The sequence below is a fragment of the Lacrimispora indolis DSM 755 genome, from assembly GCF_000526995.1.
GTDB lineage: Bacteria > Bacillota > Clostridia > Lachnospirales > Lachnospiraceae > Lacrimispora > Lacrimispora indolis.
In genome coordinates this window covers 1-57,671 of sequence record NZ_AZUI01000001.1, presented here as the reverse complement: position 1 = coordinate 57,671, position 57,671 = coordinate 1, and the positions used below count along the sequence as shown (strand labels likewise).

Sequence of the window (57,671 nt, the reverse complement as noted above, 5' to 3'; positions counted from 1 at the left end):
TTCATATTACTGGTAACGATGGATGGGAATATGTAGATTTACCGTACAAAGGGAATGAACTTTTTGATACAAAAGATAAACTAATTGAATTTTTAAAATCTATAACGATAGATGAAAAGGAATATATGGAACGATTACCAGATCCGTTTATTGATTTTATGGACCGTTTTGAATTGTATAGCGATGTTTTTAAACAAATAGGAGCTGATGCAAAAATTGAAACAAACAGTTATGGTTATACACGTTTAAAACTGATACTTTCAACGGGAGAAATTGTATATTTTGATAGAAAGACCAATTATGAAAAGATATCGGAGCGTAGAATAGACAAAGAGAAACCATATACAGATTCAGATGGAACAGTATTGCGGGCAACTCTAAGAATTCAGGATAGCATTTATCAATCGGAAAGTACCAAAGAAAATCTCTGCTCGGTATATTTAGCTTTGTATGATGGTGAAAAGATTAAATACGGGCGTGGTACACCGTTTGAACTGCCATATTTTGATAAGTTTATGAGGGATACGGTAAATCATTATAGTGAAGAAGAGGTACGAGATTTTGATAGGTATATAAAAATATTCACTGCTGCAGAAATGGAAGAGACTTATAGACGAATGCAGATTTTAAAAGAGCAAATGCTTCAGGAATTTGATGGTCGCCTTCAACTTATTAAGTAGAGGGCAGGCAGAAGTAAAAAGTGAAAGATAATAAAAACGGAGAATTTATTTTAGAACAGTATTGGTATGGAACTGGTTCCGGATCACCATTTCCATGAGTAGGATGGGGAACAGAAAGTGATATGGATTTTAGTTTTCATGTATATGTTTATCCTGAATCATTGGAAAAAAGTCTGGATATTAACAATGTGAAAGAGATTCAGGATGGTTATTGTTGGAAGTATATAAAAGAAAAAATTAAAGAGGCAATGAAGGAAAAATCGGGAAAAATATTAGATAGAGAGTATAAATTATTTATCAGAACGAGCGGAGATGATTTTAATAGTCAACTAACAGCAAATTCAACTGTAAAAGATTATCTTAGACTTGCTAAATTTAGTCCCAATATTAAATGTTTATATTTGTAAAAGTCAGTAATGATGAATCAGAAAAAAAAACAAAAGTATTTTTTACAATTAATTGCTCATTTTAAAAAGATTGAAAATGAATTTGAAATAAGTTTTGACTATTATACTGTAAATAATAATGATGATTTTGATTCAATTAATGTAGTTAAAGAAGAAAATGGACATTTTGCCGGGCATGATAGAAAATGGGAAACTTGGCAAAATCCAATATGGGATTTAAAGATGAAAAAAATTTGGGATTGAGATTGATACTAGAACTGGTAAAGAAACAATATATAATTTTATCAATGATGATTTAGAAGATTATAATGATTTGGAGGAAGTTAATAATGAATACGATTGAAGATAAAGATGCTGCAAAACAAACGAGTTTGATTTATGGAACTGCTATGGGCGCAGATTGGTATAGTATGGAGGGTGAGAAAACTGTAGAAAATTTAGTTAATGTAATGGAAGAAAGTGTGAAGACCGATTCTAAATATTTCAAAAGAGATAAAGATGGAAATATAATATATGGCGGAGAAATGACCAAAGAGAAATTCTTAGATGTCATAGACCAGATCAAATCCTCTGAAACCTTAATGAGGATGGAAATCAAAGATATTACAGACAACAAAGATACGAATTTTCGAGTCATAACACTTGAAGATCCTGAAAAAGATCCTGAAAATAAAGTAAAACCAATCATTGTATTGTAGGGGAAGAAGATGTGGGATGGATAAGGATTCCATTAAAGGTAGAGTGAAACGTAAATACTGTAGCAGATTTAATAGATGAAATGGAAGAAAGTGTGAAAACCTATTCAAAAGATTTAACAAGAGATAAAGAAGGAAACATAATATACGGTGGAGAAATGACCAAAGAAGAATTCTTAGATGTCATAGAGCAGATAAGAGCTTCTGATACCTTAATGAGGATGGAAATCAAAGATATTACAGACAACGAAGATACGAATTTTCGAGCCATGACACTTGAAGATCCTGAAAAAGATCCTGAAAAAAAGTAAAATCAATCATTGAATTTCGTGATGCGGTCAGCCAGATTTTTATGAAAACCGGGAGTGATAAAAACACGGAGAACTTATTTTAGGGAAGATACCTAAAATTATAAGTTTATTACAACTGTGAAAGGTGAGAACTGATTTTTAAGAGAGGCTGGTAAGGGGTGAATAAAATGTTGAACAATGGAGTAAAGATTGCAATTATATGTGGATTGATAATCAGTGGTTTTATTCTTACATGTGCAATATTTTCCTTTGGTTCGGATAAAAAGCGGTTGAGCGACGACGAAAAGGACGAAATAAGGCAAGAGGAATTGAGGCAAATGGTAGAAAAGCATCTTGAGGATAAATATGGGGAGAGGTTTATTGTAGAGGAAGGGTGGCATGGGACAGCTGCAGGCGACCCGCTTCCATTCCCGAAGGATACAGGCGATCCATGGTATTGTATTGCTTATGCGGAAAGTGACCTAGGGTTTGGTTTTCGCGTGTATGTCTACCCGAAAGTAATTGGAAAGGAGCGTGAGGTGAATAATGTGGGGGAAATTAGGGATGGTTATTGCTGGAAGTTTCTCAGGGAACAGATAAGAAAAGATCTTGAAATAGGAGTAGACAAGGCGATCCCCCTGGAATATAAATTGGTTGTCAATGCAGATTTTGATACTGTTTTTGACGATGATATTCAACGAGATTCGTCAATAGAATCCTATATTAGAAACGCTGATGGAAATAAAATAGAGGTATATTTATACTTAATTATAGATAATGATATAGATTTATTAAAAGATAAATTATATAAAGTATTGAAAGAGAACTACGAAAAGTATAATGGAACAATAAAATTTTATTTGATTTGTTATAAAACAGAAGATGATTTAAGAATTTTTAATGAAAAAACAATGGACGATATAGGATTTACAAGAAAAGAAACAGTTTCTTCTTTTTGCAAAAGTAAATGGGGATTGGATTTAGAGATATTATTTAGAATAGAAGATTTTTCTTATTAAAAAGGGGGAAAGTAGCATGAGCAGTATTGATGAATATGATGGGGCCAATCTTGCTTCTTTTATATACGGGGGGGGGGAGATGGAGAACGTATATAAGACTAAAGAACCTGAAAATATGGCGGAATTCGTAAAAGCAATGGAAGACAAGATTCAAACATTACCATCATATAAAATAGGCGAACAAATGACCAGGGCAGAATATCAGAAAAAGCTCGACCAGATCAAATCTTCCGAAGTATTAATGCGGATGAAGATTGAAAACTTTGAAAATAATGAGGAAACAGATTTTCGTGCCATGACATTAGTTGATCCGGAAAACGAAGTAAAACCAACCATCGTATTTCGGGGAACCGCTGGAAATTATGGCTGGGGAGATAACTTTGCCGCCATGTTTTCCTCTATGACACCGTCCCAAAGAGAGGCGACCAAATATGTTGCCAATTCAGGACATGATCATGTAACGTTGGTTGGTCATTCCAAGGGAGGAAACCTGGCTGCCGCCTGTGCATATGCACTTCCGCCTGGAATGGTGGATAAGGTTAATTCCTGTGATGGTCAGGGTCTGTCTAAGACTTTTTTAAGTCAAATCAGTGGATGGAAACAGAACGTTGCCTTGAACCTTGTTCATAACATCAACGAATACCGGGATATGGTCAGCCAGATTTTTACGAAAACCAGGAGCGATAAAAATACGATTTACTTTGATTGGGGAGTGGAGTGTTATAATGCTGACCTTTTGGGAGATGGATTTAATTTAAAAATGTATTTCTTCCATGTACATAAACCGAATTATTTTATCAAACCGGGAGTAACACTGGCGGACCGTACTTTTGTTCCTTCAGGATTGCAAATCAGATATCCATTTGGAATGGGCTGGACGCATTATCGGAATCTTAGAAATGATGTGAGAATTGTTTTTTCAGAAAAGAATGGCTGGGGTAAATAGATGAGAAGTAATGGAATAAAAAGTGCAATCATTATTATTATGATTATTGGTGTATTTATTCTCGCAATAACAATATTTTTTTACAGTCCAGACAGGCATAAGGCAATACCTGAAAAAAGTGAAAGTGAAATAGAAGTAGAACTAAACCAGATGGTGGAAAGGCATTTGGAAAATAAGTATGGAGAGCGCTTTATAATAGTAAAGCCTCGTTATGGTTCTGCATGGCATACTACCACACAGGGTTCCCCTGTTCCCGGAGGCAGTGTTGGCGGAGAAAGTGGTTTTCCAAGATATTGTATCGCTTATGCAGAAAGTGATATGGATTTTAAATTTCGTGTATATGTTTATCGGGAATCATTGGAGAAACGTCTGGATATCAATAATGTGAAAGAGATTCAGGATAGCTATTCCTGGAAGTTTTTAAAAGAGAAAGTAAGAGAGTATTTTGATACGAGAATGGGGGAAATGATTCCAGATGAACGTAAATGGATAATTAGTACATTAGGAAGTATTAGATTTGGTGAATCTATAAACGAAGATTCTCCCATAGAAAAATATTTTTTGCAATATAACAAAGTTAATAAGGTAACTTTATGGATAACATTAATTGTAAATGGAGAAAGTGAAAGCGATATTTTACAAAATGCTCTGTATGCGGTGACAAAAGAATTTTATGAAGAATATGATGAGGAGGTAGCTATTAAAATTTCCTGTTTTAAGGTGAAAAAAGCAGAAGACTTTATAAATATGGACGGAACAGAAGAGGAAAATCTTAAATTTTCAGGAGAAGGAAAGTTTGATACTTGGCGGGAAAAATTAGAATATTTATTTAGTATAAAAGATTTTGATACTATGTATAGAGAAAATGGAGTATAAAAAATGAAGAATTTGGATGAAAAAGAGAGCGCAAAATTGGCTAGTTTAATTTATGGAACTTCAATGGATGTAAACTGGGAGTCGTTAAAAGCGGACGATGAGGTGGAAGATAAGACGATAGCAGATTTAATAGATAAAATAGAAGAAAGTATAAAAAATTATTCGCCTGATCTAACAAGAGATAAAGAAGGAAACATAAAATACGGCGGAGAAATGACCAGAGAAGAATTCTTAGATGTCATAGAGCAGATAAGAGCTTCTGATACCTTAATGAGGATGGAAATCAAAGATATTACAGACAACGAAGATACGAATTTTCGAGCCATGACACTTGAAGATCCTGAAAAAATTAAAACCAATCATTGTATTGTAGGGGAAGAAGGTGTGGGATGGATAAGGATTCCATGAAAAGTAGAGTGAAACGTGAAACAATAATGATGTTGATTTTTGGAATTAGTGGCTGGATTATTTTTATAATATTTTTTTACAGTCCAGACAGGCGTAAGGCAATACCTGAAAAAAGTGAAAGTGAAATAGAAGAAGAACTAAACCAGATGGTGGAAAGGCATTTGGAAAATAAGTATGGAGAGCGCTTTATAATAGTAGAGCCTCGTTATGGTTCTGCATGGCATACTACCACACAGGGTTCCCCTGTTCCCGGAGGCAGTGTTGGCGGAGAAAGTGGTTTTCCAAGATATTGTATCGCTTATGCAGAAAGTGATATGGATTTTAAATTTCGTGTATATGTTTATCGGGAATCATTGGAGAAACGTCTGGATATCAATAATGTGAAAGAGATTCAGGATAGCTATTCCTGGAAGTTTTTAAAAGAGAAAGTAAGAGAGTATTTTGATACGAGAATGGCGGAAAAGATTCCGGATGAACGTAAATGGATCATTAGTACAGTTGAAGATTTAAGGTTTGATGATGATATAAATAAAGATTCTTCATTGGAACAATATTTTTCAGAATATAATAGCGGTGAAAAGATAGATTTATGGGTTAATTTAATTGTAAATGGAGAAAGTGAAGATGCTGATTTACAAGAAGATTTATATTCTGTAACAAAAGCGTTTTGTGAGAAATATGATGGGAAAGTAAGTATTTATTTATTATGCTTTAAAGCTGAAGTAGCAGAAGATTTTATTAATTTATATGAAGAGAAAACGGAGAATCTCCACTTTTTAAAAGTTAAAGGATTTGATTCTTGGAGAGAAAAGTTCAAGCTTTTATTTCGTATAGAAGATTTTGATACTATGTCATAGAGGATACGGAGAATATAAATGAAAAATCTGGATGAAAAAGAGAGTGCAAGATTAGTAAGCTTAATTTATGGAACTTCTATGAATAAAAATTGGAACACAATACAAGATAAAAAGAACGTAAATACTGTAGCAGATTTAATAGATGAAATGGAAGAAAGTGTGAAAACCCATTCACCTGATCTAACAAGAGATAAAGAAGGAAACATAAAATACGGCGGAGAAATGACTAGAGAAGAATTCTTAGATGTCATAGAGCAGATAAGAGCTTCTGATACCTTAATGAGGATGGAAATCAAAGATATTACAGACAACGAAGATACTAATTTTCGAGCCATGACACTTGAAGATCCTGAAAAAGATCCTGAAAAAAAAGTAAAACCAATCATTGTATTTCGAGGAACAGCTGGAGATTACCAATGGGGAGACAACTCGGCCGCCATGTTTTCAACCCAAACGCCATCGCAAAGAGAAGCGGCAAAATATGTTGCAAACTCCGGTCTGGATCATGTGACACTGGCAGGACATTCAAAAGGAGGCAACATGGCGGCCTCCTGTGCCTACTTACTTCCGGAGGGAATGGTTGACAAGGTTTATTCTTATGATGGGCAGGGAGCTTCCAAAACATTCCTGAATCAGATTGGTGAAAGAAAACAGAAGTTTTGTAAAAGTATTATTTACAACATCAATGAATTTCGTGATGCGGTCAGCCAGATTTTTACGAAAACCGGGAGCGATAAAAACACGATTTACTTTGATTCGGGAGTGGATTATTATAATGCCGATCTTCCGGAAGCAGGATTTGATTTTAAGATGTATTTTTTTCATACTCATAAATCGAATTACTTTCTTAAAACGGGCCTGACATTGATGAACCGTACCTTTGTTCCTGCCAGGATAGCAAATCAAATATCCATGTGGAATGGGCTGGACGCATTGCCGGAATCCTTGAAATTAAAAATAGCAAAAAAAGTTGCTGGGCTGATGTATACGAATGAAAGCGATATAGGGCAGAAAGAAACAGAGTGGTCGAATGAGAGATGGGAAGCAGTTCTGAGAGCGGAGGAAGTTTATGCAAAAGTAAAAAAAAGCAGGGAAGATGAAATGTGTCAACGTTTGACCGAATTGTACCGTGTGGATTTCTCGAAATTCAAGTTGGATCAGGACCCCACCAGCTTTGTGGTAGAAGGAGCCATACTGACGTGTGACGGCTGTAACAATATAGGGGAATTAAAAAACATTGAGGATCATTCAAATATCATTCAGGGCAAAGCTGTCGCTTCGAAAAAAGACAATAAGGCAGGGACGAACATTCTCATAGAAAACGCAGAGTGTATGTTATGTGCAGTAGATGAGATTGAATCGGTATTGAAAAATCCGGAGACAGATAAAAAAACTCTGGAATCAGCTGGAACAGTAACATGCAAGCCGGAGATATGCCGGGAATGGGTGATTACTGATCCCAGTATCATAGTGGATGTGGAAGGGCAGGAGGTGCCTGCCGTACTAAAGAAGTCAATGTTACCATGTTTAAAAGGAGGAATTATCACAGTGGCCCACAATGGACAGATAATTATGAGTGATATAGAAAAAATGTCTCTGGAAGAAAGCATTTCAAAGAAATGGGAGCAGACTCCAAAGGCACTTCAAAAAGTGGCAGCCATTTATACCAGTGGGCTAAAAGGTGAAATAGACAGGATTATTCTGACACCGAAAAAAGTGAGAAATAATATAAAAAATCAGATTGATTTAGGCATTGATATGGGAGAAACTCTGATGAACGGCTGCATAGGCCTTAAAAATGGAATTGAAAGCGGCATCGTAAAGGTTGGTGAAGCCTTGGATGAGGCAATTCAGCAGTTGGAACAGGCAAAGGACAATTATATTCAAGACTATCTCTGGAAACAGGTACAGGGGAAGTAGAAAGGAGAAAACGTGGAAAAAATTGGATTGATCAGCAATGGCGAAATCAGGATAGAACCGGTTCATTTTATAGAAATAAACGAGTTGCAGATACATAGAAACATAAACGAACACATATTTTTTGAGGCAGTTGGAAGAATCAGTGAAGAAGAAAAGAAACAGTATGATCATGGTCTGGAGTTTGGAACCGAATTGATTGTAAAGCATGAAAAAGGACAAGTTCTTTTTCGGGGATTGCTTACACTGGCGGAAATAAATCATCAGGGAGAATGCTATAACCTTCGGGTACAGGCGTATTCCCATACAATCCTTCTGGACATGGCTCCTAAAACAAGACCGTTTCATAACGTGGAAGCCCCCTATGAGGGTATTTTCCGGACTATCACATCAGAATATAAAAATGCGGATACAATTATCCGTAAAGAATATCAGGCAAAGACCGGCCAGTTTTTTATGCAGTATCAGGAAACGGACTGGGAATTTTTAAAGCGTCTTGCTTCGCGCCAAAATCAGGGGATTCTGGCAGACTGCATTTCAGGGCACCCGGCTTATTACATAGGGATTCCTGAGCAATATGTGGCTGTGGAAAAGTATCTGGGAGAATATCAGATAACAAAGGACCTAAAAGCTTATAAAAAAGCGTTGGAAGTTTTAACACCCGCTGTTTCTGATACAAGCTATATTACCTATGCAATCCGGATGGATGAATGGGTAGAACTGGGAGAGGAAATAAACTGCCAGGGGCAGAGCCTGTATGTAAAATCAGTACATACCGTTCTGGAGCAGGCAGTTCTGGTTCATGATTGTGAACTATGCGTAAAAGAAGGATTGGCCCAGGAAAAAAAGTATAATGAAAAGTTATCGGGAAAAGCGGTAAAGGGGACAGTGGAAGAAGTAAAACGGGATCTGGTAAAAATTAATATTCAGGGAGAAGCTGGGGTACAGAATGCACAGGGAAGCTGCTGGTTTCCTTATTCTACAGTATATGCATCGAAAGATGGAAGCGGCTGGTACTGTATGCCGGAGAAAGGAGATAAGGTAAGGATAATATTCCCGGATTCTGATGAAAAGAATGCTTATGCTTCCAGTTCTGTAAGTGAATACCAGCCACAGCCCGGGGAAGCAGATCAGATGGAAGATTACCAAAGGCGGTATATCCGAAATCCGCAGGGGATGGAACTGTGCTGGACACCGGAACAGGTGAGTATTTCAGCAAATGGAGCCAGCATTGCGACATTGGACCGGGATGGGACATTAACTTTTTCTGCCAGTTCTAAAATCATTTTGCGTTCCGAAGGAGATATTGTTATGGAAGCAGGAAATCAGGTAAAGGTTCATGCATCAGACAGCATTCATATGATCTGCGGAGGAAAAGGGGAAATCAATATCAGTAAGAAGGGTGTCATAGAATTGAAAGGTAACAAGGTGTATACCAATTAAATACAGGGGATATGAATGGAACGGGAAAAATTATTAGAAACGTTTAAGTATGGTTATGTCCTTCCGGAAGGTACTGAAAGAATGATGGAGTTGGACACTTACTGTAATGAAAACCTGGAGCTATTGTGTGAAGGACTTCAGGCGGCATTCAGGCAGTTGTGGAAGCGTCTGGAAGAAAAAAAGCGTCTGGAACAGAATATATTCAGCATCAGCTTGTGTGTGTTAAGAAGCAGATTCCTTCAAAGGGATGGGCGAGTAAGAATTTATGCATTTAATGAATCATTTTATCTGGATTCCAATGCGTTATGGGTGGAATGGGATGCCAGCGTTCTTTTTGATTTTTTGTGGGAGATGGAAAAACATCTATGCTCCTCGTTAAAAGATTTTAAAAATATAATTAAAGAAGGCGATATACAGGAAATTCTTCAAACAGAATATATACCATGGATAACCCAATACATAACAGAACTTACCAGGTTCGCCATCAGAAAAAAGAAGATTGACCTTTCACCGGTATTATCCCAGGCAGGGCGGTTTTGTGTGACTGTTGGCGAATACAGGGGAATTTTTGACGAAGTATATTTAGAAGAGAATGGACTGGAGAATGACCTGGATTTGAGAAAACTCATGGAGACTGAGGAAATGACAGAGATAGGAATTTATGGCAGAAACTATAAAAATCTTCAATGGCAGGGCCTTAAACTAAAAGGAATGAACGGAACGAAAAGTAATTTTTATCATATGGATTTTTCCGGTTCTGATTTAAGTGAGTCTTATTTCATAAAAGCAGGATTTTACCACTGCAACTTAAAAAAAACGTTGTGGAAAGATGCACTGCTGTTTGAAGCAGATTTTTCAGACAGTGATTTGTCTGGAGCAAATTTCAGAAGAGCCATGGCGCCGGTCACGAAACCAGGTTTGTTTAACCGCAATTTGTTAAGCCTGGTGGGGGTGGATTTTACCAATGCAAATCTGGAATATGTAAATTTTTCGGAAGCAGATTTCAGTGGAGCAGATTTCAGGACATCAGTGCTTCAATCTACAGTATTTCAAAATACCAGATTAAACGGAGCAAAATTCAGAAGAAAATCATTGAATCAAATAGAACTTACAGAGGAACAAAGAAACAGTATTCAGATTTACGATTAGGAGTGATCCCATGGAATATTACATATTGTCACAGGAAGAGTCATATCACAATACAGTTTCTTTTGAGAAAGCCCACTTTCCTCCAGAACTACGGTCTATTTGCACGATAAACAGGAAGCTACGGCTGGATTTTCAGAACGTGCCTTTTCAGGAAAAAAGCTTTAATCTTAGGGTAAAAAGCGGGGAGGAAATCTATTATCCTGATTTGATAGAAACACCTCTGTTATTCATTTCAGACAGGCTGAAAACAGTATTTTTCAGTTATGAATCCAGAATACACTATAACTGCACAATATTGAGTGATCTGGTTCACAAGAGACAGGAGGTTTATTGGCTTTGTGCGTTGGAAGAAGCAGACTGCCTTGGTAAGTCAGCAAAATTCTATCCAGATCATTCTTTGAAAAAACTGGTTTTGGATAAAAAGAAAATTGGAAACAGAAAGATTTTTTATATATCAGGGATAAGAGAAAACCGGATTGTCGTTCATTTTGATGTGGTGGAGAGTATATTGCGCAGGCCGTTTACCGGGATATGCATGAAAAAAGTCTGTTTGGAGGGATAGGATGGATTATGAATATAAAGGATTGGAAGTAACGATAGAATTGGAATTGCTTCATATTTACGATTTATGTATTTTAAAAGAAATAAATCAACATGCCAGCTTGATTTTACGTGGGATATGTGAAGAAAATAATCATCAAAAAACAATTTTGCAGACAGATGAAAATAAAAAAATAGTAGTGAAAGATCAAGATAAATGCCTGATTTTTTGTGGACTTATAACCAAATTACATATGGAAGAAAAAGGAGAAGTCGGAATGTTTCTTTTGAATGCAGCCTCTTTTTCTTATCAGATGGATTTAACAAAGCGAAGAAGGATTTTTCAGAATTTAGAGATGACTTATCAAGAAGTTTTGGAAACGGTATTAAAAGCATATCCCAATGCTTCAGTCACTGACAGGTTGTCAGGTAATCGGAAAATTCCTCATTTTCTCATACAGTATGAAGAGACAGACTGGGAATTCATGAAACGCCTTGCATCTCATTTTAAGGAAGGAATTTATCCGAATCCTTCTTCTAAAGAAATTCAAATTTCGTTTGGTAGACCGTTTGGAGAATCTATTCGCAATATGGAAGGACAACCAGAGAAAAGGATACTGGATATTTTAAAGAAGCAGGAAACAATTTGGAGTAATTCCTGTGGAAAGTATGAAGTGGGAGAAACAGTGAGGAACCAGAATAAGAATTACTATGTGAAATCGGTTCAGCTGCTCACTGAGAAGGAAGAGGTTCAGTATCACGTGGAGTTGGTCTGTCACAGGGAATCAGAGTCTCCTTATATACCAAACAGACAGATCGCTCATACAAGAATGTGGGCAGAGGTTCTGGAAGTACAGAGAAATCAGCTTAAGCTTCATTTTCCAATGGAAGAAATATCAGGTGCTCTTATGCCTTACTTTTCGTTTGAAGCAGGACAAAATAATAAACTTGGGTATTACATGTCTGATCCCGGAGCAAAGGCAGAAGTTTATTTTCCGGACGAGGAAGAGCAAAATGGGTTTGTAATGTCTGTGATCAGGCAGGACCAGAAAGAGACATCAGGTCTGCCGATTCGTGTTCAGTCCATTGGCCATGAGATGGGGAACGGATTCCAAATGAATGAAAAAAACGTTTTATTTTCAACAACAGGAGAGAATACCACAATACGGCTGACTTCAGATGGAGTCCTGCAAATGGAATCTTCCGGTTCTATGAAATTATCGGCTTCTAAAGACATTATACTGGAAAAAGAGTTTGACCATTTGCAGATAAAAGCTGGAAAAGGAATTCAGATGAAAGCAGGAACAACCGGTAATAATACAATTGAAATGGATGAATCCGGAAATATTGAGTGCAGATGTATGGGGAATGTAATATACAGAAAAACAGGGGAAAGCAGTAAGGATAAGTTTGAAGAAGAAAAAGGAAAGGGAAATGCGGCTGAAGTAAGAGATGTTGCTATGGCGCTTGCGGGAACAGCATTTATTTCTCAGACCCTTACCGGAAGGCAAGACTATACTGGTGCAGGAAAAATAATGGATCATTTTATCGGAACAAATATTACTGCAGAGGGACCATTGGATTCGGAAGAGCAAAATCCTATAAAGGCAGGCCTGTTTCACAATGATGATCGGCTGTTTAGCTCCTTTTCCTATGGAGAGAACCGCAATGGGACAAAGGGGAGGTGAAGATGAGACAGATAAAACACAGGAGATCATCAAGAGCCAGGTATGAGAAAATAAGGAGGACACCAGATAAAGCATGGAGAGCAGAAGAAAGATGAAAATAGGATTGGATATCACCATCCTGATTTGCGCAATATTTTTAATTATTGGCCTTTTTTCTAAGGGAAACGACTGGTTGTGGATCGGGGTGATGTTTTTTGCCGGGCTTGCAGCCGCCGTTGATCTGTTTGGCCGGATAAGGGAAAAGGAGGTCAGGGAAATGAAACAACCGGAAGGATTCCCGGAGGCGGTCAGGGCCACTCAGCTCATGCTTTTGGACGAGCATGATAAACCTTTGAAATCTTGGGATTTAACAGGAAAAACAGCCCTTATCGTAGGAAAGAAAAATGAAGAAGAGGATGTGGATGTAGATTTGGAGGACTGCGAGTACAGTGCCTTCATTGACAACCAGCATGCAGTACTGAATTACTGCCTGGATTCCTGGTATTTGGAAGATTTAGGTTCACAAAACGGTGTAAGAATCATGAAGGCAGAGGATGGCATCTGTTATCAGGTGACCGGAAGGCCATGTAAAATTTTGGCGGGAGATGTGATTTACATTGCCAGTACTCGCCTTTTATTAACATAAATACATAGATAGGAGATTGGAATATGAGCTTAGTAAGATGCCCCAATGGACATGTTTATAATGCAAGACGTTATGGTAAGATATGTCCCTATTGTCAGATGAAGCTGAAAGAGGAGACAGAAGAGAAGAAACCGGTGGGCTTTGAGCCTTCTATGGAAGTTTTGCAGGAAGAGGTCCGGCCTGTCTGCGGATGGATCGTATGTATCTCTGGTGCAAGGGTTGGAATGGATTATAAGATCCACAGCGGAAAGAACTTTATAGGCCGTGGTGATGACATGGATATACAAATTTTAGGAGACAATGAAATCAACCGGAAAAACCACACCATCATTGTTTATGATGAGAAAAAGAGGAATACAGTCATCCTTCCGGGGGATGCGGCAGGGCTTGCCTATCTGAATGATGAGGCAGTTTATGTGCCTACGGAATTAAAACCTTATGATGTGATTGAGCTGGGGAAAAGCCGGTTTTTATTTGCCCCTTTATGCGGAGAAAATTTTGAATGGAATGATAAAAAATGACTGTGATGATCATGGGAGGTCTTGGGATCATGCTGTCGGCCTCTGTGCTAGGCCGGCTGGTTCTGGCGGCCGCAGATATAAGGATAGAAGAAAATAGAAAAAGAGAACCTTCAGATGAAACTGCCGTCAGCCAGACCACCGGCTGTAAGGAGATCCAGGCGGATCTGGCGGGAATCCAAACAAGCAGCGCAGGGACCCTGGCAATTTTGGCTGATGGGATTGGAAAAGCAAATACAGGAAAAGTGTGTGCCAGGATTGCAGTAGATACTTTGCTGGATCGATATCAGCCCTGCCATGTGCTCAATAACCCTGAATATTTCTTTAAGACTACTTTTTGTGAAGCAAGTCAGAGAATTCAGAGGACCATAGGGGAACGGCGGGGAGGTACATGTCTGGCAGCAGTATTTGTCAATGGAGGGTCTATGCATTACGGTCTGGCCGGAGATATCCGGATTGCTTTGTTTCGGAATCAGGAATTGATCCCCATCAGCAAAGGCCAGACTCTTAATGTGCTTGCATTAAACGCTTATCAGGAAGGAATCTTATCAAGGCCTGAAACCATCTGGACCATGGAAGAAAAACGGGTGTGGAACTATCTGGGAATTGATGGATTTCATGAAATTGAGATTGGAGAAAGACCTATCTGGTTAAAGCCTGGTGATGTGGTACTGCTCGCTACAAAAGGGATTTTTGAAGCGGTATCCTGGGCGGAGATGGAAGATATCCTGTTAAAGGATCTTACTTTGAAGGAAAAAGCAGACGCCATTGTCATGGAGTCGGAAAAGAAAAATGGGATGGAAATAGAAAACGGGAGCGTTCTGCTTCTGAGAGCGGAGGTGGCTTATGAGAAGAATGAATTCTGATTTTCGTACACAGTATATCTCAGAAGAAGGGCAGAAGCTCACGAACCGGGATTATTTTGGATTTGCAGAAATGGATGACTATGCCTGCTATGTGCTGGCAGACAGCCTGGATGGAGAACTGGAGACCAACAGTGCAAAGTTTGTTGTGGAAAGCCTGATCCGAAGCTTTGTAGAGGGACCTACCATGAATGCAGGGAAGCTGAAGCACAATATGAATCAGGCTCACCGTGAGCTCTTAAAAAAACGGGGAGGAATGCACTTAAAGGCATCTGTCACCATGGTGGTCACGGATTACAGAAAATTACTCTGCTGCCATGTGGGAAACAGCCGGTTTTATCTGCTTCGGAACGGCAGGATCATGGTCAGGACAAGGGATCAGTCCCTGACTGAGAATCTGCTGAAAGAAGAAAGGATCACCCTGGATCAGGCGGCTGCCCATGAGGAAAGAAATAATCTTTATTCTTTTTTGGGAGAGCGGGGGCAGCCGGAAATCCTTGTGTCAAAAAAGATCGGGCTGGAAGCCGGTGATATCTTTGCTCTTTTTACAAGAGGGGCTTGGGAGAGCTTTGGCGAGGAAGAGTTTCTGGAGGCTGCAAAGGAAGCCAAGGAGCCTAAGGAGATACTGGACCAGGCAGAGGATGTGATCTTAGGACAGCAGGAGACAGAGGAGGTGGACAATTACAGCCTTGCAGTGACCTTTATTGAAAAGGTTTACCAGCCTCCGAAGAAGTTGTCCCTTAAAAAGATTTTAATGGCTGCCATACCCATTGTTTTGGTGGTGGGTGGGATCAGCCTTGGGCTTTATCTGCATCATAGAAGCATAAAGAACAAGGAATACAATCTGGAAAAATACTTAAGCAGCGGTCAGGAATATTTGAAATATGATAATTACTTAAAAGCTTCTGAGGATTATGGAGAGGCAAAGAAGCTGGCGGATGGCTTGAAGAAAAAAGAGGAATCAAAGGAGGCGGACCAGTATAAAAAGCTGGCAGAGCAGATACTTTTAGCGGATGAGGCTATGATGGGAGGAGAATATCAGAAGGCCCAAAACCTTTACTTAAAAGCCAGGGAACTGTCCGTAAAGGCAGGAAATACAGGAAAAGCATACATAGACGCCGGATTAAAGCAAACAAGAGATTATATCGATGTATTTGACTTAATTGAAATAGGGCAGCAAAAAGAGGGATACGGTGACATGGACGGAGCCGTGAAATCTTATGGTCAGGCGAGAGATAAAGCGGCAGCCCTTTATTTTTCATCTGGAAAAGAAGAGGCTTTGGCAAAGCAGGCGGCGGCCGAGGAAAAAATGGAGAAAGACAGTCAGAAGCAGGAAGCTGCAGAGGCGGCAGCCAAGGAAGAATCCCAAGCGGCAAAAAATTCGGAAGAAGAGTCAAAGCAGGCAGAAGAAGAAAAGATGAAAAAAGAGGAAGAGGAAAAGCGGGAGCTGGAAAACCAGCAGAAGCTGAATGATCAGAAAAATGCCATTGACCTGGAGAATAAGGGAAATGAACTTCTGGCGGAGGAAAAGTATGAAAGCGCCATTACCTATTATCAGACGGCCAAAACGATCTATATCCGCTTGGAGCTGTACGAGCTGGCGGATGGGATCAACGATAAGATTGCGGCAGCAAAGGCCGGAATAAAGACAAAGGATCAGAAAACGTCCGAATCAGGCAGCGGGACGGGAACAGAGAATGGAGATCCTGGAAAAAACGGTCCGGGAGTGGGCCGTTAAGCTGCCGGAAACCATTTATGGGAAATACATGACAAAGTGAGGAATACAAATGAGCCGATATACCTATACCTTACACCCGGGAAAAACAGAACCGGAAAAAAATACTTATAAAAGAAGCAAATTGGAAACGATGACCACCTTTCAGCTTAAGGAAATCTGCCGGAAGGAGAAGCTGGTCATGCCTTCCGGAGGCTGCATGGATCGGGAAGTACTTCTTCGGCTGATCCTGCGGTTCAGGGGGCAGAAGGATTATCGGCATATTGATACAGAATGCAAAGGCGGGCTGGAACGTCTTCAGGAGTTCTTTGACAGGAATCTCATAGATATCCGTTCCAACCAGAAGGTGAGAATTCCGGGAACCATAGTAATTTACCGTGGAACTGGATTAAATGAACTGGATCATTACAAGGTAGAATCGGACATGGCCTTATATGAAGGAAACCTGTTGCTCGTAGACGAAAATTTCCTGATTTATACCTGTTTTTACATAAAAGAGGTGGAAAATACCTTTTATTTGTTCCAGGGGAAAGATATGCGGGTCCTGCCTCTTGGGAAGCACCAGTATTTTATTTTGTATTTCCCCAATGAACGAGATTCGGAATTTCTTTATGACTGCTATCAGGGTGATCACTCATCCATTCCGGGCCATATGGATGGAATCCGGATTCCTCTTCTTGATATTGAGGTACGGGATGTAGCGGAGACAGATCTTCCTTTGGTTATTGACTTTGGAAGCTCCAATACGACAATGGGGATATGCCTCCCTGATGGAAGTGTGAAAATTGCAAGGGATGGAAAACATTCTGTCATACCCAGTGTCATAGGGGTGGAGGAATGCCGGGAAGGCGGGCACGGATTCAAATTTGGAAACGAGGCACTTGCCATGGGAGACCAGGGGTACTTAGATGAAGATGTCCCTGTGTTCTTTGATATTAAGAGATGGATCAGTGATGCAGAACGGATGGAAAGTGTCATTTTAAAAAGCGGGTTTAAATATCAGATTCCTCGCCGGGACATGCTGAAAGCATACTTGGAATACTTAATCGACCTGGCGAAACAGCAGTTTAAATGCCAGTTTAAGAACATTCAGTTTCTGGCCCCTATCCGCCAAAAGGAGAAGTTCCGGGAGCTGTTTGAGGAGCTGCTTCCCAAATTTCATGTAAACTGTGAGCTGGATGAAGGGATGGCTGTACTTTTTAACAGCATTTACGGGATGGTAGGTGAGAATCGCTATGAGAAAGGGAGATGGTATCATGCATTGATCATTGACTGCGGAGGAGGAACTACAGATCTGACCTCCGGGCGGTTCCGCATTGATAACAGCCGGGTGTCTTATACCATTGATTTAGAAACCCGTTATGAAAACGGGGATACGAATTTTGGTGGAAATAATTTGACATTTCGCATCCTGCAGATGCTGAAAATTAAGATTTCACAGGCATTGGGATATTTGGAACAGGGGGATTCCTCTGACTCATCTGACGGAAATTACGGGCAGAAACTGGAGGAGGATTATCACAGGGCAGAGGAATTCCTTCCGACCCGGTTTAAGGATTATGAGGAGAAAAGCAGGGAGCAGTATTTTCATGTAAAGAATAACTATTATTATCTGTTTCAGCTTGCAGAAGAGGTGAAAAAATCCTTTTTTGGATCCGGGTTCCAGTATGAGCTTTGGATTGAAACCAGCAGGGAAAGGGAAAGCAGGGGAATGTTTTTGGATAAATGGAAGCTGTCAGTACTTGATGAGGGCTGTTTTACCCACATTGACCGGGAAATACGCTTTCCCTTGTATTTAAATGAGATTGAGACGATTTTAAGACCGGATATTTATCATCTGATGGAGCGTTTTCTGGATCAGAAATTTGAACAGGGAGAATTGCAGGAATATGAAATGATCAAGCTGACCGGACAGTCTTGCAGATCCAGCTTGTTTATGGAGGCTTTGAAGCAGTATGTTCCTGGTAAACTGATCCAAAGTGCAAAAAAGGGAGAGGATGAGTCGGAGCTTAAGATGTGCTGCTTAAAGGGAGCTCTTGCTTACTTTATAAACTGCAAAAGAGGCTATATGAAGGTAAATCAGGATTACCAGGTGCGGACCCTTCCTTATGAAATCGTGGCACATACTCATGAGAATCAGGAAAAAATATTGATCCGCAGTCTGGATCCAGAAGATCATATCGGCTGCATTTCCCGCTTCATGATTGGAAAACAGCTGGACCTTTACTTAAATGATGATAAAGGAAAACGCTTAAAACCCTATTACTTTGAGTATGACACCGAAACTTTTGAGCGGACGACACAGGAAGAGATTGATAAACAGTATGGAGGAAGCGTGATTCAGGAGGAAACGGATACCATACTGGAAGGCGAAATGAAGTTCTTTGTATGGGTATCAAGAAAGCGCTGGGGATTTGTGGTGCTTCCGGTATTGCGGGAAAATGAAGTGCTTTATAAGGGGAAGGAAACCTTCTTTGATTTTGAAGATGATACATGGGAAGAGAATTTTTTTGACGGTAGAAAGTAAGGACTTACTTCATATGACAGGAGGATTATTAATGGAAGAACACCAGATATTAGATGATTGGAGTGCTGAAATATTCGTGGGAAATAATTACGAATATTACAAAAACAAATGGCGTGACAAACCGGAACGTCAAAACTTTGCAAGTTGGAACTGGCCTGCTTTCCTTTTTCCGCTTTACTGGCTGGCATACAGAAAAATGTATTTAGAGGCTTTTTTATATGGGGTAATCTCTCTTTTATCTGTGATCATTCCGGGGAGCGGACTGATTCTTCGTATTGTTGTGGGAATATATGCAAATTCTTATTATTGCAAAAAAGGACTGAAAATCATAATACAAACCTCCGGAATGACGGATGGGGAGGCTGGGATGTACATAAGCAAGCATGGCGGTACAAGCGTTTTAAGCATTTTCATTACCATACTGATTACTGTCTTTCTAGCTATTGCGGTGATAGCGGGAATTGTATTTTTTCCCACAGGAGAGAAGGGAATTTATTCACAGAATGCGCAGTCTGAATCTTTTACATCAAACGATTTAGTATTTAGTTTTCCTAATGATTGGAAATTATAGGAAGAGGAAAATCCTTTTGATTTGCAGTGATAATACAAAATTGCCTTCCAAGTAGTTTTGAGAAAAATAAATCAACGTTAGATGAAATAGTAAGTTCGTGCACACCGAATCAATAAATAAGCAATTCTCAAAATAAGGAGGTGAAGGAAAGATGGATCAGATAGAAGAAATGAAATCAATGATCAGGGATGAGATCCAGTCAATCAGCAATCTGGAGGAGCGAATTGTATTTAAAAACTTAATGGAAGGCGTGTTTTTAGAACTGTATGAAACAAACGTAAAGATGTACCGGATGTTAGAGGAGCGGGTGATGAATGATCTTGCGTATGACATCAACCGTTATTTAATCCGTACGGGTCTAATGGAACGTACCTATCTGGATAAGTCCCATCATCTAATGTCCCCCATATGTGAAGAAGATTTAGAAACGGCCTCCTATAAGATTTCAGATGTGAGGGAGAAGCTTAAGGCTGAGGAAAAATTTTGTCTGTCTACCGTATTTTTGGAATGTGATGCTTTGAAGGTTGAAGAGATATTAAAAAACCAGGAGGACTTTACAGGAATTTTGCGGGCAGGAAAAGAGTATCCGGTTAATATCCGCTTAGTACGGAGTGAACGCTATGGGAAGGAAATAGAGCATCTCTATCACCTGTTCATGAAAAATGGAATCCCATGGAAAACCATCAATGCTCCCTATCTTTTTAAAATGGCTGACATTTGTATTACCGGCCTCCCGGATGAGGTGAGGGATGAGGAGTCAGTGACAAATTTCGGAACCGATTTCGGGAAGTATAACCGGTTTGTCCATTACGATATGATCCCCATATGGAATGTACGTCATTTGAAGCTGGAAAGCGTAGGCTTTCCCATTGCCTGCAGTGATCATGAAAATTTTGAGCATGTGATATCCATTCAGGATCATGGAACAGAGCACGCATATCTAGTAGAAGAAAAGGCCGGTATTAGAAGCGTCAGGCAGAGCGGAGATAAGCTTTTAGTCACCGGGCAGGTTGAAAATGCAAAAAAGTGGGACATTTATATGATACGAAGTGGCGTAGATCATAAAATAGACCGCTATACTTATCCGCTTATGGAGAACTTAAGAAAAGACGGGTTTGCAGAGCGTTTTCAGAGGAAAATGGGACAGTCGGTAAAAACAAAAGGAGAACTGGAACGGTTTATCCGCGGATTTGGCCTGGAGGATTTTATTGAATACCAAGATTGTGCCTTGAAGGAAAATGGACTGGAATTCTTAGAAACCTACTCCATGAACTTTTTTATAGAAGATGAAATCCGGGACAGGGAAGGTAAAAAGCAGCTGATCCTCTATTTTAAGCCAAAAGGAAAGGAAACATGGCTTTTGCGGGATTTAGCAAGCTTTATCTCCTCTGAGGTTCAGGAATATTTTCCCGAGTACGAATGCGGAGGAAAGCTTGTATGAATTATTTGTGGGAAGTCATGTTGGCGTTAAAAAAGAGAGGAGTACCGAAAAAGAGCATTCGGTTTGAAATGCCCCGTGAATTCAGTGCTTATATGGAACTGTCTGGTTCTTATCTGAATCAAAAGGAGATAGAGGAGGGAGAGATTATTGAAATTAATCCCTACTATCGGTTTTACAACATTTTTAAGGATTTCTTCCGGCCGGATCAAAAGGAATTTCCCAAGCTTAAAGAAAACCTGTTTCATTTGATCTTTCATCAGTTGATGCAAAATGATGCAGTTTCCGGAATGTCAAGGGAAGAGTATTATAAGAAGCTGCTTTACCAGGATCTGGCAGACCATGCTTTTGGAACTCAGGCCAAAGAGACCATGGCTCTCTTTGGCAGGGAAGAGCAGGAAATTCTGTTAAGCGGCTTGCTAAAGCAGTATGAAACCGGAAGTTCTCTGGATATGTTTAAGGACATGATGGAGGCACTGATTCCAGGTAACATTGTATATCGCAGCAACCAAAACTCCTATGAGATCCTGATTTATATCGGACAAAAAAAGGAGAACAAAATTGTAAAGAAAATGGATTTTTTAATCAATATGTTTTTGGAGATGCCTTATCATGTGGATATTTATTATGAATACCATTTTGGTATCATCGAAATAGCAGAAACCATGGAAATAGACGAAATTATCTTATGCTGATGGAGGAAATGAAATGTTTCAGTATGATTATCCCCAATTTGAAAAAAAGCGCCTTTTAAGGGCCGAGATGCTGGATAAGCTTAGGGACTATCCTAAGGTTTTTCTGGATCTGCAGTTTCAGGGATTTGGTGATGGAATTATAAATGGATGTGACATTGTCTGGAATGACGGACAACTGACCATTTCCCCTGGCATGATTTATTGGAAGGGAAAGCTTTATTTTATGGAGCAGCCCTATATGGTGGAGTGCAGTGCCCAGGATAAGATACGGTATTTAAAGGTGCAGTTTCTGACCGAAATCAGGGTGGCAGGAAAGATCATGGGAAATACCAGGATCTTTCTGGAGGATAAGAAGCCGGATACGACCTGTGAAATGGAGCTGTGCAGGTTCCGGCTTCAGGAAGGAGCAAAGCTCCGCAGCTGTTATGAGAATTTTCAGGATTATTCCACGGAGTATGACACAGTGAACTTAATTCATCAGCCCTACGCGGCAGAAGGGGGAAGTACATTAAATCCCAGGATCATCAGGCAGTTTTCAAAGGAGATCATAAGAAGCAGACCGTTAGATCCTCTTGATGCAAGCTTTTCCGTGACGGCCCTGGCCGTTCATGGAGTTGTGACAGTTGACTGCATCCGGGAATATCTGTTTGCTAGATTGGGAGAGGATTATGGAGACAGGGGACATGGAGGGCTCTATAGAGGACTTATGGTGATTTTGAATAATCAGAGGAATGGGGAAGTGAGAAGAGGTGAAGTTAGCCGGGGAAAGAGAAGTGTTATGTTGTTATAAACGGGAGGGAAACGAATGAATCTGGGTGAAAAGATTGCACTGTTGGAGCGTGCCAGAAGACAAAAGGTAAGAGAAGAAAAGGAACAGGCAGTAGGAATGGTGCTTAAATTAAAAATAAATTGAAGGAGGGATTGTATGATTGATGAGATGATTTTGGGACTTGTAAATAAAGATGCTTTAGAAGAGGATAATACGCAGCTAATAAATAGGTGTTTATTTAATGGGACAATTTTCATGGATATGCCGGTGGCGTTTACAGAACTGTCTGATAAAAAAATAAAAGAACGTTACACAGTGGATCCAAGACCCAGGATTGTTTATTCAGACGAAAGCGGCAAAATTAATTTTACTTTTAATATGTTGAATGAAAAGATACCTGATTTGCAGTTATACGTATTTAAAATCAGAGAATCGATAAAAATGGTATATCCAAATACTCTATTTTACGAAGAAAACTTTTTTGCAGATCCAGACAATGTTTCAATTCAATACTTTGATTTTAGAAGTTCATCTTTAGAAGGATCAATCTATAACGTTATGTACTTAGTACAATTGACTGACAAAACTTTGCTAGGGGCTTTTAACTGCCCTTTTGAAGTGTACATAAACTGGAAACCGGTAGTAAAAAGAGTAATTAAATCAATAAGAATTTAACTGGATTTTTATGAAAGAGGAGGAGTTTTATGAAAGCATTGCAAGTTAGAACCGAACCATTTGATTTTTTAGAAATTCATGAGCTTACTACTAAACGTTATGTAAACTGCCATTCGATTTTGAAAATTCAGGGAATTATTGATGGAGGGTCAGAACAGGAATACGTAAATCATTGCATTAGAAACAAATACCCTCAGTTTCAAATGATCATTACAGACGAAGAAACAGAGCAGGTGTTTTTTAATGGATTTATTACTCAGTTTAGTATGAAAAATGAAGGAAAATTATGTGTACTGACTATTGAGGTCACAAGTGACACCTATAGAATGGACTTAAATGAACATTTACGCTTTTATCAGGACAGGAACCAGCCCTATAAAGAGATCATTGACGGTATTTGTAATACCTATTCAAATTGTAATTTTATGATTAAGAACAAAGACGTACAGTCATTGAACGATTTTACAATTCAGTACCTTGAAACAGACTGGCAGTTTTTAAAACGGTTAGCAAGCCGGTATCATTCGGTACTCATACCGGAAGATCGTACACCAGGTATTCATTTTTATCTGGGTATTCCAAAACTAAATGCTTATGAGGTAAAAAAGGATAATTACACACTGACAAATGAAATTCAGGATTACCACAAAAAGAATAGTGAATTGAAAATGAATCAGTATGATCTGATTTCTTATAATCTTACTGATAGAAAGGTCTATTACCTGGGAGACAAAATTTTATTTAATGGATTTGAACTGTATGTGTATGGGGTAAATAGTAAGCTTTCGTATGGTGAATTGATTCATCATTATATATTAAAAACAAAAAATGCTTTTCAAACATCATATATAACAAATTTTTCTTTGATAGGAGCTTCTTTTGATGCGGTTATTACTGACATAGTGAAAGATAAGGTTTTGATAGAACTCAGACAGGGAGAAAACAGCTCCCAGTCACCGGCCATGGAATTCCCGTTTTCCACCGTATATTCATCAGCGGATGGTACGGGATGGTATTGTATGCCTGAGAAAGGCGATTCAGCCCGGCTGTATCTGCCTTCCCCAAATGAATCTGATGCATATGTAACCAGTGCTATACATCAAAAGTCAACCGATCCAAATGCCAGAACGAATCCTGATGTCAAATCATTAAAAACCCGATATGGAAAGGAGATTTATTTTACTCCGGACCGTATTGTTATGACTAACCACAAAGGAGAAAATATTACGATACATGATAATAGTGGAATTTCAATTGAGAGCAGTAAAAACATTACCATGAGGGCCAAAGGAGATATATCTTTAACAAGTGTGGAACAGACGTTGACCATGAATGCGGCTGATCAGGTCGACATTGGTCAGGGAGGAAGCCGGCTTGTCATAGACGATGATATTGCTTTTAAAGGCGGTAAACTGCGGATGGAGTAAAATATGGACCGATTGCAAAAAATACAATCAGAAGGCAGTAAATTAATGGAGCCGGTATTACATAATCGTTTGAAAGAAATACAGACTTATTTTTCGGATAACAGAGATATGATCATAACGGATTTCAAAAAATCCGTAGAAATGTTATATTCAGAAGCCCACAGCTTGCAGCAAATGAATAAAAAAGATCCCGTTCAGTTTTTTAGCATCAGCTATCTGCAAAGATGTATTTTTACAAAGAAATATGAGGTACGGCTGGATCTGTATAATAAAGATTTTTATTTAGAAAGGTGCAGGACTGTTCAATATTGGAATATGAATTTTATATTTCAGTTTTTTGAAAAAGATATGGAATATTTTAAAAAACATATTGGTGCAGTGATATTTCATTTAAAAGAATACGAAGAGAAGGAATTTGCTTTGTGGTATATCACTCATTATTACAAAATAGCAGAATTGTTTTTTAGGGATCATATCACCGATATTATACACAATAAATTTTCAGAAGCTTTAGAAAAGAATGAAGATTTTAAAGTTGTTTTCGGCGGATATATGGATGAGCAAGCTGTATTATTTGAAGAAGGGAATGACAGAATATGAAATATTTTATCCTTTCAGAGCAGGAGGAGAATAATCCTAATCCAGATATTAAGAATTGGTTTGGAAAAATAACCTCAAAGGATAACTCAGAGCAATTTGATGCGGAAAAAAGCTGGATTCTACTTGACTCGAAGTTGAAAGCTGATTCCATTTATATGGATATATTGACATTTCCATGTATATTTGTGTCAGAAAAGGTGATGAAAGTAATCTGGATGTACAGGAGGGGAATAAAAGCGATAAAAATTATTTTAATAGATCCTGACAGTCAAAATTCTTTGTTTTATTATTTGCCGGAATTACCGGAGCATAGGCTGTTAAGTATGGAAAGTACCTTTGATAAAACTAAGAGCAGATTATTAAAAGGATCATTAGATAAGAATAAAATTCAGGATATTCCATTTTTTATCCTGGGAGAAGTCAGTAAAGCAACATTAGTAATACGTGAAGACGTTGCAGAAAGTCTGATCCGCAGAAATGTGAGGGGGATAAAGTTACAGGAATTATTAATTGTGTGAGGGAAAGCTTATGATTACAAAAAATAATCTTATTATAACTGGCCTTGGTTCAGTTGTGGGTGTAAATGATTTGCACTTTAGTATGAATCCAAATCAGCATGTGAAATTAACGGTTGATTTGCAACTAAAAACTGAACTATTATGTGATTCGTTATATAGCCAGTCTATTTCTATTGGTTACAAGAAAAATGGGCAGGAATATTTCATTTTTTACGGGTTTGTGGACCATTATAACCAAAAAAGAGAAGGGAATTTATATACCGCCAGATTATCTCTTATATCTGCAAGTATTAAACTGGATGAAAAAAAATACATACGGACATTTCAAAATACAGAGCAGACCTATAAAAGTGTAATACGGAGTATTCTATACCAGGTTCCAAAAGCAGATGTACTTTTTTCGGTGAAAGGCAAGGAAGAATCTCCGATCCAGGACCTGCTGGTTCAATATCAGGAAAGTGACTGGGAATTTTATAAAAGAATAGCCAGTCATTTTGGCAGTGTGCTGATTCCGGATATTAAAACCGGAGAACCTAAATTCTATTTAGGTTTTCCAGAGGGAAACAAGCTCATAGATGAAAAATTCACATCATATACCGTATCACTAGACGAGCGGTATTTTGAAAACAGAGCAGAAAATATGCAAAAAGATTGGTTTGTATTTTATAGAGCAGAGTCAGACCGGTTTTATCAGATTGGAGACGAGGTTGAAATTGATGGGAGAAGACTTCGGGTGCTGAGCATTTTGGCAAACATGATCAGAGGAGAAATTATTTTTTCCTATGAATTTGGAAGGACAGATCTTTATTATAAGAAAAAAGAATATAATCAGCAATTAATCGGCGCATCTTTGACAGGGACAGTGATTACTTCGGTGGGAGGAGAGGTTAAACTAGTATTTGATATAAATCCGGAAGAACAAAATATAATAAAAACCTATCCTTGGGTGCCGGTAACGGGGAATATATTTACCTGTATGCCAGAAAAGGGAGAGAGGGCTGCTATTATATTTACTAATTACAATGAGGCAGATAGCATAGCGATACAGTATTTAAGAAGCAATGATATTTCAAAATGTCCCAACGTATCCTCTCCTTTCGACCGATATTTTACAACCAGCCAGAGGAAAGAAATGAAATTAGTTCCGGGAACTATGGGCTTTGATAATCATATGGGCAATTCCCTGACATTGGAGGATGAGCAGGGCATCGTTCTGGAAGGTGATGAAATTTTATTAGAAGCAAAAGGAAAAATCTTATTAACTGCTGATGGGATAAAGACCTTTGCGCCATTACAGTCCACACTTATTAAAGGTAGTTCCGGAGGAGGAAGCATTAATATCTGTCAGGATTTTAATCTATCCGGTCCGGTTAAAATCCTTGCACAGGCAAATCCATTAACTGAGGAGGAACCGGTTAGAGTTTACAGCAATAAGGATACTGAAAAAATAGGAAAGCAGGCATTAGGAATGATTCCTGCCGGAAAAACAGAGGATAAAATAATCAGTCAGGCATTGGGAATGATTGTACAGAGATAAGGGGGAAACTAATATTGGGAAAGAATGCAGATACAATTAAAATGGGAGGAAACCGGCAAGACTGCGGACCGTCCGTATTAAAAAAGGTCAGCAAAAACGAACCGGAATTTGATCCGGGCGTATTTATAAAAACGAAACCAAATAATTCTACATTCATCAATGGATTTGAAGCATCCTTAAAAAGTATGAATTTTAAGTAAAGGGGTGAGTAAAATGAGTAGTTCCTATTTAGTTAAAGGTGCAAAAATTAAATGTACATGTGGTTCCCAAGTGGGTGAACTGATTGTAGAAAATAAGAATGTCTGTCTGCTTAAAGTACCGATCGCAACTGTGGATGATTGTAAAACGGGTGAAAATATCCCAAGCTTTGGAATTTGTTCTCACACGGGGAAACCCTGTGTTCCAATGATTCTTGGAAAATGGCTTTGTCCCCATGAACAGACTAAGATCAATGGTACCAGTGCAATAACAACGGATTCGGCACTTGTTTGTGGTAAGGGCGGAATCATTCTTTCAGAGACAAGTGGTCAGGAAACGATCATGAAGCTTTTAAAGGAAGCGGGAAAGATTTTTAAAAATCTTTTTGGTTTGAGTTGTGCTCCTTTTAGCGGAGATCCAGTCAACCTTATTACAGGAAATTACGTGCTGCAGTCTGAAGATCTTCATATTATGGGAAGTTATCCTCTCTCCTTTACACGAACTTATAATTCTCTTTCAGATGAAAATACCGTGTGCGGGAACGGCTGGAATCATAATCATCAGGTTTACCTGATCGATCATCGTGAAACCATAGAGATACATACTGGGGTTGGAGGCCAGGTCCGAACGTTTGAAAGGGCGGAAGCAGGGGATTATAAAACAAATGAATTAGCGAAGGAATCCTTACGTCTTTCAATGGATGGGTATTTCTATAAGGATATTTTAAACCAGACTTTTGTTTTTGATAAAGATGGCTTATGCAAAGAGATAAAAGATAAAAATGGGAATTCAACTATTTATACATATACGAACCGCGTTCTTTCGAAGGTTCAGAACTTATCAGGTTATTTTACATTCTCTTATAATAACGAGGGAAAACTGGCCGGTGTGAGTGATCATTCCGGACGGTCTGTTACGTTTGCATATGACAATGGCAATTTAATCAAAGCAGATAATCTTTCGGGCGGTTTTAAAGAGTATACTTATGATAAAAAAAACCGGTTAATCGAGGAAATAACACCATATGGTGTGAAAAAGGTAGTCAATGAGTTTGATAAAAATGGACGGGCAGTCAAACAGTTATTTCCCGATGGCGGAGTCATGGAGTATGAATATGATGATGACAGGACTGTATTTATTGACCAGAATAAAAACAAAATCAGATTTTATAGAGATAAATGGCAACGGGATTGCAGGATTACTTCTCATGAAGGACAGATAGAAAAGAAATATAATGAAAAACATCAATTAGCCGAAATTACGGATTACAATGGAAATAAAACCTGTTACGAATATGATCATGATGGAAATATGACTTTAATCAGGGACCCTACCGGCCATGAGACAAGAATTGAGTATGACAGAATGAAGCATCCTGTCAGATTAATTTATCCGGATGGCTCTGTTACAAGGACTGATTATAATCAAAATGGACAGATACTCCGGAATACCGATCAATTAGGACGGACGTTTCAGTATCAGTATCATTCCAAAGGCATGGTAGAAACGGTCACTCATCCGGATGGCTCCGAAATGCATGTCCAATTTGATGGCAGAGGGAATATTATTGAAGTAGCAAACCCTTTTCATTCAAAGGTGAAATATGAATATGACCAGTTAAACCGCGTTGTTGCAACAATAGATGGAAATGGAAATAAAACACAGTATGTATATAATCAAAACAACGATATTGTTGAGATGACAGACACGTTGGGATTCAGTAAAAAATATTTCTATAATAATAATGGAAAAATTACTGAGATCATAGATCAGAACGGTAATTCAACAACCTGGGAATACAATGATATGAATTGCCCTGTCAAAAAGACAGATCCACAGGGACGTGAAACCTTCCGGGAATATGATCTTATGTGGAATGTCAGCCAGCAGACAGAGGCGAATGGCGCAGTCACGAAGTATTTGTATAATAAATCCAACCGCCTGGAGAAGGTGATAGCTCCGGAAGGAGGAGAGACATCCTATCAGTATGATGGAAACGGAAACCGGATAAAAACAACCTTACCGGATGGCTCAAGTGTACTGTATAATTACGATGCCCTCAACCGAATAATTCAAATTAATTATCCAAATGAAACATCTTCTCGTTTTGAATATAATTTTTCGGGTAAAATAACCAGAGCGGTTGATCCGATGGGCGGGGAATACCACATGGAATACGATGCTGCCGGGCAAAAAATAAAGCAGACAGATCCATCTGGGAAAATCAGTAGTTTTGAATATAATGAATTAGGATTGATCACAAAGGTAACAGAACCTTTGAATCGAATTACTGAGTATCAATACTTTCCGGGTGGCAGACTGAAAAATAAAAAATTTCCTGATGGCAGTGAATTGCATTATTCTTATGATTCCAATGGTAATCTTATAGCAAAGCAGGATCATACCGGTTATCAGGTAGAATTCACCTATGACGCCCTAAACAGGATTTCTTTCATTTCAAACAGCCGAGGACAAAGCAAATCTTTTACTTATGATGGAGTCGGAAACCTCCTGTCTGTCAAAAATAATAAAGGAGTTGTGACTGATTATGAATATACAAAAAGCGGATCACTGCAGGCAGTCATTGACCCTGCCGGACTAAAAACTCTTTACAACTATGACGAAGTAGACCGAATTGTTTCTGTAAAACAGATCGCACCGCTGACCTTAGAGGAAGAACTAGAAGAGGCTAGGAATATAAATAAGCAAAAGGAACTTTTACTGGTACGTTATAAACGGAATTTAGAAGGTGAGGTAATATGTTCTGAAAATGCTGCAGGTCATGAGGAAAGATACCAAAGAGATTATTTTGGGAGAATTCTTACCCATACGGATCAGGAAGGCATGGAAACACATTATACCTATGATCCATCAGGCAATATAAGCAAAATTGTATATCCGGATGGAAAAAAAGTTATGATGGAATACAATGCATTAAACCAGCTGATCCAACTGAAAGACTGGCTTGGCAGCACAACAATCCAGCGTAACAGTTTTGGAATACCTGATCAGATAACCGATCATCAGGGAAATACAGTTCAGTATGAGTGGAATGTTTTTGGGAACAGAACAAGAACGGTTTATCCGGATGGAGAAGATATTGAATATGAATATGATGATGCCAGTCAAAAGATTAAGAAAGTCCATTGGGCTGATCAGTTTATTGAATATCACTATAACGAAGCAGGCTTTTTATCTTCCAGAAAATGCAGTAATCAACAGGAATCTCGTTATGGATATGACTCGTTTGGCCAGCTAAAGTATTTAAGCCATTCTTATCAAGGCGGATTTTTAAACTATCAATATGAATATGATTCCGATGGATTACCTGTTAATATAAACCGGATTTCAGAGAAGGGGAAGGAGAGCTTCCGGTATTTTTATGATGATTTAAACCGCTTGGCCGAAGTTAGAGATGGATTGCATACAGTAAGAAAGTATGAATATGATCCGTACGGAAACCGTATTTTTAAGAAAGAAAATGGAATTGATACACAGTATCATTATAACGAATTGAATCAGTTGGTCAGGGAAGAAACAGTAGACTTTATCAGGCGCTATGAATATGATAAAAGAGGGAACATTCGCTGTTGCTATGAAAATGAGGAAATGCAGGATGCCTACTTTTATAATGGGAGAAATCTATTAGAAAAAATCAGGAAAAAAAATGGCACAGAAATATCCTACCTTTATGACGGTTTCGGCCAGCGTACAATGAAACAGCAAAAAGAGCATGCGGAATCAGATTTTTATGGTTATCAAAAGCCAGATGAATCCAGTGTAGAATTTATCATTGATTATGCCAGGAGCAATCATAACCTGATTGGAGAGAAATGTGATGGCATCCCCAAAAGCTATATATGGGAACCGCAAAGTCATCATTTGACGGGATTGATTGAAGATGATAAAAGCTTCTTTTATCAAAATGATTCTTTAGGAACTCCAATGCGGTTATTAAGCCAAGCAGGTGCTGTGAGGACAAGTTATGATTATGATGAGTTTGGTAAACCGAATCGAAAAGTCTCTGGCGAATCATATTTTGGATTTACCGGGTACTATTACGAAGATGAAACAGAACTTTACTATGCGGGGAGAAGATACTATAATTCTAATATGGGATTCTTTTATGGAAGGGATTCTGTGAAGGGGAATACCTGTGAACCTATGACCCTTCATCCTTATCTATATTGTTTAAATAATCCATTATTATTCATTGATCCTGATGGTGCAAAACCTGGTGCTGTCACAGGTCCAGATGGAACGGAGGCACACACTTTATTGGAGGCATATTTTAAGGCCTATTATGCTGGATTGCCATATGTAGCTCGTACTGAAGAAACAATACCTGGTGGAAATCCTGAAGCAAAAACAACCAATGGCAGATACGATATGATTTTAATGTATCAAAACCAGGTAGAATTGTATGAAATCAAACATATAAGTCATCATAATCAAGCGTCACATATGAGTGATTTGTTACGGTTTAATAGTTATATGGCTGGTCTACGGAAAATGTATCCGGGGTATAATATTTCTCCGGGTACGACATTTAACCCTGACCAGTTGTATATACCAAGTGAACGCTATCCGGATTATTATATAAGATACTATACTTATTATAATGGTGGTTATTCAATGCCCATAAATGGGAAAGAGTTTAATCAAACTTATGCAGGATTCATATATTGGGGTTACGTAAAAAAGGATGAAGAAAAAGATAAGCATAGATACATATGGATTCCAAACCAAAATAGTAATTCTAACTCTGGCAGTAATGATAAGAAAGATGATAACGTGATACAATTTCCTGATGTCAAAGGTGAAGACGTAGCTGCAGCTGCAATTGTTGGAGCTGTATTATATGGGGCATGGTGGTTGATAAAGGCTGGAGTTACATTTAGTACCGGTTTTCCTGCGTTGGCGTGCCCATTTTAAAGGAGACTATTTATGAAAAAAAGAGAAATTATAAATAAGATTATTGGAGAAGTATTGGAACCGGAGGGACTTATTTTTAGTGAAAAAATAGATAGTTGTTGGTTTATTAAGGAATTTAAAAATAGTAAGGGAGAAATAGCAAGGCAGGTTATAGAATTTTACAGTAGTAGGTGGGAAAAAAACTATTTATGGATATTAACTGTTTTTCAGGAAGATACAGTAGTTATCGAATAGACAATTTTGTGCCGGGTTGCAGGGACGATGGCCTTAAATATTCCACAACAGGAGAATATAAGCAGGCAGTTGAAACTTATGCAGATATACTGAAAAAATATGGTTTAGATTTTTTAAAGAAAATTGCTGAGCCACCGAAAGAGAATGATTATTTTAGACAAGAAGATCATTATAAGCTATTTAATGAGCATGAGAGTACGGCTCAAAAATTTATAAAAGAGCAGCAGATAGACATGGAATGTGTCAAGATAGAAGATGCAGTAAGGCTGATAAAAGATATGGTATTAGAGAAACAGGGAGAACCATTTGATGATTGTCGGGAGTTGTTTTTAGAAATGGCAGCATTTTATGGACGTGTTGTAAGTAAATACAATTCCTGTAAGTGGTTGATGAGGGATATGAAAACTCACTTTATTTGCAAACTTGAAATTGAATCTAAACGGAAACTATCTTTATCTATGCTTAATGAAATCCATTTGGCATGGAAAAACGGAGTGGACAGACTGAATTCTTTAATAATCTAATATTTATTGTGAATTAAAAACTCTTGTTAATTTAATTGATCTGAAAGAGTGAGGTGATGCATTATTCTAATATCAGATGAGAAGACGTAGCTGCAGCTGCAATTGTTGGAGCTGTATTATATGGGGCATGGTGGTTGATAAAGGCTGGAGTTACATTTAGTACCGGTTTTCCTGCGTTGGCGTGCCCATTTTAAAGGAGACTATTTATGAAAAAAAGAGAAATTATAAATAAGATTATTGGAGAAGTATTGGAACCGGAGGGATTTATTTTTAGTGAAAAAATAGATAGTTGTTGGTTTATTAAGGAATTTAAAAATAGTAAGGGAGAAATAGCAAGGCAGGTTATAGAATTTTACAGTAGTAGGTGGGAAAAAAAACTATTTATGGATATTAACTGTTTTTCAGGAAGATACAGTAGTTATCGAATAGACAATTTTGTGCCGGGTTGCAGGGACGATGGCCTTAAATATTCCACAACAGGAGAATATAAGCAGGTAGTTGAAACTTATGCAGATATACTGAAAAAATATGGTTTAGATTTTTTAAAGAAAATTGCTGAGCCACCGGAAGAGAATGATTATTTTAGGGAGGAAGATTATTATAAGCTGTTTGAGGAACATGAATCACTTGCTCAAAGGTTTATAACAGAACAGCATATAGAGATGGAACATATTACAATAGAAGACGTTGTAAAATTAATAAAAGATATGGTATTAAGGCAACAAGTGGAGACATTTGATGATTGCCGGGAACTGTTTTTAGAAATGGCAGCGTTTTATGGTTGTGTGGTAAGAAAAAACTATCCATATAAGTGGATAATGAATGATGTAAGAACCCACAAAGTTTGTACACTAGAAATTGATTCTAAACAAGCCCCATCATGGCTTGTTATTACTGGAAAAATATCATTATTTGTCACTAATGACATTCATTTGGCATGGAAAAATGGTGTAGACAAACTGGATACCTTGATAATTTGATAGCTGCGATAGTAGTTATTACTTAATGATCCTTGAGTTTGCATTGATGATAATATGTCTTCTGGTACACATTCGATTTGGATGAATTAGATGTTGTATCAGAAGATATAAAAAAGTGAAAGCAGCAATGCAGATAAACATAAAAGAAAGAACAATAACTAAACCGGAGACGGAGGTGCGGACGTAACCTTGGATTATCAGTGTAAGTTCAACTTTACGTCCGCACCTCCTTCCCTCAGTTAATGCTTTTGCAACAGCCCCTTGAAATTTGGGCTGTACCCATGTATATGAAAAAATTTAAAAGAAGAAATCCCAGGATGCTTCTTTCATCTGATCAGCGATTATTTACATAATAATGCCTGATTAAAATAACACTGATCACATCTGCCAGAGCCCACCCAATAGGAATTGCCCACCATATCCCAACAATTCCGATCCAGTTTACAGCGGATAGCATATAAGCCAGGATAACTCTGGTACCAAGTCTTACAATGGTAAGTATAATGGATACCACCGGCTTTCCGATCCCGCGGAACTTGCAACAAATATTGTATTTTCTATCGATCCAGTCGATATGGCAACCGGTGCATTCTGTCTGGAAACAACTGACCTGACGTTAGCAAATATGACAAAAAGCCAGTTTCGGATCCAACGGTTTTATAATTCCCGTCTGTCATGTAAGGGAATTATGGGGAAGGGCTGGAGGTTAAATTTAGAATCACGGTTATTTCTCCATGACGAGGAACAGGCAATTGATGTGCTATGCTTTGACGGACATATGGAGCAGTTTTTTCTTCAGGAGGAGAACTACCGAAACATGCGGCAGGGAGATGAGCGGTATCAATTGAGAAAGCTGCCGGAAGAAGGCTTTGTGATGATCGATATCCCAGGTGACCAGAAGTATTATTATGACCAAATGGGCCGTTTGACTGCCATCAAAGGACGAGGCCAGTGCAGTACGGAGATCCATTACCAGAAAGCTCATATGAGCCAGGTTGTGACAGCATCTGGATATGTGATTGATTTTATCTATGAGGAAGACCGTCTTGTTGAAGTCAGAGAAGAATCAGGACGTACCATACAATACAAATACGAAAATGATTATTTAACAGCAGTATGTCATGTGGATGAGGGAATAACTACCTATCAGTATGAAGAAAATCACCATATTTCTCAAGTGATAGATCAAAACGGTCATGCTTATGTAAGAAATGAATACGATGAAAAAGGCCGTGTGGCTGCCCAGTATTATCTGGATGGCAGTAAAAGCACAATCCGGTATGATCCTAAAAAACGGGAAAATATTGTTTTTATTGAGGCGTTGGGAAGAACCGAACGGTATCGGTATAATGAGCAGTGTTTAATTACTCACAGCTTCTTTGATGATGGGACAATAGAAGAGACAGGTTACGATGAATGGACGAATAAGATCTATGAGAAGGACCGGAATGGAAATATCATCAGGAGAGACTTTAGTGTTTTTGGCAATATAGTAAGGGAGGAGCTGCCTTCCGGTCAGATCTGGGAGAATGAATATGATACAGAACAGCATTTGATTGCCAGGACAGCAAATACCGGTGAAGAGTTCAGATATCGCTATAATCCTGATGGTTTTTTAGTGGAAGAAAGGACGAAAGTAAGAGAAGGTATTTGGAAGCGATCCCAATATGAACGTGATAGCTATGGCAGGATTTTAAAGAAAACAGACAGCAGAGGAAACGAGATAAGCTATACCTATGATAAAAATGGCGGGCATCTTTTACCGGAACCCTCTCAGGTTACGGATGCGGTTGGTCAAACAACGATCTTTGAATACGATCAGGCAGGACGAAAAGTTTCTACAACTACGGAGTATGGGACAGTAGAGTTTTGTTATAATAAGCAAAACTATATGATCTATGTCCGTGATGGAAAGGAAAATGAAACCAGGAGAGCCTATGATAAAATGGGAAATATGACGGCTCTTTTCCCGCCTAATCAGGGAGTCGGCGGCCATGCATGGATGTATCAGTATGATTTCTTTGACAGGTTGACTGAAACCCGTGATCCATTGGGAAATGTCTGGAAACAGGAAAGGGATCTGGCTGGAAACATCATCAGAAAGATACACCCCTGCGGTTATGCGAAAGACGGAGAGGCTGGCTATGGTACTCGTTATGAATATGATTCTGACAGCAGAAGGATTCGCACGATCTATCCGGATGAATCCGTGGAGCGATGCTTTTATGATGGAAACGGAAATTTGATCAAAAAGGTAAGGCCGGAATCTTATGATGCACAGATTGATGATGGGAAAGGGATTTGTTACCAATATGATGGCATGAATCGTCTGATTCGGATCATCGATGAGGAGGGTGTGGCTCAAAAAACCTTAACGTATGATTTGGCAGGAAATCTGACTGAAGAAACGGATGCCATGGGTTATACAACCAGCCATCATTATGATTTGTTAGGGAATCGGATTGCAACCTGGAAACCAATCGAATCAACTGAAGAAGAAGTATGGTATTCGGTAAACTTGTTTGAGTATGATACAGAATCAAATTTGATTCGTGAAAAGCGGGGACGCGATAAAGTTCATTATGGAGACTATCCCCTCCGTTATCATGAATTATATTTTACCTATGACAAGTTAAACCGGTTAACCGGAGTGAAAGACCGGCATGGAGCCAAAACTGTTTATCAATACAACTGCTTAAACCAGAAGGTTTATGAAAGCTTTCAGATCAGTGAAGCAGTCAAACGAATGATTTCTTATGAGTATGATTCTGCGGGCAATCTGGTGAAAAAGAAAGAAGGAATCGAAGAAAGGTTCTTAAAAGCAAAAGGGAAAGAAAAAACCATCCTGGCAGTTACTCAATATGAATATGATCCCAATGGAAACTGTGTCCGGATGATAACTCCCAAAGGGTATCGGAAGGATTGGTACTATGATGCTCTGGATCGTGTGATCAGGGAAGAAGAACAGGATAAACAGGGAGGAATCCACAGAATTTATGGGTATAAGTATGATCCGGCAGGAAATCTGTCAGAACGAGTGGATCAAAGCTTAAAGGACCGCGTTTACAGCCGCCGGTACCAGTATGATCAAAAAGACAGGCTCACGCATTTCGTGGATGAAAATGGAGGAGTAAGCCGTTTTATTTATGATAAGAATGATCGTATTTTGAAGGTGGTACGTCCGGAACAATATCAGGCCGATTGTGATAACGGAGCAGGAACAGAGTTTGCTTATAACGGTCAGGATCAGGTGGTATCGGTAACAACACCAGACAAACGCATACTGCATCAATACCAGTATGATCTGAGTGGAAATCTGCATTCGGTATGGACGGGTGAGACTGAATATACCGAGTACACATATAATGCAGAAGGTAAAACGGTAGGGGTCTATACCGGTAAGGGCCAGGCCGAGAAAAGAGAGGCGGCGCAGTCCTTTCAGTATGATGCCCAGGGAAATATTACAGGAGTCAGGGATGGGAATGAGAACCTGACCCAGTTTGTCCTTGATGACTGGGGGAGGATTACAGAGGTATATACACCCGATGGAGGAATCGAACGTTATGCCTATGATTATGCCGGTAATATCATCAGTACTACTGATGCCAACGGAGGAACGATTACTTATAAGTATAATAGCTTTGGCCAGGTGTATGAACGGGTTGATCAGGAAGGAAACAGTGAATATTTTTATTATGATGAAGAAGGCCGTCCAGACCTCTGCATAGACCGGAATGACAATCATATTACTACCCACTACAATATGGACAATCATCTGGTATACCGCCGGGCCGAGGATGGGAAAGGAAGATATGCCGTTACCAATCAGTATCACTATTATCCAAACGGCAGGTTAAAAGAGTCGGCAGGGGATGGAATTACCTATCAATACGATTACACAGCCACGGGGCTGTTAAGCAGGAAGTCATCAGCCGGGAGATCGTTACTGTCGTATGATTATGACAAGAATGGAAATGTAATAGAACTGACAGATGTAACAGGGATTGCAACCCGGTATACCTACGATGTTCTTAACCGGGTCAGAGAGGTGAGAGACAGTCAAAACCATACATTTCTGGCAGCGTATCAATATACGCCGGAAGGGAGGATCCGTTCCCTTGCCTACGGGAATGGAGTCAAAACAGAGTATCAATACCAGGACGATGGGCTGATGGAGCATCTGGTGACAGTAGGCTCTGACGGGAAAGTACTGCTTAATTATGCATATGCCTATGACGGAAATGGAAACTGCACGAAAAAGTCAGGGGATGTTTATCAGAATGCATATGGTTATGATGTAATGAACCGTTTGTCAGAAGCAACGTATCACGGTGACACAGAACAGTTTACTTATGATCTGGCAGGGAACCGGTTAACCAGGAAGACCCAAACCGGAGAAGAACGATATGAGTATAACTGTAAAAATCAACTGACAGGGCTGGAAACAGAATCAGACCACATGGTTTATCTCTATGACAAGCAGGGGAATCTGTTGTCAGAACAGGGAAAGGATGTCAGCCGAACCTATGGTTATGATCCTTTGAACCGGCAGAACAGCGTGACCACGGAAAAAGGTGCTGCCAGCTATCGGTACGATGGAGAAGGCCTGCGTTATGAAACGGAAGAAGCAGGAAAGGTGATCCGTTTTGTATTTGACCGGGGAGAATTAGCAACAGAAGAGAGTGGTTCGGAACAGAAACGTTATTGCCGGGGACATCATGTGATGTCATTGCAAAGTGCAAGAGAGGACTCCCCGCACTATTTTGTGTGTGATGAGATGGGAAGTACGATATTTCTGCTGGATCAGGAACAGGAGATCAGAAAAAGCTACCACTATGACCCGTTTGGAAGTATAATAGAAACGTCAGGAAGTATAGAAAACCGAATTACCTATACGGGTCAGATGTATGATGGAATCAGCGGTCAATACTACTTGAGGGCGAGGTTTTATAATCCGAAGATCGGCAGATTTATGCAGGAGGATGCGTACCGGGGAGATGGACTGAACCTCTATGCTTATTGTCAGAATAATCCTATTACTTACTATGATCCCAGTGGTTATCTGGGGCTGTGTCCGGCGGGGAAGAGTAATCCGCAGGCGGAGCAGACTGAGGGTTCGGGTAAGATTGCACAACAAGAAATTGATGCATTGAAAAAAACTGTAATTGATGAGGGACAGATACTCAAGGATATGGGATTAAATAATAAAGAATTAGGTCCAGCAATTGCAGGCGCCTATGATAGCAAAACAGGAAAAACCTATACAGCGATTAATGAGATGCATGGTGCACTTCCAGATGAGTTACACCCAATTTTAAAAGAGCGAATTATGAACATGCCACCAGAAGTTCTAGATTCATATATGTATACTCATGGAGCCGGTTCACATGCAGAGATTTACGCTGCTAACAAAGCATTATTAGCAAATCCAGATGCAAATATTTCTGATATTACAATTTATGTAAACAGAACATTAGGAACAACGAAACCAGTGATAGAAATCCCGTTTCAAACTTGTCCACATTGTGAGTATATTTTACGCGGCTTTAATATAATATCAGATATAAAATAAGAATGAGGTAAATGAATGGAACAAGAAAAAGTTTTAACAAAAGAAGAAGTTATGGAGATAGGTCTTTGTTTTGATGGAGATATAGTTTTCTATGGTGGTGAGTACGGTCAACAAGTGTGCAGAATTTCTGAGGAAGGAGTAGAAGAACCTGTCACAGGAGTTATATTTGAATTATATAAGAGCCAAAAATTGAATTACTATTGTTATTATAATTGTGGTATTTCAAATGGTCAATATGTTTGCTTCTATGAGAATGGTAATATAAAAAACATTAGTTATATGCATAAAGGCACGAGGCATGGAAAGTCTTTACAGTACTATGAAGATGGCAAAAAAAAATCTGAGAGTAGTTATAAGTATGGATTTTGTGAGTCATTTATTGAATGGGATGATAAGGGGATATTAGTTAAAGAGCAAACAGAGCCAACTGAATTTGATAAAAAGATGATTGAAAAATACGAAAATTATGAAGAACAAAAAAGAAAAGAGTAATGGCTTAGAGGCGTATTATACTGAGATTCAACTCGATTTTGCTGATAAAATTGAATTGTTTGATAAAATTAAACTAGAAGATATAAAAACAATTTCAGGAATTGATTTAGCATATTGGAGAGAAAAAGGTACAGATTATGCAGTTTGTTGCATTGTAACAATTAACTACTGTTCTAAGGAAATAGTAGAAATTAAATCATTAACTGGCAAAATTGATGTTCCTTATATTCCTGGTTATTTATCCTTTAGGGAATTGCCGTTGATAATTAATACTTTTAAAATGTTAGAATCAAATACGGATTTAATTATGTTTGATGGAAACGGATATTTACATTATCGGAATATGGGAATAGCGACTCATGCCTCCTTTTATCTTAATAAGCCTACTATAGGTGTAGCAAAAAGTTATTTAAAAATCAATAATGTTGATTATTTAATGCCAGAAGATTTTGATGGTGCCTATACAGATATTATTATAAAAGACAAGGTACATGGTCGTGTGCTAAGAACACATAAAGGTGTTAAACCAATTTTTGTATCATGTGGAAATTGGATAACACTTGATACATCAACAAATATTGTATTGAATCTTATAGATAAAGATAGCCGGCAACCTCTACCAACCCGTTTAGCAGATATTGAAACAAGAAAGCAAAGAAAAATTATAACGGGAATTTAATTTATGTTATATGAACATAGTAGTTTCATTTAAGTTATACTTTTATTATTAATTCTCAGGCACAGTGACTTTTATTTGTTGAAGTCGCTGTGCTTTGTTGTACAAAGTTTTTAAATGATTTAAGCGTTCTGGTTCTGGATAAGCAGTTCAAGGGAACACATTAGAGACATTGATATTATTCAAGACTCTAATACGTCTCAACGATAAGTATTAGATTGCAAAGCAATTTGAAAAAGTTGCAGCAAAGTCGATTAACGCTTTATCCGAATCAAGATGCATCAGTTGATTTGTGGCAACGAAATTTAAATAGAATTAAGTAAAGGAGTATATGTTATATATGGATAAGGAAAAAGAAAAAATTATTCAGCAAATGTTATATGAAAAAAATGCTGAGGAAGTATTAAATGAATTACACGGTATTAATGATCCTGAAATACTGTATGTGTATGCCTACAATTATAATTGGAATAATGGGTTTGAGATACCTAAAAATATACTTCTTAAAGAATGCTGTAATCTAAGTATAGCATTAATGATTTTTTATTCGGCTGATGGATTTAGGTATTTGCAGAATAAAGATGAAAAGAATGATAGCTTAAAGGAATGGTCTATTTTTATTAAAGATTTGTATCACATGATACTTGAAAATAGATTTATAAAAAATGACACAAAATTTGTTCCTCCTTTAAGCAGTGTTCAAATATTTAAATTGAAAAAAGATTTTGTTAATGAAGAATATGTCTTTTTAGAAAGCATAGGAAATAATGATTTGAACATAACTTTATAAATACATTTATTAGCCATAATGCTTTATAATTATTAAGATTAATTCATTAAAGCACTATAGCTTTTGTATGTTTTCAATTTATGAAAACTTTTAGGGCTGATTTAATGCAAATCGTAATGATGGGTTTGGTTTATTAATAGAAAATCACAATTTATCAATATATTTTAACAGTTTCATACCATCCATAAAACCATGTTGATATAGAAAAGCTTCTTCCAACATGAACTGCCTTATTAGCGAATCAATGTGATTTTGAACTAGTTCTTTTTCCTTGCTTGGTAAATTATCAATGAAGATTTCGGCGTGAAGAATTTGCTTATATTCTTCCTCGTATTGGTTCGGCTGTTTTTGATGGAATATTTCAATTAGCATAGCGATACGTTCCTGAATAAACATATCCAGTAATTCCTGTTCGGTCATAATGTTTCCCTCCTTTGAGAACATACGATACCGAAATTTCTTTAGAAAGTCGATACCATAAATTACTAATAATAAGCTTTTAAAGCAGCAGAAATGAACGATAGGCATAATAGGTGGACGCTCAAGGTGTACTTCGTAAAGTCTTAGTGCATGCCAATTTTTCTAGATTCCGACCACCTTTACTGTGACAAAGCGTAAATCCGACCACCTCATGTAAAAGTCCCTCAAACGCCCAGCACTGCTGGGCGAAGTGGATGTCGGGTGGTTGCTTTTGACCACCCGGCTTTCTCCTGCTCTATTTTCGACCCGGTAAATACAGGCTAAAAAATCTGCCTGGATATAGGCTTTGCGGCTGATTCGTAATTCGGCAGTTCAGTGGACTTTGGTAGAAAGATATCAATAAGGCAGTTGGGATTTCTCGTTTGCCAAATCGCCTTACGTTTGGTTTTAATCAGTAAATGGTCAACTATGCGGCCTGAGTCTTGTTAAGGGCATACAGGGGCAACACGAGCGTACAAACGGGCTAATAAAAAAGGATTGCCAGCAGGAACGGTGAATTGTGTGTTAAGCCGATAGTCTTTACAAGCTCTGTCCAAAAGTGTCATAAAAAAGTAAGGAAAAAGTTTACCAATACAGGGGTGAACCCACCTTCTCAAAAAAATCCACTTATGGTAAACTGGACAGGAGGGGGGCTACGGGGGGAGAAATATTCTTGCGGCAGCCCCCTTTTCTTTTTTCTGTTCTTTCTCCTAAAAAATAAAATCAGAAATGACTTGTAATCCATTCGATAGAGAGTTAACATCAACAACCAATCAAAGAAATAACTTGTCCTTTCACCCATTGGTTTGTTGTAGATAGGCTGTCGAACCCTTGCGGGCTCATTCCGAGTTAACGCTGTCATCTGAGGTTGCCGGTACAGGAACTGACTGGTTGGAAACAAGAGCAGGAGGGAGAGAATTGCAGAGAAGAGAAAATCTGCTTTATGTGGGGATTGATCTGCATAAAGAAACTCATACAGCAGTAATGGTAAACTGTTGGAATGAAAAGTTAGAGGTTGTTGCGATAGAAAACAAGCCCAGTGAATTTAAAAAGCTGGCAGAAAAGGTAAATAGAAAATCACGTAATCTTGGGCTGAATCCGATTTACGGATTAGAGAATGCCTATGGCTATGGCAGAAGCTTGGCGGTCTGGCTGATTGAAAATGGTTATGCTGTGAAAGACATTAATCCCGCCCTGGCCTATGACCAGAGAAAAAGTGCGCCTATGTTCCGAAAAAATGACGAGTGGGATGCATACTGCGTGGCAACAGTTTTGATTAATCAGTTGCATACTTTGCCTGATGCAAAGCCCAAGGATAACGAATGGACTCTGTCACAATTGGTAAACCAGAGGGAAATGTTAGTAAAAGACGGAATCCGCTTTAAAAACGGCCTTCATGAACAGATATCTATGGCATACCCCAGCTATCATAAATTTTTCAGTGAAATCGATGGAAAATGTGCTATGTACTTCTGGAGGACTTATCCTTCTCCAGTGCATTTAGAGGGGAAAACAGCAGAAGAATTAACTGCTGAATTTAAAGAAATAGCCCGTATTACAAAAAGGGATAAAGCGGAACTCATTCTGGACTGTGTTCGGAATGATGGAAATACCATACGGGAATACCAGGAATCCAGGGATTTTATCACAAGGAGTCTGGTAAGAAATTTAGAACATCAGAAAGAAGAACTGGCAGGAGTTGATGAAGAAATCGAAAAGATCCTGCTCACCTTTGATTATAAACTGACCAGTATGCCGGGAATTGGAATAACGGTAGCCAGTAAGCTGATTGCGGAAATCGGAGATATCCGAAGGTTTTCCAATGCAGATAAACTGGCGAGATTTGCAGGAGTGGCGCCTGTCAAGTTCAGTTCTGCCGGAAAAGGCAAGGAACAGAGTTCCAGACAGGGGAACCGTCAACTGCATGGTCTGTTTTATTTCCTGGCAGTGACTATGGTTTCTGTACCCAAGAACGGAATGCCCAATCATCCGGTATTTCACAGTTATTATATGCGGAAAATCAGTGAGGGAAAGACAAAATCTCAGGCATTGGTCTGTATCATGCGCCAGTTGGTGAACATTGTGTACGGAATGATGAAAAATAAGACAGAATACAGGGAACCACTGCCAGAAGAAGAACAGTAATTTTTTTCTTAAAAATAGCGTCAAGATGTGCTATACTTTTTTAATAGAATACTAATTTTCACCCCTTTCCGTACATCTCAGTACTCCACCTGAGGGTTCGGGGGATGGTCTTACAGGTAGCAATTGGGAATTCAATTCTCAAAAAGATGTCGATCTTAGAAGTACCGGAAAAACATATCAAGATGGACTTGATGAAGCATTCAGGCGAACGGGAGTTCCCAAAGAAGAGTTCGAAGTGACTAAGTGGGGCACTAATGAGTACGGGAAAAGTATACCTGTAGAATGGCAAGGGCCTAATGGGGCGAATGTAAATATGGACATTCCGCAGTGGAATAATGTTAAACCTAATGGACAACTTGGAGAAGGACCACATGCGCCTCATATCGGATATCAAACTGCTGGTAAGGGAAGCAATAGAATTAGGGGACATATATTTGTAGATAGGGTTCCAGCAACTAGAAAGTAGGTGTGAATATGTTGGATTATGTAAAAGAATTAATTGAAGCAAGTAATAAGCTAAATATAGAGATTTGTCTGCTGAATGAGAATGAGGCTCAAGGGTATATTAGGGCTGTTTTAGCATTTTATAATCCCTTTAAGACAGATGGACATTTGGGTATCGGTAAAAATACAGTTTCAATACCTACAGAAAAGTATGAATTTACTTATTCTCAGTACCTTAAAGAAGAACCAGCATATGTTTTTTGGGGCCAGGATAGTAATATTGCAAGAAAATCTGTAGTAAAAGTCAATAATGCTAAAAGATTAGGAGAATTGTTCGAAAATTCATATGGTATGGAGTACTTTGTATCTAATGAAACAATGGATTACTTAATTGCTGTTAATTGGTATACAATTGAGATTGCAGGTCTTGCTACCCAATATCTATTACCACTTAATATATAGAGAAAAAGAAATAAATTAAGTTTAAAATCAGATAAATTTTTATAAGGCTATAAATTTTAAAGAAATATTAACTTATTTAATTTCAATCAAAAACACAGCCTTAATTTACTGGCTGTGTTTTTGATTGCTATAATGTTCTTAAAGAATTCAATACCCTGACCCCAGCCATAAAACCTTGTTGGTAGAGAAATGTTTCCTCAAATGCTAATTGCCCAGTCATGTGGTCAATGTATCGGGACAATATCTGCCTGCCTTTGGTAAAACATCGTTTGGTGTCATTGCAAAGTGCAAGAGAGGACTCCCCCCACTATTTTGTATGTGACGAGATGGGAAGTACGATATTTCTGTTGGATCAGGAACAGGAGATCAGAAAAAGCTACCACTATGACCCGTTTGGAAGTATAATAGAAACGTCAGGAAGTATAGAAAACCGAATTACCTATACGGGTCAGATGTATGATGGAATTAGCGGTCAATACTACTTGAGGGCGAGGTTTTATAATCCGAAGATCGGCAGATTTATGCAGGAGGATGCGTACCGGGGAGATGGACTGAACCTTTATGCTTATTGTCAGAATAATCCTATTACTTACTATGATCCCAATGGTTATATGGGGCTGTGTCCGGCGGGGAAGAATAATCCACAGGAGGAGCAGACTAAGGGTCCGGGTAGCAAGGATTCTACTACAGCAACGCAAAGAATAAATTCTTCAGGAATAGTAACAGGCGGAGAAAATGCTCCAGATGCAGGGAAGATGTTATATGGTTCAGAAGGAAACGCAGGTGTTATTCCAAAAGAGATTGCTGATACACTTTCAGGGAGAACATATGATAATTTTGATGAGTTTAGAAAGGATTTCTGGAGAGAAGTTGGTAATTCTTCATATGCTGATGAATTTATGATTAATGGGGATATGACTAACATTTACCGAATGAGAAATGGTGGTGCTCCAATTGTTATAGATTCTCAGACAATAAATGGTTCGGTAACATATCAAATACACCACAAAACTCCCATAAATCAAGGCGGCGGGGTATTTGATCTAAATAATCTTGTTGTTGTAACACCTAGATATCATGCGGAAATTTTGATACCAGAGTATCATGGTTATAATGGTTTTAACAAATATTTTAAATAAAGGAGCAATTTAATAATGGAAAAAATAACCAAACAAGAAGTAACAGAACTCGTAAGTAAAATTAGAATAGGAGCAGGTGATGATAATGAAATTTCTGAATGGATATCAAAGATATCAATAGCAACTTCTAATCCAGAAGTAATAAAAACAATTATGTCTGGTAATGGGATAACTGTTGAAGAAATAGTTGAAAAGCTATATAGTTACAAACCAATTATTTTGTAAGCAGGAATCATATATTTTACTTATTCTCAGTACCTTAAAGAAGAACCAGCATATGTTTTTGGGGTCAGGATAGTAATATTGCAAGAAAATCTGTAGTAAAAGTCAATAATGCTAAAAGATTAGGAGAATTATTTGAAAATTCATATGGTATGGAATACTTTGTATTTAATGAAACAATGGATTATTTAATTGCTGTTAATTGTATACAATTGAGATTGCAGGTATTGCTACCCGATATCTATTACCACTTAATATTAGAGAAAAAGAAATAAATCATGTTTGAAATTAGATAAATTTTTATAAGGCTATAATTTCTATAGAAGTATTAACTTATTTAATTTCAATCAAAAACACAGCCCTAATTTACTGGCTGTGTTTTTGATTGCTATAATGATCTTAAAGAATAATACCATTTCTGTTAGATCAGGAACAGGAGATTAGAAAAAGCTACCATTATGACCCGCTTGGAAGTATACTAGAAACGTCAGGAAGTATAGAAAACCGAATTACCTATACGGGTCAGATGCATGATGGAATCAGCGGTCAATACTACTTGAGGGCGAGGTTTTATAATCCGAGGATCGGCAGATTTATGCAGGAGGATGCGTACCGGGGAGATGGACTGAACCTTTATGCGTATTGTCAGAATAATCCTATTACTTACTATGATCCCAGTGGTTATCTGGGGCTGTGTCCGGCGGGGAAGAGTAATACTTTTGAACAGGAACAATATAAAAATAGAATTAATCAAACACCTAGCGAGGATTCATCATTAGGTACTTGGACAGGAAAAAGAGGTGAATCAACATTTATACCAAGTGATCCCAAATTAAGAGAGATTATACAAACACAGTATGGAGTTGATGGAGTTACTTATACAAATGGAGTTCCTGATTTTAGTTCATTTTCCGTTGGTACAGTTGAGATTTTTAATATGCATGGGGGACCAAATGGTAGGAATACAAATTTTTCCATGGCATATGAGCAGCTATCTTTACAAACAGGAAAAAGCGTTACTGAGCTAAAAGAAATGGTTAAAACAAATAAATTAACATGGCATGAATGTAATAATATGATTACAATGCAACTTGTGCCAACGAGAATAAATTCATACTTTGGTCATACAGGTGGGGTGGGGGAAATTAATTTTTACTTTAAGTATTTTGGTTATTAAGACTTTTAAACATTAGAAATAATATAAAAGTACTGTATTAAAATATATTGATACAATATCTTTAGTTTAATTATTAAATTTTTAAGAGGAGGAATAAAATGGAATTGATAAAAGAAGTATTTGAGAATGAATTTGGACAAATGGAAGGAAAGGTATATTTTGACTACATAAAAAAATATATTACATTATTTTTTGATAAAGAAGTACCTATGCCATATGTAATAAAAACTGTAAATTATTTAAATAATATTAATGAAAATGTTGTAGTAGATTTATGTAGATATTCAAAAAAATTTTGTGAAATAAAAATGAAAAATTATCCGGATGCTGAATATCCAGATGGTTTAAGTGAAGTTAAAGATCCTTTAGAGATATTTAACTATATGCAAATAAATCATTTGAAAGTTGATATGTACATAGATGAAAGTGATCAAAACATTCCTGTACTCAATTTAGGGGGGAGTTGTGATTGGGATGAGGATAATGGTATACAATGGTTAATAAAAGAAGATAAGGTGGTTTATGTAGGTGTTTGGGATGATTTAGACATATGGTATTGTGATTTTGATGATTATATAACAAATTATGTATGCAGAGAAGATGAGTAAGTAATAAAAAAGTAAGCGATGAATAACCTACCGTATTTCAGAATGACGTATAATTAAGGACCTGTTGACATAACGCATCTTTATGTAATAAGTGCTGCCCTCATGCAGTGGCATCTTAAATAAATTAAATAGAGAACAGTTTTTCCATTCTTTTTAGGTTTAAATTTATGACAGAGAGACTGTTTCAAAGTCTGTGTAAACTCAAATACTGATATAAGATAACCATCAGTTACCATGGGGAGAGATCATTTTTTGGTCTTTCCCCTTTGTTTGTATTATAATGCTGTCGTATGATTATGACAAGAATGGAAATGTAACAGAACTGAAGGATGTAACAGGGATTGCAACCCGGTATACCTACGATGTTCTTAACCGGGTCAGAGAGGTTAGAGACAGCCAAAACCATACATTTCTGGCAGCGTATCAATATACGCCGGAAGGGAGGATCCGTTCCCTTGCATATGGGAATGGAGTCAAAACAGAGTATCAATACCAGGACGATGGGCTGATGAAGCATCTGGTGACAGTAGGCTCTGACGGGAAAGTACTGCTTAATTATGCATATGCCTATGACGGAAATGGAAACTGCACGAAAAAGTCAGGGGATGTTTATCAAAACGCATATGGTTATGATGTGATGAACCGTTTGTCAGAAGCAACGTATCGCTGTGACACAGAACAGTATACTTATGATCTGGCAGGGAACCGATTAACCAGGAAGACCCAAACCGGAGAAGAACGATATGAGTATAACCGTAGAAATCAACTGACAGGGCTGGAAACAGAATCAGACCACATGGTTTATCTCTATGACAAGCAGGGGAATCTGTTGTCAGAACAGGGAAAGGATGTCAGCCGAACCTATGGTTATGATCCTTTGAACCGGCAGAACAGCGTGACCACGGAAAAAGGTGCTGCCAGCTATCGGTACGATGGAGAAGGCCTGCGTTATGAAACGGAAGAAGCAGGAAAGGTGATCCGTTTTGTATTTGACCGGGGAGAATTAGCAACAGAAGAGAGTGGTTTGGAACAGAAACGTTATTGCCGCGGACATCATGTGGTGTCACTGCAAAATGCAAGAGAGGACTCCCTCCACTATTTTGTGTGTGATGAGATGGGAAGTACGATATATCTGTTGGATCAGGAACAGGAGATCAGAAAAAGCTACCATTATGACCCGTTTGGAAGTATAATAGAAACGTCAGGAAGTATAGAAAACCGAATTACCTATACGGGTCAGATGTATGATGGAATCAGCGGTCAATACTACTTGAGGGCGAGGTTTTATAATCCGAAGATCGGCAGATTTATGCAGGAGGATGCGTACCGGGGAGATGGACTGAACCTTTATGCTTATTGTCAGAATAATCCTATTACTTACTATGATCCCAGTGGTTATATGGGGCTGTGTCCGGCGGGGAAGAATAATCCGCAGGCGGAGCAGACTGAGGGTTCGGGTAAGGTTCCAAAGCCCGGTGATTCAGACTTTATGGGGCCATTAACTAAAGCCGATAATCACTTCATTAATGGAGACGGTATTGGACCGAAAAAGAAAGGCGTATTAGGTGCACATAACTTGGATAATTTTAACAGTACATTAGAGAGTACAGGATTTCCATTAGATGATCTGAAAGTGGGTGAACCCGTTCCGCATCCGACAATAGATGGAGTATATGCTCAAAAGTATCGTGTACCTGCCTACGATGGACGAGGAAATTTTCTTGGATTTAAAGATATACCAGATCCTAAAACATATTATGATCCTAATATCATTTCTGACAGTCAAATGTTAGAATGGGGCTGGGAAGCGATGAAAAATGGAACTATAAATGGTAGATATGTTAAAGGATTTTCTTCAAATGGGTTAGAATTTCGAGGTTTTTATGAGGATGGGAAAATAACAAATTTCTTTCCTAAATTGCCAGGAGAATAAAATAGAGTAGGAGGAATAGATAATGAGAGTTTCAGAAGAGAAAGAAAAGTATTTAAAATTATATTTTGAATATATATGCTTTTTAGGAGAATTAGAAATAGGTGCAGTGAAACAAATGGCACAATCAAAAGGACAAGGGGCAGAATACATTTCTTGTTCCTTCGATCCTGAGGATGAAGACTATAAAGAAGGGTACGTAACCTTGTTGTTTTGGAAACCGGCAGATGATGAAGATACTATGATATTTATCGAAAATAGTTTATTTTATGAGCGACTTTTAGAAGTATGTAATGCGCATATCACAAAAAATTCCAATGACAAAGAATTATTAGATGGTTATTTGAATCAGATAAAAAAAGACTTGAAGATTTCATAGTTTTGAAAGGTTAAATAGGTATTGCAAAGAGGATGTCCCATAAGTCATTTCATGACTTATGGGACATCCTCATATTCAACAGAACATACTTACTTAAGAGAATTCATTTATAGTTTTTCAATATATTTAGTATCTTCATACCATCCATGAATCCATGCTGATACAGAAAAGCTTCTTCTAAAGCAAGTTGGCTTATAAGGGAGTCAATATACTTATCAATTAGTTTCTTCTCTTCAACTGGTAAATTTTCAATAAAGATTTCAGCGGTTATATGGGGCTGTGTCCGGCGGGGAAGAATAATCCGCAGGAAGAGCAGACTGAGGGTCTGGGGGATTTATCTAGAAAAGAAGTTTTGGGGGATATTAAGCAAGAATTGGTAATTCCTAAATCTCAACAACCAGATTCGCAAACAATGGTAAGGTTACGTGATGAGTATGGAAATCCTATAGTAGAAAATGGTGACTTCGTATACTCAAGAGAATTGACATATTCAGTTACAGGAAAAACTGATGCACAAGGAAATTCGATCCAACAGGTAGTTATACAAGATCATTCGTATGGACATTTGTATTCGGATGGAGTAGGGAATCAATCATCGCATTTTAATGTCAGGCCCGATACGAATACAAATACAGGACGTGTGTCAGGTATGAAAGACCACTATTACTTTAATTATAGAAATAAGAAGTAGAAAGGGAAGTAATATGCTGTTAGGTTTTGATAATGAGTTTGTTTTAAGTGAGATTTTTGGTGAGGATGATGTCTTTACAGGGGCTGCAATAGATAATATTAACTACCAGCCATTAGGTTTTAACATGAAAATGGATGTTTTAACAAAATGTAATGTAAAGAATTCACCTCCAAAATGGAAAGCATGGGATATTGTATGTTTAAATATTGAGTTGTTTGGAGTGAAGGAATTTCAAGCAAAAATCAATCATGAATTATTACATTCAGAAGTATTTACTATTAGTAAAGATGAAACTATGTATGTTCTGGAGATTTTAGGAAGTAACAAGTCTAGAGTTTTTTGTAAATTTGGAGGAGGTCGTATTCAAAGAATAGTTCCGATGAAATATAATGATGAGTTTAAAGGGTATGAAAAAGCATAATCTAAGTTAACGAATCTGATATGCGATAATTCGAGAAGGAAAGTCTTTCTCAACGGAAAGGCTTTCCCTTTTAAAACGCAACTTTAAATTGATCTAATAATCTACTTACTCGTATACTGTCAATAAAGCCATGTTGGTAGAGAAACGATATGATATGTGGATGTTCAGGGTGCATCTGACAAAGTCTTGGTGTATGCCAACTTTGTTACATTCTGACCAGCTTTACTGTGACAAGCTAAGTTTCCGACCACCTCATGTAAAAGCTCCTCGCCCAGCACTGCTGGGTGAAGTAGCTGTCGGGGGGTGTTATTGACCACCCGGCTTTCTCCAGCTCTCTTTTCGACCCGGTAATAATAGATTAAATTATGATAAGAATGGAAATGTAACAGAACTGACGGATGTAACAGGGATTGCAACCCGGTATACCTACGATGTTCTTAATCGAGTCAGGGAAGTGAGGGACAGCCAAAACCATACATTTCTGGCAGCGTATCAATATACGCCGGAAGGGAGGATCCGTTCCCTTGCCTACGGGAATGGAGTCAAAACAGAGTATCAATACCAGGACGATGGGCTGATGGAGCATCTGGTGACAGTAGGCTCTGACGGGAAAGTACTGCTTAATTATGCATATGCCTATGACGGAAATGGAAACTGCACGAAAAAGTCAGGGGATGTTTATCAGAATGCATATGGTTATGATGTAATGAACCGTTTGTCAGAAGCAACGTATCACGGTGACACAGAACAGTATACTTATGATCTGGCAGGGAACCGGTTAACCAGAAAGACCCAAACCGGAGAAGAACGATATGAGTATAACTGTAAAAATCAGCTGACAGGGCTGGAAGCAGAATCAGACCACATGGTTTATCTCTATGACAAGCAGGGGAATCTGTTGTCAGAACAGGGAAAGGATGTCAGCCGAACCTATGCTTATGATCCTTTGAACCGGCAATACAGCGTGACCACGGAAAAAGGTGTTGCCAGCTATCGGTACGATGGAGAAGGCCTGCGTTATGAAACGGAAGAAGCAGGAAAGGTGATCCGTTTTGTATTTGACCGGGGAGAATTGGCGGCAGAAGAGAGTGGCTCGGAACAGAAACGTTATTGCCGGGGACATCATGTGGTGTCATTGCAAAGTGCAAGAGAGGACTCCCCGCACTATTTTGTATGTGACGAGATGGGAAGTACGATATTTCTGTTGAATCAGGAACAGGAGATCAGAAAAAGCTACCACTATGACCCGTTTGGAAGTATAATAGAAACGTCAGGAAGTATAGAAAACCGAATTACCTATACGGGTCAGATGTATGATGGAATCAGTGGTCAATACTACTTGAGGGCGAGGTTTTATAATCCGAAGATCGGCAGATTTATGCAGGAGGATGCGTACCGGGGAGATGGGATTAACCTTTATGCTTATTGTCAGAATAATCCTATTACTTACTATGATCCCAGTGGTTATATGGGGCTGTGTCCGGCGGGGAAGAGTAATCCGCAGGCGGGTACGGAGGATAAACCTGATCTTCAATATCGGCTGAAAGATCAAGATATGGATTGGAGAGGTACCGATAAAACATATAGAGATGCAGTAGATGAAGCTTTCGCTCAGATAGAATCACGAACCGGATATACAAGAGATCAATTCAAAGTGACAAAATGGGCTAAAGATTTAAATGGAAAATCAATTCCAGTGGAATATTTAGGGCCAGATAAATCCTTTGTAGATTTAGATCTTGCACATTATGGAGTAGATAGAAATGGGAATTGGGCAGGTGGACCAGATACACCGCATGTAGGATGGCAGTATGGAACGAAAGGAAAAACTGTAGGACACATTTTAGTAGACGTGCCTACAGGAAGAGATTATACATATTCCGATTTGCTTGAACAAATCTATAAACAAGTGCGACCAACTTGGCCAAAGATATATTAGAGATTCCTATATAAAAAAACGAGCGAAAAGACAGTTTGGAAAGGATATGATAATTGTTATGGAACAACACTTATTGGAATTCTGGAGAAATATTGGAGAAAAAATCAGCATATTGTCAGAGGCTGAAAGAGAGAGAATATGGATGGCTGTTAAGGAGAAGTATTTAAGACCTAATGTACGTATAGGTTATTCAATATTCGATGCTGTGGTTTTTTCTTCAATGGTTGGTATTGATGTTCCGGATTCTTGGAGATGGATTGGAGATTTTATTAAAAGTGACTCAATTATTCTGTTTTTTAATAAAGATATGGGGAATAATTTTTATGAGATTGAGAATGGAAGTAAGTTTGTTGAGTTTTATGACGAGTGTGGGGTGATAGAATTTTATATTACGGATCGAGATGCAAATTACTTATTAGGTTATAATCATTCACAATGTCTATTTACTATGGGAACTGCATGTGAATGGTTAGAAAATGATAAGAGGTATAAAGCAAGATATCCAAAGTAAAAGACTTACGGGAAATCTTTCTTCACTCATTTGATAATCAAGAATTTGATGATTAATCGGGTTGTAAATAATGTTTAATGTAAATAGAATAACCATTCTAAAAGACTGTTAATAATTTCCCTGAATTGCTAGAAACATCTTGTTTGAGCCCCGCTCGCCATAACAAGCTATAATAGATTTAAACATTGTTCATTATTTATGTATCCATAAGTAAAACCATCAAACCGCCGCCGGATTCAAGTTTAATTTTGCGGCGGTTTTAAGTTCGAACTTGTGTTTGCACCCCGCCCGCCAGTATCCGAGGGTCGATGCCACCCCTAATATCAACAATCCGATCTTGATAGAGAAGGCCACTGTATATGGTTATGATGTGATGAACCGTTTGTCAGAAGCAACGTATCACTGTGACACAGAACAGTATACTTATGATCTGGCAGGGAACCGGTTAACCAAGAAGACCCAAACCGGAGAAGAACGATATCAGTATAACCGTAAAAATCAACTGACAGGGCTGGAATCAGAATCAAACCGCATGGTTTATCTCTATGATAAGCAGGGGAATCTGGTGTCAGAACAGAGAAAGGATGTCAGCCGAACCTATGCTTATGATCCTTTGAACCGGCAGAACAGCGTAACCGCGGAAAAGGGTGCTGCCAGCTATCGGTACGATGGAGAAGGCATGCGTTATGAAACGGAAGAAGCAGGAAAGGTGATCCGTTTTGTATTTGACCGGGGAGAATTAGTGACAGAAGAGAGTGGTTCGGAACAGAAACGTTATTGCCGCGGACATCATGTGGTGTCATTGCAAAGTGCAAGAGAGGACTCCCCGCACTATTTTGTGTGTGATGAGATGGGAAGTACGATATTTCTGTTGGATCAGGAACAGGAGATCAGAAAAAGCTACCACTATGACCCGTTTGGAAGTATAATAGAAACGTCAGGAAGTATAGAAAACCGAATTACCTATACGGGTCAGATGTATGATGGAATCAGCGGTCAATACTACTTGAGGGCGAGGTTTTATAATCCGAAGATCGGCAGATTTATGCAGGAGGATGCGTACCGGGGATATGGACTGAACCTCTATGCTTATTGTCAGAATAATCCTATTACTTACTATGATCCCAGTGGTTATCTGGGGCTGTGTCCGGCGGGGAAGAATAATCCGCAGGCGGAGTAGACTGAGGGTTCGAGACAGTCATATTCATCAGCTGGAGATATTCCAAAAGATATTCTAGATACAAAACCTAAAAATTCACCAGATGTGAAAAAGTGGTATGACAAAGGTGGAAAAATTTCCATAGACACAGATGGGACATGGACATACAATGATTGGGAAGGAAATAAAGTTAGTTATCCCGATGGATATCCTGATTTTATGGCTGCGGGGATGGTAAATCAAGAAGCTGATATAGGACCGTTTCAAGGTAGAAATAAAGATTTTCAAACTGCCAAAGATTTAGGCTATATTAAGAGTGAAGATGGTACGTGGCACCATCATCAAGATGGAAAGACCTTGCAAGATGTGATTTCAATTATTCACGATAGGTTTAGACATCGAGGGGGGATATCAAAGATGAAAAGTAATAATTAATATCTTCTTTTTATGAACATACAAATAATTAAAATACTATGAAATAAGGAGGATAACATATGTTATCAAGTTTTGGGAGTTTGGATAGTAAAGATTTAGAAGTATTTCAAAGAAACAACAATCTAGATTTACCTGATGATTATAAAGAATATTTATTGAGAAATAATGGCGGGAGTGCCAATGATGAGATTGTTTGCTTTAATGCTGAAAAGATAGCAGAACCGATTGCTCTAGGGTCGTTATTTGGGGTGGGTAATGCTAAAGAAAGTTTATCTATTGAAACATGGCTGAATGAGTATAGGGATGAATTACTAGAAAATATGTTAATTATAGGACATGCAACAGGAAGTGGTCTGGTTTTGTTAGTGAATCAAGAAGATTGGAAAGGAATCTATTTTTGGGATAATTGTTTAGATTATGAAAATTCTACAGAAGATGAATGCATGTATTTTGTTGCAAAAACTTTTATAGAATTTTTAAATGGATTATTTTTATATAAAGAATAAAAAATTATTGGCTTTACTAAGAAAAATGCAATTTTAATAAGGATGTTACCATACATTACAAACTTTGTTTAATAATTAAATTTAGAACACAGGAGTCGCTTTATTTCAGCGATCCGGATGAGAAAGGTGCGAAAGATATCAACTGTGTACGTGCGGCAGCCTCTCGGCAGACAGCCGTTATGGCCGATCCAAACTCGGATCAACACCAGAAGGTTTAGCAGAACAACAATCATTCCTAGATTATGAGCAAAGTAAAAGGTTTTATTTAGAAGTAATGGAAGGCAAGAGAAATAACTCCTAAATCGGAGCATTCTCTTGCCTTTCTATTATTTGCATACTGAAAAGATGGAATATTCTTTGATATTATTCAGGGGAGGAACAGCATAATTTAGAGGATAGCACTACAGTGGGTCGATACAACAAGTAAAATTAAAAGATAGATTGTTGGTAGGAACTATATTTATGGATTAATGTAGATAGGCTTTTTGAAAGCATATTTAAAAATGTCATAAAAAGTAAGGAAGAGTTTACCAGTATGGGGGTGAACTCTTCTTTTCAAAAAAACCACTTATGGTAAACTGGACTGGAGAGGGGCTACAGAGGGAGAAATACTCTTGCTGTAGTTCCTCTTTTTCTCTTTTTCTGTTCTTTTCACCCATTAGTTTATTGTAGATAGGCTGTCGAACCTATGGACGGGTGAGACTGAATATACCGAGTACACATATAATGCATCAGGTAAAACAGCAGGGGGCTATACCGGTAAGGGGCAGGCCCAAAAAAGAGAGGCGGCGCAGTCCTTTCAGTATGATGCCCAGGGAAATATTACAGGAGTCAGGGATGGGAATGAGAACCTGACCCAGTTTGTCCTTGATGACTGGGGGAGGATTACAGAGGTATATACACCCGATGGAGGAATCGAACGTTATGCCTATGATTATGCCGGTAATATCATCAGTACTACTGATGCCAACGGAGGAACGATTACTTATAAGTATAATAGCTTTGGCCAGGTGTATGAACGGGTTGATCAGGAAGGAAACAGTGAATATTTTTATTATGATGAAGAAGGCCGTCCAGACCTCTGCATAGACCGGAATGACAATCATATTACTACCCACTACAATATGGACAATCATCTGGTATACCGCCGGGCCGAGGATGGGAAAGGAAGATATGCCGTTACCAATCAGTATCACTATTATCCAAACGGCAGGTTAAAAGAGTCGGCAG

Annotated in this window: 54 protein-coding genes and 2 pseudogenes (1 of these 56 running past the window's edge); 55 read left to right on the top strand and 1 reads right to left on the bottom strand. The window is 38.3% G+C overall.

The genetic code is table 11. The features are described from left to right. The 37 genes from K401_RS0100295 to K401_RS0100100 form a co-directional block, all read left to right on the top strand. Window positions 1–680 carry the 3' end of a hypothetical protein gene (locus K401_RS0100295; RefSeq protein ID WP_024291085.1) on the top strand. It extends 694 nt beyond the left edge of the window, so only the last 680 of its 1,374 coding nucleotides appear in the window; the start codon falls outside the window, past its left edge; its stop codon occupies window positions 678–680. A 122-nt stretch (window positions 681–802) separates the two neighbouring features. Further along, complete coding sequence (locus K401_RS0100290) at window positions 803–1,087, top strand: hypothetical protein (protein WP_024291084.1); 285 nt, start codon at window positions 803–805, stop codon at window positions 1,085–1,087. A 9-nt stretch (window positions 1,088–1,096) separates the two neighbouring features. Next, entirely contained in the window at window positions 1,097–1,330 is a 234-nt protein-coding gene (locus K401_RS0100285; protein ID WP_156882332.1) for a hypothetical protein, read from the top strand. 86 nt (window positions 1,331–1,416) lie between these two features. Next, window positions 1,417–1,785 carry a hypothetical protein gene (locus K401_RS0100280; RefSeq protein WP_024291082.1) on the top strand — a complete coding sequence of 123 codons (369 nt, stop codon included), beginning with the start codon at window positions 1,417–1,419 and terminating at the stop codon, window positions 1,783–1,785. A gap of 80 nt (window positions 1,786–1,865) precedes the next feature. Further along, a complete protein-coding gene (locus tag K401_RS0100275) occupies window positions 1,866–2,093 on the top strand; it encodes a hypothetical protein (protein WP_024291081.1) in 228 nt (75 codons plus the stop codon). A gap of 167 nt (window positions 2,094–2,260) precedes the next feature. Further along, window positions 2,261–3,091: a hypothetical protein gene (locus K401_RS0100270; RefSeq protein ID WP_024291080.1), complete on the top strand. Its 831-nt coding sequence runs from the start codon at window positions 2,261–2,263 to the stop codon at window positions 3,089–3,091. Between the two features lie 16 nt (window positions 3,092–3,107). Continuing rightward, window positions 3,108–4,037 (top strand): Mbeg1-like protein, encoded by a 930-nt coding sequence (locus K401_RS0100265; protein ID WP_024291079.1) that lies wholly within the window; start codon window positions 3,108–3,110, stop codon window positions 4,035–4,037. Then, complete coding sequence (locus K401_RS0100260) at window positions 4,038–4,913, top strand: hypothetical protein (protein ID WP_024291078.1); 876 nt, start codon at window positions 4,038–4,040, stop codon at window positions 4,911–4,913. Window positions 4,914–4,916: 3 nt separating this feature from the next. Next, window positions 4,917–5,321 carry a hypothetical protein gene (locus K401_RS0100255; protein WP_024291077.1) on the top strand — a complete coding sequence of 135 codons (405 nt, stop codon included), beginning with the start codon at window positions 4,917–4,919 and terminating at the stop codon, window positions 5,319–5,321. Then, a complete protein-coding gene (locus tag K401_RS0100250) occupies window positions 5,303–6,178 on the top strand; it encodes a hypothetical protein (protein ID WP_024291076.1) in 876 nt (291 codons plus the stop codon). Before K401_RS0100255 ends, K401_RS0100250 begins: the two co-directional genes overlap by 19 nt. 18 nt (window positions 6,179–6,196) lie before the next feature. Beyond that, window positions 6,197–8,098 (top strand): PAAR-like protein, encoded by a 1,902-nt coding sequence (locus K401_RS0100245; protein ID WP_024291075.1) that lies wholly within the window; start codon window positions 6,197–6,199, stop codon window positions 8,096–8,098. Between the two features lie 12 nt (window positions 8,099–8,110). Then, window positions 8,111–9,538, top strand: coding sequence for a phage baseplate assembly protein V (locus K401_RS0100240; RefSeq protein WP_024291074.1), 1,428 nt, complete (start codon window positions 8,111–8,113; stop codon window positions 9,536–9,538). Between the two features lie 15 nt (window positions 9,539–9,553). Next, window positions 9,554–10,687, top strand: a complete 1,134-nt coding sequence (locus K401_RS0100235) for a pentapeptide repeat-containing protein (protein WP_024291073.1) — start codon at window positions 9,554–9,556, stop codon at window positions 10,685–10,687. 563 nt (window positions 10,688–11,250) lie between these two features. Continuing rightward, window positions 11,251–12,915: a contractile injection system protein, VgrG/Pvc8 family gene (locus tag K401_RS0100225; protein ID WP_024291071.1), complete on the top strand. Its 1,665-nt coding sequence runs from the start codon at window positions 11,251–11,253 to the stop codon at window positions 12,913–12,915. 73 nt (window positions 12,916–12,988) lie between these two features. Continuing rightward, complete coding sequence (locus K401_RS0100220) at window positions 12,989–13,540, top strand: FHA domain-containing protein (RefSeq protein ID WP_024291070.1); 552 nt, start codon at window positions 12,989–12,991, stop codon at window positions 13,538–13,540. Between the two features lie 23 nt (window positions 13,541–13,563). Continuing rightward, window positions 13,564–14,061 carry an FHA domain-containing protein gene (locus K401_RS0100215; RefSeq protein WP_024291069.1) on the top strand — a complete coding sequence of 166 codons (498 nt, stop codon included), beginning with the start codon at window positions 13,564–13,566 and terminating at the stop codon, window positions 14,059–14,061. Beyond that, window positions 14,058–14,924 (top strand): PP2C family protein-serine/threonine phosphatase, encoded by an 867-nt coding sequence (locus tag K401_RS0100210; RefSeq protein WP_242837902.1) that lies wholly within the window; start codon window positions 14,058–14,060, stop codon window positions 14,922–14,924. Before K401_RS0100215 ends, K401_RS0100210 begins: the two co-directional genes overlap by 4 nt. Beyond that, on the top strand, window positions 14,905–16,659 hold the full coding sequence (locus K401_RS0100205; protein ID WP_024291067.1) for a PP2C family protein-serine/threonine phosphatase: 1,755 nt from the start codon (window positions 14,905–14,907) through the stop codon (window positions 16,657–16,659). The genes K401_RS0100210 and K401_RS0100205 overlap by 20 nt, the downstream gene beginning before the upstream one ends. A gap of 49 nt (window positions 16,660–16,708) precedes the next feature. Then, on the top strand, window positions 16,709–19,183 hold the full coding sequence (locus K401_RS0100200; RefSeq protein ID WP_024291066.1) for an acetate and sugar kinases/Hsc70/actin family protein: 2,475 nt from the start codon (window positions 16,709–16,711) through the stop codon (window positions 19,181–19,183). A 31-nt stretch (window positions 19,184–19,214) separates the two neighbouring features. Further along, entirely contained in the window at window positions 19,215–19,754 is a 540-nt protein-coding gene (locus K401_RS31675; RefSeq protein ID WP_024291065.1) for a DUF2628 domain-containing protein, read from the top strand. A gap of 151 nt (window positions 19,755–19,905) precedes the next feature. After that, window positions 19,906–21,195 (top strand): hypothetical protein, encoded by a 1,290-nt coding sequence (locus tag K401_RS0100190; RefSeq protein ID WP_024291064.1) that lies wholly within the window; start codon window positions 19,906–19,908, stop codon window positions 21,193–21,195. Then, a complete protein-coding gene (locus K401_RS0100185; protein WP_024291063.1) occupies window positions 21,192–21,887 on the top strand; it encodes a hypothetical protein in 696 nt (231 codons plus the stop codon). Before K401_RS0100190 ends, K401_RS0100185 begins: the two co-directional genes overlap by 4 nt. Window positions 21,888–21,900: 13 nt before the next feature. Further along, complete coding sequence (locus K401_RS0100180) at window positions 21,901–22,677, top strand: hypothetical protein (protein WP_024291062.1); 777 nt, start codon at window positions 21,901–21,903, stop codon at window positions 22,675–22,677. Window positions 22,678–22,812: 135 nt separating this feature from the next. After that, a complete protein-coding gene (locus K401_RS0100170; protein WP_024291061.1) occupies window positions 22,813–23,331 on the top strand; it encodes a hypothetical protein in 519 nt (172 codons plus the stop codon). A gap of 29 nt (window positions 23,332–23,360) precedes the next feature. Beyond that, entirely contained in the window at window positions 23,361–24,758 is a 1,398-nt protein-coding gene (locus K401_RS0100165; protein ID WP_024291060.1) for a contractile injection system protein, VgrG/Pvc8 family, read from the top strand. 3 nt (window positions 24,759–24,761) lie between these two features. Then, window positions 24,762–25,358: a hypothetical protein gene (locus K401_RS0100160; protein WP_156945235.1), complete on the top strand. Its 597-nt coding sequence runs from the start codon at window positions 24,762–24,764 to the stop codon at window positions 25,356–25,358. Then, window positions 25,355–25,876 carry a hypothetical protein gene (locus tag K401_RS0100155; protein ID WP_024291058.1) on the top strand — a complete coding sequence of 174 codons (522 nt, stop codon included), beginning with the start codon at window positions 25,355–25,357 and terminating at the stop codon, window positions 25,874–25,876. The genes K401_RS0100160 and K401_RS0100155 overlap by 4 nt, the downstream gene beginning before the upstream one ends. A gap of 10 nt (window positions 25,877–25,886) precedes the next feature. Continuing rightward, the gene (locus tag K401_RS0100150) at window positions 25,887–27,413 is read left to right on the top strand and encodes a contractile injection system protein, VgrG/Pvc8 family (RefSeq protein ID WP_156945234.1); all 1,527 of its coding nucleotides are present in this window, start codon (window positions 25,887–25,889) and stop codon (window positions 27,411–27,413) included. A 14-nt stretch (window positions 27,414–27,427) separates the two neighbouring features. After that, window positions 27,428–27,613, top strand: coding sequence for a hypothetical protein (locus tag K401_RS0100145; protein ID WP_024291056.1), 186 nt, complete (start codon window positions 27,428–27,430; stop codon window positions 27,611–27,613). Window positions 27,614–27,626: 13 nt separating this feature from the next. Then, window positions 27,627–32,546: a DUF6531 domain-containing protein gene (locus tag K401_RS0100140; protein ID WP_024291055.1), complete on the top strand. Its 4,920-nt coding sequence runs from the start codon at window positions 27,627–27,629 to the stop codon at window positions 32,544–32,546. A 12-nt stretch (window positions 32,547–32,558) separates the two neighbouring features. Beyond that, window positions 32,559–32,780 (top strand): hypothetical protein, encoded by a 222-nt coding sequence (locus tag K401_RS0100135; protein ID WP_024291054.1) that lies wholly within the window; start codon window positions 32,559–32,561, stop codon window positions 32,778–32,780. Continuing rightward, window positions 32,735–33,304, top strand: coding sequence for a hypothetical protein (locus tag K401_RS0100130; RefSeq protein ID WP_156945233.1), 570 nt, complete (start codon window positions 32,735–32,737; stop codon window positions 33,302–33,304). Before K401_RS0100135 ends, K401_RS0100130 begins: the two co-directional genes overlap by 46 nt. A gap of 206 nt (window positions 33,305–33,510) precedes the next feature. Then, window positions 33,511–34,284: a hypothetical protein gene (locus tag K401_RS0100125; RefSeq protein ID WP_024291052.1), complete on the top strand. Its 774-nt coding sequence runs from the start codon at window positions 33,511–33,513 to the stop codon at window positions 34,282–34,284. A gap of 574 nt (window positions 34,285–34,858) precedes the next feature. Then, window positions 34,859–39,856 carry an RHS repeat-associated core domain-containing protein gene (locus K401_RS0100115; RefSeq protein ID WP_024291050.1) on the top strand — a complete coding sequence of 1,666 codons (4,998 nt, stop codon included), beginning with the start codon at window positions 34,859–34,861 and terminating at the stop codon, window positions 39,854–39,856. Between the two features lie 15 nt (window positions 39,857–39,871). After that, the gene (locus K401_RS0100110) at window positions 39,872–40,348 is read left to right on the top strand and encodes a toxin-antitoxin system YwqK family antitoxin (RefSeq protein ID WP_024291049.1); all 477 of its coding nucleotides are present in this window, start codon (window positions 39,872–39,874) and stop codon (window positions 40,346–40,348) included. After that, window positions 40,323–41,027: an endonuclease V gene (locus tag K401_RS0100105; protein WP_024291048.1), complete on the top strand. Its 705-nt coding sequence runs from the start codon at window positions 40,323–40,325 to the stop codon at window positions 41,025–41,027. Before K401_RS0100110 ends, K401_RS0100105 begins: the two co-directional genes overlap by 26 nt. A gap of 337 nt (window positions 41,028–41,364) precedes the next feature. After that, a complete protein-coding gene (locus K401_RS0100100) occupies window positions 41,365–41,814 on the top strand; it encodes a DUF4274 domain-containing protein (protein ID WP_024291047.1) in 450 nt (149 codons plus the stop codon). A gap of 144 nt (window positions 41,815–41,958) precedes the next feature. On the opposite strand, the gene K401_RS0100095 is transcribed toward K401_RS0100100, so the two are convergent. Further along, complete coding sequence (locus tag K401_RS0100095; RefSeq protein ID WP_024291046.1) at window positions 41,959–42,234, bottom strand: hypothetical protein; 276 nt, start codon at window positions 42,232–42,234, stop codon at window positions 41,959–41,961. A 957-nt stretch (window positions 42,235–43,191) separates the two neighbouring features. Between K401_RS0100095 and K401_RS0100090 the strand changes: the two genes are divergently transcribed. From K401_RS0100090 to K401_RS34380, 18 genes and pseudogenes are all read left to right on the top strand, one after another. Next, complete coding sequence (locus tag K401_RS0100090; protein WP_024291045.1) at window positions 43,192–44,418, top strand: IS110 family RNA-guided transposase; 1,227 nt, start codon at window positions 43,192–43,194, stop codon at window positions 44,416–44,418. Between the two features lie 136 nt (window positions 44,419–44,554). After that, window positions 44,555–44,884: pseudogene (locus tag K401_RS34165) on the top strand (polymorphic toxin type 47 domain-containing protein); the annotation flags it as partial. Window positions 44,885–44,892: 8 nt separating this feature from the next. Further along, window positions 44,893–45,324, top strand: coding sequence for a hypothetical protein (locus K401_RS30890; protein WP_024291043.1), 432 nt, complete (start codon window positions 44,893–44,895; stop codon window positions 45,322–45,324). Between the two features lie 218 nt (window positions 45,325–45,542). Then, window positions 45,543–46,463: a pyocin-S2/colicin E7-DNase domain-containing protein gene (locus tag K401_RS32210; RefSeq protein WP_024291042.1), complete on the top strand. Its 921-nt coding sequence runs from the start codon at window positions 45,543–45,545 to the stop codon at window positions 46,461–46,463. Window positions 46,464–46,478: 15 nt separating this feature from the next. After that, window positions 46,479–46,688, top strand: coding sequence for a hypothetical protein (locus K401_RS0100065; RefSeq protein WP_024291041.1), 210 nt, complete (start codon window positions 46,479–46,481; stop codon window positions 46,686–46,688). A 403-nt stretch (window positions 46,689–47,091) separates the two neighbouring features. After that, window positions 47,092–47,862: an RHS repeat-associated core domain-containing protein gene (locus K401_RS33440; RefSeq protein ID WP_330363196.1), complete on the top strand. Its 771-nt coding sequence runs from the start codon at window positions 47,092–47,094 to the stop codon at window positions 47,860–47,862. Between the two features lie 98 nt (window positions 47,863–47,960). Beyond that, entirely contained in the window at window positions 47,961–48,470 is a 510-nt protein-coding gene (locus tag K401_RS0100055; protein WP_024291040.1) for a DUF6985 domain-containing protein, read from the top strand. 280 nt (window positions 48,471–48,750) lie between these two features. Further along, window positions 48,751–50,403, top strand: coding sequence for an RHS repeat-associated core domain-containing protein (locus tag K401_RS0100050; RefSeq protein ID WP_024291039.1), 1,653 nt, complete (start codon window positions 48,751–48,753; stop codon window positions 50,401–50,403). A gap of 22 nt (window positions 50,404–50,425) precedes the next feature. Continuing rightward, window positions 50,426–50,779, top strand: a complete 354-nt coding sequence (gene cdiI / locus K401_RS0100045; RefSeq protein WP_024291038.1) for a ribonuclease toxin immunity protein CdiI — start codon at window positions 50,426–50,428, stop codon at window positions 50,777–50,779. Window positions 50,780–51,050: 271 nt separating this feature from the next. Beyond that, complete coding sequence (locus K401_RS0100040) at window positions 51,051–51,470, top strand: HNH/endonuclease VII fold putative polymorphic toxin (RefSeq protein WP_084492747.1); 420 nt, start codon at window positions 51,051–51,053, stop codon at window positions 51,468–51,470. A gap of 13 nt (window positions 51,471–51,483) precedes the next feature. Beyond that, the gene (locus K401_RS0100035) at window positions 51,484–51,891 is read left to right on the top strand and encodes an Imm50 family immunity protein (RefSeq protein WP_024291036.1); all 408 of its coding nucleotides are present in this window, start codon (window positions 51,484–51,486) and stop codon (window positions 51,889–51,891) included. Window positions 51,892–52,264: 373 nt separating this feature from the next. Further along, window positions 52,265–53,344, top strand: a pseudogene (locus K401_RS34390) (RHS repeat domain-containing protein); the annotation flags it as partial. Between the two features lie 15 nt (window positions 53,345–53,359). Then, window positions 53,360–53,830, top strand: coding sequence for a polymorphic toxin type 47 domain-containing protein (locus K401_RS34385; RefSeq protein ID WP_498371135.1), 471 nt, complete (start codon window positions 53,360–53,362; stop codon window positions 53,828–53,830). Window positions 53,831–53,876: 46 nt separating this feature from the next. Then, complete coding sequence (locus K401_RS31670; RefSeq protein ID WP_024291034.1) at window positions 53,877–54,341, top strand: hypothetical protein; 465 nt, start codon at window positions 53,877–53,879, stop codon at window positions 54,339–54,341. 271 nt (window positions 54,342–54,612) lie between these two features. Beyond that, window positions 54,613–55,521, top strand: coding sequence for an RHS repeat domain-containing protein (locus K401_RS0100020; RefSeq protein WP_498371131.1), 909 nt, complete (start codon window positions 54,613–54,615; stop codon window positions 55,519–55,521). A gap of 84 nt (window positions 55,522–55,605) precedes the next feature. After that, on the top strand, window positions 55,606–55,935 hold the full coding sequence (locus tag K401_RS0100015; RefSeq protein WP_024291032.1) for an HNH endonuclease: 330 nt from the start codon (window positions 55,606–55,608) through the stop codon (window positions 55,933–55,935). Between the two features lie 59 nt (window positions 55,936–55,994). Further along, window positions 55,995–56,441 carry an SMI1/KNR4 family protein gene (locus K401_RS0100010; RefSeq protein ID WP_024291031.1) on the top strand — a complete coding sequence of 149 codons (447 nt, stop codon included), beginning with the start codon at window positions 55,995–55,997 and terminating at the stop codon, window positions 56,439–56,441. A 665-nt stretch (window positions 56,442–57,106) separates the two neighbouring features. Then, a partial coding sequence (locus K401_RS34380; RefSeq protein WP_156945332.1) for an RHS repeat domain-containing protein occupies window positions 57,107–57,671 on the top strand: 565 nt, incomplete at its 3' end.

Excerpts from the sequence above, each read along its gene's own strand:
- K401_RS31670 (WP_024291034.1), top strand. The coding sequence starts at position 53,877 with ATGATAATTGTTATGGAACAACACTTATTGGAATTCTGGAGAAATATT.
- K401_RS0100170 (WP_024291061.1), top strand. The coding sequence starts at position 22,813 with ATGATTGATGAGATGATTTTGGGACTTGTAAATAAAGATGCTTTAGAA.
- K401_RS0100285 (WP_156882332.1), top strand. The coding sequence starts at position 1,097 with ATGATGAATCAGAAAAAAAAACAAAAGTATTTTTTACAATTAATTGCT.
- cdiI (WP_024291038.1), top strand. The coding sequence starts at position 50,426 with ATGAGAGTTTCAGAAGAGAAAGAAAAGTATTTAAAATTATATTTTGAA.
- K401_RS0100055 (WP_024291040.1), top strand. The coding sequence starts at position 47,961 with ATGGAATTGATAAAAGAAGTATTTGAGAATGAATTTGGACAAATGGAA.
- K401_RS0100270 (WP_024291080.1), top strand. The coding sequence starts at position 2,261 with ATGTTGAACAATGGAGTAAAGATTGCAATTATATGTGGATTGATAATC.
- K401_RS0100235 (WP_024291073.1), top strand. The coding sequence starts at position 9,554 with ATGGAACGGGAAAAATTATTAGAAACGTTTAAGTATGGTTATGTCCTT.
- K401_RS0100165 (WP_024291060.1), top strand. The coding sequence starts at position 23,361 with ATGAAAGCATTGCAAGTTAGAACCGAACCATTTGATTTTTTAGAAATT.
- K401_RS0100180 (WP_024291062.1), top strand. The coding sequence starts at position 21,901 with ATGTTTCAGTATGATTATCCCCAATTTGAAAAAAAGCGCCTTTTAAGG.
- K401_RS0100110 (WP_024291049.1), top strand. The coding sequence starts at position 39,872 with ATGGAACAAGAAAAAGTTTTAACAAAAGAAGAAGTTATGGAGATAGGT.
- K401_RS0100245 (WP_024291075.1), top strand. The coding sequence starts at position 6,197 with ATGAAAAATCTGGATGAAAAAGAGAGTGCAAGATTAGTAAGCTTAATT.
- K401_RS0100125 (WP_024291052.1), top strand. The coding sequence starts at position 33,511 with ATGAAAAAAAGAGAAATTATAAATAAGATTATTGGAGAAGTATTGGAA.
- K401_RS0100155 (WP_024291058.1), top strand. The coding sequence starts at position 25,355 with ATGAAATATTTTATCCTTTCAGAGCAGGAGGAGAATAATCCTAATCCA.
- K401_RS0100160 (WP_156945235.1), top strand. The coding sequence starts at position 24,762 with ATGGACCGATTGCAAAAAATACAATCAGAAGGCAGTAAATTAATGGAG.
- K401_RS0100205 (WP_024291067.1), top strand. The coding sequence starts at position 14,905 with ATGAGAAGAATGAATTCTGATTTTCGTACACAGTATATCTCAGAAGAA.
- K401_RS31675 (WP_024291065.1), top strand. The coding sequence starts at position 19,215 with ATGGAAGAACACCAGATATTAGATGATTGGAGTGCTGAAATATTCGTG.
- K401_RS0100190 (WP_024291064.1), top strand. The coding sequence starts at position 19,906 with ATGGATCAGATAGAAGAAATGAAATCAATGATCAGGGATGAGATCCAG.
- K401_RS0100035 (WP_024291036.1), top strand. The coding sequence starts at position 51,484 with ATGCTGTTAGGTTTTGATAATGAGTTTGTTTTAAGTGAGATTTTTGGT.
- K401_RS0100225 (WP_024291071.1), top strand. The coding sequence starts at position 11,251 with ATGGATTATGAATATAAAGGATTGGAAGTAACGATAGAATTGGAATTG.
- K401_RS0100010 (WP_024291031.1), top strand. The coding sequence starts at position 55,995 with ATGTTATCAAGTTTTGGGAGTTTGGATAGTAAAGATTTAGAAGTATTT.
- K401_RS0100050 (WP_024291039.1), top strand. The coding sequence starts at position 48,751 with ATGCTGTCGTATGATTATGACAAGAATGGAAATGTAACAGAACTGAAG.
- K401_RS0100115 (WP_024291050.1), top strand. The coding sequence starts at position 34,859 with ATGGCAACCGGTGCATTCTGTCTGGAAACAACTGACCTGACGTTAGCA.
- K401_RS30890 (WP_024291043.1), top strand. The coding sequence starts at position 44,893 with ATGTTGGATTATGTAAAAGAATTAATTGAAGCAAGTAATAAGCTAAAT.
- K401_RS0100100 (WP_024291047.1), top strand. The coding sequence starts at position 41,365 with ATGGATAAGGAAAAAGAAAAAATTATTCAGCAAATGTTATATGAAAAA.
- K401_RS0100275 (WP_024291081.1), top strand. The coding sequence starts at position 1,866 with ATGGAAGAAAGTGTGAAAACCTATTCAAAAGATTTAACAAGAGATAAA.
- K401_RS0100200 (WP_024291066.1), top strand. The coding sequence starts at position 16,709 with ATGAGCCGATATACCTATACCTTACACCCGGGAAAAACAGAACCGGAA.
- K401_RS0100265 (WP_024291079.1), top strand. The coding sequence starts at position 3,108 with ATGAGCAGTATTGATGAATATGATGGGGCCAATCTTGCTTCTTTTATA.
- K401_RS0100135 (WP_024291054.1), top strand. The coding sequence starts at position 32,559 with ATGAAAAAAAGAGAAATTATAAATAAGATTATTGGAGAAGTATTGGAA.
- K401_RS0100255 (WP_024291077.1), top strand. The coding sequence starts at position 4,917 with ATGAAGAATTTGGATGAAAAAGAGAGCGCAAAATTGGCTAGTTTAATT.
- K401_RS0100210 (WP_242837902.1), top strand. The coding sequence starts at position 14,058 with ATGACTGTGATGATCATGGGAGGTCTTGGGATCATGCTGTCGGCCTCT.
- K401_RS0100280 (WP_024291082.1), top strand. The coding sequence starts at position 1,417 with ATGAATACGATTGAAGATAAAGATGCTGCAAAACAAACGAGTTTGATT.
- K401_RS0100150 (WP_156945234.1), top strand. The coding sequence starts at position 25,887 with ATGATTACAAAAAATAATCTTATTATAACTGGCCTTGGTTCAGTTGTG.
- K401_RS0100185 (WP_024291063.1), top strand. The coding sequence starts at position 21,192 with ATGAATTATTTGTGGGAAGTCATGTTGGCGTTAAAAAAGAGAGGAGTA.
- K401_RS34385 (WP_498371135.1), top strand. The coding sequence starts at position 53,360 with ATGGGGCTGTGTCCGGCGGGGAAGAGTAATCCGCAGGCGGGTACGGAG.
- K401_RS0100095 (WP_024291046.1), bottom strand. The coding sequence starts at position 42,234 with ATGACCGAACAGGAATTACTGGATATGTTTATTCAGGAACGTATCGCT.
- K401_RS32210 (WP_024291042.1), top strand. The coding sequence starts at position 45,543 with ATGTGGTCAATGTATCGGGACAATATCTGCCTGCCTTTGGTAAAACAT.
- K401_RS0100065 (WP_024291041.1), top strand. The coding sequence starts at position 46,479 with ATGGAAAAAATAACCAAACAAGAAGTAACAGAACTCGTAAGTAAAATT.
- K401_RS0100250 (WP_024291076.1), top strand. The coding sequence starts at position 5,303 with ATGGATAAGGATTCCATGAAAAGTAGAGTGAAACGTGAAACAATAATG.
- K401_RS0100215 (WP_024291069.1), top strand. The coding sequence starts at position 13,564 with ATGAGCTTAGTAAGATGCCCCAATGGACATGTTTATAATGCAAGACGT.
- K401_RS0100220 (WP_024291070.1), top strand. The coding sequence starts at position 12,989 with ATGGAGAGCAGAAGAAAGATGAAAATAGGATTGGATATCACCATCCTG.
- K401_RS0100260 (WP_024291078.1), top strand. The coding sequence starts at position 4,038 with ATGAGAAGTAATGGAATAAAAAGTGCAATCATTATTATTATGATTATT.
- K401_RS0100130 (WP_156945233.1), top strand. The coding sequence starts at position 32,735 with ATGGATATTAACTGTTTTTCAGGAAGATACAGTAGTTATCGAATAGAC.
- K401_RS0100040 (WP_084492747.1), top strand. The coding sequence starts at position 51,051 with ATGGGGCTGTGTCCGGCGGGGAAGAATAATCCGCAGGAAGAGCAGACT.
- K401_RS0100140 (WP_024291055.1), top strand. The coding sequence starts at position 27,627 with ATGAGTAGTTCCTATTTAGTTAAAGGTGCAAAAATTAAATGTACATGT.
- K401_RS0100290 (WP_024291084.1), top strand. The coding sequence starts at position 803 with ATGGATTTTAGTTTTCATGTATATGTTTATCCTGAATCATTGGAAAAA.
- K401_RS0100105 (WP_024291048.1), top strand. The coding sequence starts at position 40,323 with ATGAAGAACAAAAAAGAAAAGAGTAATGGCTTAGAGGCGTATTATACT.